Origin of the sequence: Ruminococcus sp. FMBCY1, assembly GCF_023921805.1 — a bacterium.
Taxonomy (GTDB): Bacteria; Bacillota; Clostridia; order Oscillospirales; family Acutalibacteraceae; genus Ruminococcoides; species Ruminococcoides intestinale_A.
In genome coordinates, this window is sequence record NZ_CP074197.1 from 576711 (window position 1) to 634381 (window position 57671).

Below are 57671 nucleotides of genomic sequence, written 5' to 3' on the forward strand. Positions count from 1 at the left end.
AACGAACTGAAATATTCGGTAATTGCGATTGACGACGAGCATTACCCGCAAAAATTAATTAATATTGATACTCCGCCTGCCGTTCTTTATGTGAACGGACAACTTCCGGAGCTTGACAACCGCCTAAGCGTTTCAATTGTTGGCACAAGGCGGGCAACAAGATACGGTACGGATAATTCATACAAATTTGCATATGCTCTTGCTAAGTACAGCGTTGTTATTATAAGCGGAGGTGCGCTCGGTGTTGACTGTGCGTCGCACCGCGGAGCACTTTCTGCAAACGGAATTACCGTATGCGTGCTTGGCTGCGGTATCAACTATAAATATCTTACCGAAAACGAGGGTATGAGAAATGCAATTGCGCAAAACGGTGCGGTTATATCCGAATATCCGCCCGATGAACCGCCGCTAAGATATAATTTTCCCGCTCGCAACAGAATCATATCCGCTCTTTCGGACGGTCTTGTTGTAATGGAGGCGGGAATAAAAAGCGGTTCGCTGATTACCGCAAGAATGGCAATCGACCAGGGCAAAGAAGTTTTTGCTCTGCTCGGAAACAACAGTCCGCAGAACGAGGGCTCGAATACTCTTATAAAAAACGGGCTTGCCTGCCCTGTAACTGATTTTATGGATGTTTTGAGCGAGTTTAACTCAAACAGAGGGCTATATGTTGAGGACGAAAAACTTGATTTTGATAATATAAGTTTTACCGACCTTGAGGCAGTGCCTGTAAAAGGCAAAAAGACTGCAAAATCAAAAAACAGCACAAATAAAAAAGATAAGGCAAAGTCTGAAAGGATTAATGCAAGCGTATCTTCCGATAAAACCTTAAAGCCCGAAAAGGCTGTAAAAGAAACTAAAAATGTCGCACGCAAAAGCAGCAGCGTTTCCGCTGATGTTAATAATAAAGAAAACGCAGATGTGCGGAAAAGTATTTCAGATTTGAAAGCATTGGGTTTGTCCGATGCAGCCGTAACAGTTTACGGTACTATCGGCGACAAGCCTGTTCATATAGATAAAATAGTAAGCGAACTCGGTATCCCTGTATTTAAAGTGCTTACGGCCCTTACTCAACTTGAAATGAAAGGTTTGGTAACGGCGATGCAGGGCAGAATGTATGTATTAAAATAAACGGAGGCAGTAAATGTCAGATTTAGTAATTGTTGAGTCACCTGCTAAGGCTAAAACAATCAAAAAATACCTCGGCGGAAATTACGAAGTAATTGCGTCTATGGGACATGTAAGAGATTTGCCTAAAGCCAGACTCAGCGTTGATATAAAGAAAAAATTTGCACCAAAATACGAAATCATCAAAGGTAAAGAAAAACTTGTAGAAGAACTTAAAGAGCTCGCAGAAAAAAGCGACAAGATTTACCTCGCAACCGACCCTGATAGAGAGGGAGAGGCAATTTCTTGGCACCTTGCGTATATTCTCGGCTTGCCTCTTGATGACAACAACAGAATTGAATTTAACGAGATTACCAAAAACGGCGTAACAAACGGTATGGCTCATCCCCGTTCTATAAATATCGACCTTGTAAACGCTCAACAGGCAAGGCGTATTCTCGACAGACTTGTAGGTTATAAGTTAAGTCCTTTCATTTCTCAAAAAATCAGAAGAGGACTTTCAGCCGGCAGAGTACAGTCTGTTGCGGTAAGAATTATTGTTGACAGGGAAGAAGAAATCAGAAAATTCAAGCCCGAAGAATATTGGACTATTGACGCTAAGTTTATTCCTAAGGGAAGCAGAAAGTCGTTTTCGGCTTCTCTTTATTCCGACGCCAACGGCAAGATAAAAATCGAAAATCAGGAACAGGCAGAAAAGATTGAACAGGATCTTGCCGATGCCGAATATATGATTACAAAAGTAAAGCACGGCACAAGAAGAAAAACCCCCGCACCGCCTTTCATCACATCAACATTGCAGCAGGAGGCGTCAAGAAAACTCGGCTTCCAGTCAAGAAGAACAATGAAAGTTGCCCAGGAGCTTTACGAAGGTGTTGACATTGAGGGAATGGGTGCAACGGGTCTTATCACATATATGAGAACCGACTCTTTAAGAATTTCCGATGTGGCAAAGGAAGAGGCGGCACAGTATATTTTAAACAGATTCGGTGAAAAATTCCTGCCGGCAAAACCGAGAGTATTTAAAACCAAGAGCAATGCACAGGACGGTCACGAGGCTATAAGACCTTCAATGCCGAGCCTTTCTCCGGAAGATGTAAAGGCAAGTCTTACTTCTGACCAGTTTAAGCTATATAACCTTATTTGGAACAGATTTATGGCGTCACAGATGTCTGATTGTATTCAGAAAACCACACAGGCTGAAATTTCGGCTAAAGAATACATTTTCAAGGCATCGGGATACTATGTTGACTTTGAGGGCTTTACAACCTTGTATGTAGAAAGCAAAGATACGGAAGAAGAAAAATCCACACAGCTCCCTCCGCTTGAAAAGGATATGCCTGTAAAATGCAAGGAGCTTAAAAAGAATCAGCACTTCACACAGCCGCCCGCAAGATACACCGAGGCATCGTTAATTAAGGCGCTTGAGGAATACGGTATCGGCAGACCGTCAACTTATGCGGCAACAATTACAACAATTACAAGCCGTGAGTATGTAAAGCGTGAGGCAAAAACTTTGTATCCGACAGAGCTTGGCGAGGTTATGACAAACCTTTTAAAAGAGCGTTTTCCGAAGATTGTAAACTATAAATTCACCGCACAAATGGAAGAAAACCTTGACGAGGTTGAGCACGGTCAGGAAGAATGGGTGGAATTGCTTGACGAATTCTACTCCGATTTTGACAAAACTCTCAAGAAAGCCAAAGAAGAGATGGAGGGTGTGAAACTCCAGCTTAAAGAAGATCAGACAGACATTATCTGCGACAAATGCGGCAGACAGATGGTTGTTAAGGTTGGCAGATACGGCAAATTTATTGCCTGCCCGGGTTACCCCGAATGTAAGAATGTTCTTAAGTTTGTTGAAAAGACAGGCGTTAAATGCCCTAAATGCAACGGTGATGTTATTGTTAAGCATACAAAGAAAAAGCGTGTGTTCTACGGCTGTTCAAATTATCCGGAATGTGATTTTGTAAGCTGGAACGAACCCGTAAACGAAAGATGTCCGCAGTGCGGCGGCATACTCTTTAAGAAAAAGGGTAAAAAGCCGAAACTTTATTGTGCAACAGAGGGCTGCGGGTTTGAAAAGGAATTCGTTGAGAAAGACGGAGAATAATTAATACGACTGAAAAGGAAAGGTGAACTTTTTGGAAAAAGGTTATATCAATGTAATAGGTGCGGGTCTTGCAGGCTGTGAAGCCGCTAAACAGATCTCATCTCACGGAATAAAGGTTCACCTTTATGAAATGAAACCGAAGAAAAAAACGCCTGCTCATCATTCCGATTTGTTTGGCGAGCTTGTGTGCTCAAATTCCTTAAAGGCAATGCGAACAGAAAGCGCCGCAGGACTTTTAAAGGAAGAAATGCGCAGACTCGATTCTTTTCTTATGAAATGCGCAGACAAATGCCAAGTGCCTGCCGGCGGTGCTCTTGCGGTTGACAGAGATATTTTTTCAAGACTTGTAACCGACGGAATAAGAGCCGATGAAAACATAGCCGTTTTTGAAGAAGAAATCACAGAAATTCCCGATGATGCAATTACAATTATTGCTACGGGTCCGCTTACTTCGGACGCTCTTGCCGAAAAAATAATAGAGCGCTTCGGTACTTCGCTTTCTTTCTTTGATGCCGCCGCTCCGATTGTGAGTGCCGAAAGCATTGATATGGATTATGCTTTCTATGCATCAAGATACGATAAAGGCAGTGGCGACGATTATATAAATTGCCCGATGAATAAAGAAGAGTACGAAACTTTTTATCAGGCACTTGTAACCGCCGAAAGAGCACCTTTGCACAGCTTTGATGTAAACAATCCTAAGGTGTACGAGGGCTGTATGCCTGTTGAAGTTATGGCACAGCGTGGTGAAAACACCTTGCGATTCGGACCGATGAAACCTGTCGGTCTTGTAAATCCAAAAACGGGACACAGACCGTGGGCTGTACTGCAGTTAAGGAAAGAAAATTGCGGGGGCACAATGTATAATCTCGTCGGATTTCAGACAAATCTAAAATTCGGTGAACAGAAAAGGGTATTTTCACTGATTCCTGCATTGCACAAAGCGGAATTTTACCGCTACGGTGTAATGCACAGGAACACATTTATTAATTCACCTAAACTGCTCAATGCCGATTTTTCTTTGAGAGAAAATGAAAACTTGTTCTTTGCAGGTCAGCTTACAGGTGTTGAGGGCTATATGGAATCGGCGGCTTCGGGAATACTTGCGGGCATAAACGCAGTGCGAAGATTAAACAGTCAAGAACCTGTGATTTTACCGACTGACACAATGCTCGGCGCTCTTGCGGGCTATATATCCGACAAATATGTGGAGAAATTCCAGCCTATGGGCGCAAATTTCGGTGTACTTCCTGCTCTCGAAAATCGTCCCCGTGACAAGCAGGAGCGAGGAAAAGCATATTCGGACAGAGCGCTTAAAAGCCTTGAGGCTTATCTTACACATATGAATTTAGAGGTGTAAAAATGAAAATTATAGTAGATGCCTTCGGCGGAGATAACGCACCGCTTGAAATAATCAAGGGTTGTGCGGAGGCTGTTGCGGAATTTGACGATTTATCAATTATTCTCACAGGTGACGAGGGTAAAATTCTTAAGGTTGCACAAGACAATAATATATCTCTTGACAGAATAGAAATTCATCATTGCACAGAAGTTATTACTATGGACGACCATGCCGATGCGGTTCTTAAATCAAAGAAAGACAGCTCAATGGCTGTAGGATTTAATTTGCTTAAAAACGGCGAGGGTGACGCTTTTGTTTCCGCAGGCAACAGCGGTGCTCTTTGTATGGGTGCAACTCTTGCGGTTAAGAGAATTAAAGGAATTAAACGACCTGCATTCTCTCCCGTTATGCCGTCCGCAAACGGTTTCTTTATGCTTGTTGACGGCGGTGCAAATGTAGATTGCCGTCCCGAAATGCTCGTTCAATTTGCGGTAATGGGCTCAATTTATATGAACAGAGTTATGAAGATTGATAACCCAAGGGTAGGCCTTGCAAATGTCGGCACCGAAGATCACAAAGGAACAGAGCTTTATCAAACTACATATCAGCTTTTGAAAGAAAGCAACTTAAACTTTGTCGGCAATGTTGAGGGCAGAGATATTCCGCAGGGAATTTGCGATGTTGTGGTATGCGACGGCTTTACAGGCAATCTTATTTTAAAAACCTATGAGGGTGTTGCAATGGTTATTATGAACGAGATCAAGAGCTTGTTTACAGGCAGTCTTAAAGGCAAACTTTCGGCTTCGCTCGTGCTCGGCGATATAAAAAAACTTAAGAAAAAACTTGACCACAACACATATGGCGGTGCGCCTGTTTTGGGTGCATCAAAACCTGTGTTCAAGGCGCACGGCAGTGCAAAAGCCGTCACCGTTAAAAACGCAATCAGACTTTCAAGAGATTATGTGCTTGCTGATGCGATCGGTGAAATTTCAAAGGTTATTAATTCGGAGGACTGATTTAAGTGCAGGAACTTGAAAATAAAATCGGCTATAAATTTAAAGATATAAGTTTGCTCGAAGAGGCACTCACACATTCTTCTTATGCAAACGAACACAAATCAAAACATATCAAATATAACGAAAGACTTGAATTCTTAGGTGATGCAGTTCTTTCAATTGTAGTTTCTGACTACATTTTCAAAAACTGCCCCGAACTTCCGGAGGGCGAGCTTACCAAACTAAGAGCCTCGCTTGTATGTGAAAAGAGCCTTTTCGTATTTGCAAAACAACTCGGACTGGGTAAGTATCTTATTTTGAGCAAAGGCGAGCGCCACAACGGCGGCGCAGAACGCCCGTCAATACTTTCGGATGCATTTGAGGCGCTGATTGCGGCTATTTATATTGACGGCGGAATCGAGCCTGCCTCTAAGCATATTCTTAACTTTGTAATCCCTGCGATTAAGGCATCAAAGAAAAGACCCGTAAACGATTACAAAACAACTTTGCAGGAGATTATTCAGAAAAATCCCGGGGAATTGCTCGAATATGTACTCGTTGCCGAATCGGGCCCCGACCACAACAAGCACTTTGTCGTAGAGGTTCACCTTAACAGCAATGTTATAGGCAAAGGCGGCGGAAAAAGTAAAAAAGAGGCTGAACAGCAGGCGGCAAGAGAAGCACTGGAGTTGATGGGTTATTAAACATTCTAATGTGGCGCTTTTTATACCGCACAACGGATGCCCTCACAAATGCACTTTCTGTAATCAAAGAAACATTGTGGGGCAAGCGTATCAGCCAAATGCCGATGATGTGACAAATGCCGTAAAAATCGCCGTAGATTCTTTAAAAGAAAATACCAAAGAGGCAGAGATTGCATTTTTCGGCGGCAGTTTTACAGCAATTGACAGAGAATATATGCTCGAACTTTTAGATGCGACCAAACCGTTTATCAACAGCTTTAAAGGTATTCGGTTATCTACCCGTCCCGACTGCATTGACGATGAAATTGTAAGTCTTTTGAAAAGCTATAAAGTAACTTCAATTGAACTCGGCGCTCAATCTATGAATGATGAAGTGCTTAAACTTAATGAAAGAGGACATACGGCGGATGATGTAAGAAATGCCTGCCGCATTATAAAAAATTACGGCATATCACTCGGACTGCAGATGATGACGGGACTGTACGGTTCTGATTTTTATAAAGACATTTATACTGCCGATGAATTTATAAAGCTCAGACCGGATACTGTAAGGATATATCCGACTGTTATTATGCAGGATACCGAACTTGCAAATCTTTATAACAGTAAAAAGTTTATTCCTTACACACTTGAGCAATCGGTTGAACTTTGCTCAAAGCTCATTTTAAAATTTAAAAGCGAAAACATCCGTATTATAAGGCTCGGACTTCATTATTCCGAAAGTCTTGAAAATAACAGCCTCGGCAATAATTATCACCCTGCATTTAAAGAACTTTGCGAAAACAAAATCTTTTTTGATAAAATAACTAAACTGATTAAAAATTATCCCGACAAAGAGGTTGATTTTTTTGAGGCATATGTAAATCCTCATTCGGTTTCAAAACTTGCGGGACAGAATAAATCAAACATAATCAGACTTAACAATATGGGTTACAAGCTGAAAATCAAGACAGACCAAAGTCTTGACGAATACGAAATCTACATAAAACAGAGGTAATAAATGCGATTAAAATCACTTGAAATTCAAGGCTTTAAAACCTTTCCTGATAAAACTAAATTATCTTTTGAGCAGGGCATTACCGCTGTTGTAGGTCCGAACGGCTCAGGCAAAAGCAACATCAGTGACGCTATCCGTTGGGTGCTCGGCGAGCAATCTCCAAAGAGCTTGCGCTGTTCAAAGATGGAAGATGTTGTTTTTAACGGAACCGACAAAAGAAAAAAACTCGGCTATGCCGAAGTTTCGCTTAACATAGAAAACAAAGACAGAGTGCTGGCATTCGACGGCGACGAAATTTCAATTACTCGCCGTTATTATCGAAGCGGTGAGAGCGAATATCTCATAAACAAAGCACAGGTCAGACTAAAAGACATTAACGAGCTTTTTATGGATACAGGTCTTGGCCGTGACGGTTACTCTATGATAGGACAGGGTAAAATCGACAGCATTGTATCTTCAAAAGGCGAGGACAGACGAGAAATTTTTGAAGAGGCGGCAGGTATTTCACGCTATCGCTACAGAAAAACAGATGCGGAGCGAAAGCTGAAAAGCACGGAGGAAAACCTTTTAAGACTGCGTGACATCGTGACAGAACTCGAAGAGCGTGTCGGTCCTCTTAAAAGGCAATCGGAAAAAGCACAGGAATTTTTAAAATACTCCGAAGAAAAGCGTGGACTTGAAATAGCGCTTTGGCTACTTACCCTTGACAAAAGTCAGGCGGCGCTTAAAACACAGGACGAAAAAATCGCCATTGCTCACGCACAATATGATGATGCCGAAAAAATACTCGAGCAGATTCAAAAAGAGTCGGAAGAAATATATCTGAAAAACGGACAGCTTGCCGTAAAATCCGACGAAGTAAGACATCTTATTTCAGAACTTGATGCACTCATTTCCGATATGCGTTCACAGCTTTCGGTTTCAAAGAACGATATTCTTCATAACGAAGAAAACATAAAGCGTATTGAAAACGAAATCCAAAACGCACAGCAAAATTCACAGCTTATTTCTACTCAAATTGCGGAAAAGAACGAGAAAATCGCTGAACTTGACACAAAAATAATTGAAAAGCAGAAAGAATACACCGCACTTTCCGAAAAGCTGAATGTTATCAACCTTGATACGGGCAAGAGCGGCGACAAACTGCAACAGCTTACTTCCGAGCTTTCTATGCTTACAACGAAGTCTGCCGATGCAAGGGTAATTGATATGACGGCGGAAAGCTCGATTTCCGACCTTGAAGAAAGAATCGAAAGCCTTACAACCGCAAATAAAGACGGAATTGCAAGAGTACACGAGCTTGAAGAAATTTCCGAAGAATACACAACAAATCTTACAAATCTGCGGGAAGAAATTACATCAATTACAAATTCAATTCAGGGACTTGAACTTAAATTGCAGTCAAAAGCACACAAGCGTGACAGCTACAAGGCTGAAAGCGACAGACTTTTGCTTGACAGCAAGGAACATATAAGAAAAATCAACTTCCTTGAAAATCTCGAACGCAACCTTGAAGGCTTTTCAAAGAGCGTTAAAGTTGTGGTAAACGCATCTAAAAGCGGAAGATTAAAAGGTGTGTGCGGCCCTGTTTCCCGAGTAATTTCCGTACCGCAAAAGTACGGCGTTGCAATTGAAACCGCACTCGGAGCGGCAATGCAAAACATTGTTACGGAAACCGAAAACGATGCTAAATCGGCTATTGCTTATCTTAAATCATCGGACGGTGGACGAGCAACTTTTCTGCCGCTTAATACAATCAAGGCAAGAGAACTTAGAGAAAACGGACTTGAAGCAAACTATGGCTTTATCGGTGTTGCAAGCGACCTTTGCAGCTGCGATAACAAATTCAAAAATATTTTATCATCTTTGCTCGGCAAAATTGTAATTGCAGACAATCTTAACTCCGCAGTCGAGATTGCCAAAAAATATTCGTACCGTTTTAAAATCGTTACACTTGACGGACAGGTTGTAAATGCGGGCGGTTCGCTAACAGGCGGTTCGCTCAACAGAAATACAGGTTTGCTAAGCCGTGCAAGTGAAATTAAAGATTTAAAAGAACAGACAAAAGCCATTGAAGAAAAGTCTGCGCAGGCACAGAGATTGTGCAGTGAGGCGGCACAGAATTATGCCGCCGTTGAGGCTGAATTGCTCGGTACAAGAGCAGACCTTTCAAACAAGAAACAAAGCCTTGCAAGAATGGAAGCCGAAAGCAGAGCGTGCGAAAACGAGCTTTCAAACTCAAAACTTGCTTTGCAAAATTTTGATAAACAGATTGAAGAATATACAAATAAAGTAAATATCCTATCACAGGACAGAAAAAATGCAGGCGAACAGCTGGCACAGCTTAACCGCAGAATTTCCGAGGCAGAAGAAAAGGTAAACAGTATTACGGGCAGTCGTGCCAAAATGATTGAGGAGCGAGAAGAAATTGCATCTCAATTACAGAATGTGCGACTTGAAATTGTAACCGCTCAAAAGGATATTGACGCACTCAATTCCGAAATCCTTTTTGCGGAAAATTCATCAAATAACTTCGGCGAAAAGCAGAGAGAACTCAATGCACAAATTGAGGACTATAAAAACAAAAATGCTTTGATTCAGAAAAACATAGATGAACTTGAGGCTCAAATAAAAGACAAGTCAGAGAGAATTGCAGAGCACAACGCAAGGATTTCAAGTATTAATTGTGAAAAAGATACTTACGAAATGAGAAGTGTTGAATTAAGAACGCTTGAGCGTGACAAAACATCGGAACGAGAGGTATCGGGCAGAGAACTTTCAAGACTTGAAGAAAGAAAAATCAACTTGCAAAATCAGTACGATAATATAATTTCCAAGCTTTGGGAAGAATATGAGTTGACCAAGCGTGAAGCGGAAGAACAGGCGATAGAAATTCCCGATTCCAATGCGGCTCAAAAACGACTTAACGAGCTAAAGCAAAAAATTAAAAATCTCGGAAATGTAAATGTATCCGCAATTGAAGAATACAAAGAGGTTTCCGAACGCTTTGAATTTATGAGCACACAGGTAAATGATGTGGAAAAGTCAAAACGAGAAATTGAGCGACTTATCACCGACCTTACCAAACAGATGAAAGAAGTGTTTGTAGAGAGTTTTGAAGAAATCAATAAAAACTTCACTTTCACATTCAAAGAACTGTTCGGCGGCGGTACCGCATCGCTTTCGCTTTCAGAGCCGGAAGATATTCTCAACAGCGGCATCGACATTATTGTACATCCGCCCGGAAAAATCGTTGTTCATCTTGACGCACTGTCGGGCGGTGAAAAAGCACTTGTAGCCATAGCGCTTTACTTTGCGATTATGAAAGTCAGACCCGCACCTTTCTGCGTTATGGACGAAATTGAGGCGGCGCTTGATGATGTAAATGTTGACCGCTTTGCAAACTATATGAGAAATTTAACCCATACAACGCAGTTTATCTGTATTACTCACAGACGAGGCACAATGGAAGAAGCAGATGTACTGTACGGTGTTACTATGCAGGACGAGGGTGTATCCAAACTGCTTGAACTGCGTTCTACCGAGATTGCCGAAAAACTCGGCATTAAGGCTAACTAATGAAGGGATGATTTTATGGGCTTTTTTAATAAAATTAAAGAAGGTTTAAAAAAGACAAGAGATGCGGTTATCGGTCAGATTGACTCAATGCTCAAATCTTTTACAAAGATTGACGATGAACTTTTTGAAGAACTCGAAGAGTTGCTTGTAATGGGCGATGTAGGCGTACCGACTGCCGAAAAAATATGTGAAGAGCTTAAAAAGAGAGTTAAAAAAGAGGGTATTAAAAATCCTAATGAAATTCACAGACTTCTTGAAGAAACGGTTTCCGATATGTTGAGAGGCGGAGAAGAACTCGACCTTTCAACCACACCGTCTATTATCCTTGTCATAGGTGTAAACGGTGTAGGTAAAACAACCACAATCGGAAAACTTGCAAATCACCTTACAAAACAGGGCAAAAAAGTTATCCTTGCCGCAGGCGATACATTCAGAGCCGCAGCTATCGAGCAGCTTGAAATTTGGGCAGACAGAAGTCACTGTGAAATAATAAAGCAGAACGAGGGCAGCGACCCTGCCGCTGTAATTTATGACGCAATTTCAGCCGCTAAGGCAAGACACGCAGATGTTATTATCTGCGATACGGCGGGCAGACTTCACAATAAAAAACCCCTTATGGACGAGCTTGCAAAAATCAACAGAATTATAGACAGAGAACTGCCGGACGCATCGAAAGAAAAGTTACTTGTACTTGATGCAACCACAGGACAGAATGCCGTTAATCAGGCTGAACAGTTCAGCCTTGCAACAGGCATTACGGGTATTGTTCTTACAAAACTTGACGGTACAGCCAAGGGCGGCGTTGTACTTGCAATCAAAGAGGGACTCGGTATTCCTGTTAAATACATCGGCGTAGGTGAGCAGATAGACGATTTACAGCCGTTTGATGCAGAGGACTTTGCAAGGGCTCTCTTTGCGCAGAATTAAGAGGTGCGGTATGAAATTTATCATTGCAACCAATAACGCAAAAAAATTAAAAGAACTTGAAAGAATTTTAAAGCCCCTCGGTATAGATGCGGTTTCCGCAAAAGAGGCAGGTGTAAACCTCGGCGAAGTTGAGGAAACAGGTACAACCTTTGCCGAAAACGCTTTTATAAAAGCAAATGCCGCTTTCAAATCAACGGGTATGCCTGCCATAGCCGATGATTCAGGGTTATCGGTTGACGCACTTGACGGCAGACCGGGTGTGTATTCCGCAAGATACTGCGGAGAAAATGCCACTGACGAAGAAAAGTACACTAAATTGTTAGAAGAAATGCAGGGTGTACCAGACGAAAAGAGAACAGCACATTTTACATCAGCAATCTGCTGTATTTTATCCGACAAAGAAAAAATTGAAGTTGACGGCATATGTAACGGTACAATTTCTCATACTCCGAACGGCAACGGCGGTTTTGGATATGACCCGATTTTTGACTGCAACGGAAAAAGCTTTGCCGAACTTACAGCCGAAGAAAAAGACAAAATCAGCCACAGAGGAATTGCTTTACGCAAGTTACAGGCTGAACTGAAAAACAGATTTGACAAATAATTTATATAAATTTCAGGAAGGAGCAGTTAAATGCTCACAAGTAAACAGCGTGCATACCTTCGTGGTCTTGCAAATCCTATTGAAACTATCCTTATGATCGGTAAGGGTGAAATCACAGATAACATTGTAAAGCAGGCAGACGACGCACTCAAGGCAAGAGAGCTTATAAAGGGCAAAGTGCTTGAGAACAGCGGTTATTCTTCAAGAGAAGCTGCCGAACTTATCGCCGAAAAATGCGGTGCGGAAGTTGTACAGGTTATCGGTTCAAAATTTGTTCTCTATAAAAAGAATGAGGACGAGCCTAAAATTGTTCTCCCTAAGAACAGAAGAAAATGAGCAGAATAGGAATACTCGGCGGTACTTTTAACCCAATACACAACGGTCACATTCAAATGGCGAAGTACAGCCACGATGCCGCAAAACTCGATAAGGTTATTCTTATGCCTACTTTTGTGCCGCCGCATAAAGAAAGCGCAAACCTTGTTTCGTGCGAGCACAGATTTAATATGTGCCGCCTTGCAAGTGCCGAACTTCCGTATGCGGAAGTATCCGATTTTGAAATAAAATTAGAGGGCAAAAGTTACACTTACCGTACATTGCAGCTTTTAAAAAGTCAAAACGAAAACGATGATTTTTATTTTATCGTCGGCGCAGATATGTTTTTATCTATGCAAAATTGGAAAAATCCTGAAATAATTTTCAGGCTTGCTACCGTAATCGCCATTCCGAGAGATGATGACAGCGTATCCGAACTTAAAGAACATTACGATAAGGTTCTCAAAAAAATGGGTGCAAAGGCGATTATACTTAATCACTCGGTTTTAACGGTTTCGTCAACCTATGTGCGTGACAACATCGACAACGGTGCGGCATTGGAAAATCTGATTGACAGCAGGGTTTTTAATTATATTAAGGAAAATAATTTATACAGGGTGTGATTTTATGAATTCAGACGAATATAAGAAACTTATAAAATCAAGAATGAGCGATTACCGCTATACGCACAGCGTAAATGTTTCTAAAGAGGCTGTAAGACTTGCCAAAAAATACGGTGCGGATACCGAAAAAGCAGCCGTTGCAGGCATACTGCACGACATTACCAAAGAAACACCTAAAGAAGAACAGTTGCAAATTATGACAGATGGTGGTATAATTTTAGATAATGTGCAGGAAAAATCGACAAAGCTGTGGCATGGTATAAGCGGAAGTGTGTATATTCGTGATATTCTTAAAATTACAGACGAAGATATTTTAAACGCAGTAAGATACCACACCACAGGCAGAGCAGGTATGTCTTTGCTTGAAAAGATAATTTTTATAGCGGATTTTACTTCTGCCGAAAGAGATTATAACGGCATAAAAACAATGCGCAAAAAGGCAGGCAAATCTCTTGAAAACGCAATGCTGTACGGATTGCAGTTCACTTTAAAAGACTTGTCTAAAAGGGCAATGATAATTCACCCCGACGCCCTTGCCTGTTACAACGAAATTGTAATAAATAATTCAACGAAAGGAACAGCCAAATGAATTCTTACGAGCAATCAATTCTGACAGCTAAGGCTATAAGCAGCAAAAAAGGTCTTAACATCAAGTTAATCGAAATTGGCGATATTTCTTCGCTTGCAGACTATATGGTAATTGCGACAGGTACAAGCTCAACCCATGTAAAAGCTATTGCGGACGAGGTTGAGTATCAGCTTGACGAGGCAGGCATTTCTGTAAGTCATATCGAGGGCTACCGTTCAAATTCATGGATATTGCTTGACTATGTCGATGTTATCGTTCATATTTTTTCAGACGAGGCAAGAGAGTTTTACGACCTTGAAAGACTCTGGCAGGACGGTAAGGAAATTGACATTTCCGATATTGTTGACTAATAAATCTTGAGGAGGACTCAATTTTGAAATATAATCATAAGCCCATTGAGGGCAAATGGCAAAAAATTTGGGAAGATAAGGGCGTTTTCCACGCAGAGGACAACTCTGAAAAAGAAAAATTCTATGCTCTTATTGAGTTTCCTTATCCGTCGGGACAGGGACTTCATGTAGGTCATCCAAGACCTTATACGGCACTTGACACCGTAGCAAGAAAGCGCAGACTTCAGGGCTACAATGTACTTTATCCGATCGGCTGGGACGCATTCGGTCTTCCTACCGAAAACTACGCAATCAAAAACCATATTCATCCCGAAATCGTTACAAAGCAAAATATTGCCCGCTTTAAAAAGCAGATTCAATCACTCGGTATCTCTTTTGACTGGAGCCGTGAGATTAACACAACCGACCCTGACTACTACAAGTGGACACAGTGGATTTTCATTCAGCTTTTCAAAAAAGGTCTTGCTTACAAAAAGGAAATGAATGTAAACTGGTGTACTTCGTGTAAGTGCGTTCTTGCAAACGAAGAGGTTGTAAACGGCGTTTGCGAGCGCTGCGGCAGTGAGGTTGTTCATAAGGTAAAGTCACAGTGGATGCTTAAGATTACAGCTTACGCAGACAGACTTATCAATGACCTTGACCTTGTAAATTATCCTGAAAGAGTTAAAGCACAGCAGAAAAACTGGATTGGCAGAAGTACGGGCGCAGAGGTTGATTTCAAGACAACCACAGGCGACACACTTACAATTTACACCACAAGAGCAGATACTCTTTACGGTGCAACATATATGGTAATTTCTCCGGAACACCCTCTCATTGAAAAGTGGGCAGACAAGCTATCTAATATTGACGCTATCCGTGAATATCAGGCAGCTGCGGCAAGAAAGTCCGACTTTGAAAGAACAGAGGTTGCCAAGGACAAAACAGGTGTTCTTGTTGAGGGCGTTAAAGCTATTAACCCTGTGAACAACAAGGAAATTCCTATCTTTATTTCCGACTATGTACTTGTATCTTACGGTACGGGCGCTATTATGGCTGTTCCTGCTCACGATACCCGTGACTGGGAATTTGCAAAGAAATTCGACCTTCCTATCATTGAGGTTGTTAAGGGCGGCAATGTGCAGGAAGAGGCTTATACAGACTGTGCAACAGGTATTATGGTTAATTCGGGTATGCTTGACGGTCTTACTGTTGACGAAGCTAAGAAAAAGATTATCTCTTGGCTTGAGTCGGAGGGTAAAGGTCACTCAAAGGTAAACTACAAACTCCGTGACTGGGTATTCTCCCGTCAGCGTTATTGGGGCGAGCCTATTCCGATTGTTCACTGCGACAAGTGCGGATATGTTCCGATTGACGAAAGTGAACTCCCGCTCAGACTTCCGATGGTAGAGTCTTATGAGCCTACAGACAACGGCGAATCACCTCTTGCTAAGATGACAGACTGGCTTGAAACAACTTGCCCGTGTTGCGGCGGCAAGGCAATGCGTGAAACCGATACAATGCCACAGTGGGCAGGTTCGTCATGGTATTTCTTAAGATATATGGACCCGCACAATGACAAAGCACTTGCGTCAAAAGAGGCTATCAAGTATTGGTCACCTGTTGACTGGTACAACGGCGGTATGGAGCACACTACACTCCACTTGCTTTACAGCCGTTTCTGGCATAAATTCCTCTACGACATCGGCGTTGTAAATACTCCGGAGCCATACGCAAAGAGAACATCACACGGTATGATTCTCGGCGAAAACGGCGAGAAGATGAGTAAGTCAAGAGGCAATGTAGTAAATCCTGACGAAATCGTAGACGAATACGGTGCAGATACACTCCGTCTTTACGAAATGTTTATCGGCGACTTTGAAAAGGCCGCTCCTTGGAGCCAGTCAAGCATCAGAGGCTGCCGCAGATTTATTGAGCGTTACTACAACCTCCAGACAATTCTTAACAATGCAGACGGCATCCGTCCGGAACTTGAATCATCATTCCACAAGGCTATCAAAAAAGTCGGCGATGACATTGAGAACATTAAGTTCAACACCGCAATCGCAACACTTATGGCACTTATCAATGATATTACTGCTACAGGAGCAATCACTAAGGAGGAACTTAGAATCTTCACAATTCTCCTTAACCCGTTTGCACCGCATGTTACAGAAGAAGTATTTGAAATGTGCAAACTCGGCGACGGTATAGTAGCAGAGCAGAAATGGCCTGAGTACGATGAGGCTAAGTGCAAAGACGAAACAATAGAAATCGTTGTACAGGTAAACGGTAAAATTAAGACAAAGCTTAACATTCCTGTTGAGTCAGAAAAGAACGCAGTTCTTGATATGGCAAAGGCAGACGCAAATGTGGCTAAAGCTATAGAGAATATGAATATCATCAAAGAAATTTATGTTCCTAATAAGCTTGTGAACCTTGTAGTTAAGCCATAATTTTTATTTTATTTATAAATTTACTTAATTTTCCCTAAATTTCTACATTTCTATTGACAATAAGAATTGTTTATTGTATAATATCAAATGCAACATATGCAAATTACCCATGCCAAATGGCAGATGGGAGGGAAGATAGATGGCAGAAATCAGACTTAAGGATAACGAATCTCTTGAGAGTGCTTTAAGAAGATTCAAAAAGCAGTGTGCAAGAGCTGGCGTTATTGCTGAGGTGCGCAAGAGAGAAGCTTATGAAAAGCCTTCTGTAAAGCGTAAAAAAAAGTCCGAAGCAGCTCGTAAGAGAAAATTCAGGTAATCAAAATAAGCGGACAGTTTTTACTGTCCGCTTTTTGTCATTTTATCAGGAAATTTGGTGAATAAAAATGAAAAAAATTCTTGTTATTTTAGGACCTAACCTTAATATGGTAGGAGTAAGAGAAAAAGGCATTTACGGAGAGGAAACCGCTCAAAGCATTTCCGAGCAGATTAAGGCATTTGCAAATGAGCAGGGCTTTTCTGTTGAGATTTATCAGTCAAATCACGAGGGCGACCTTATTGATAAAATCCATGCCGCAAGAGAAAACTTTGACGGTGCGGTAATAAATGCGGGCGCTCTTACACATTATAGCTATGCATTAAGAGATGCTATTGCTTGTGTAAAGATTCCGTTTGTTGAGGTGCATATGTCAAATATCCACGCAAGGGAAGAATTCAGACACACATCTGTAATTGCACCTGTATGCGCAGGTCAGATTGCAGGCTTTGGCAAAAACAGCTACTTCCTTGCAATTACAGCTTTAAAGGACTTGATGAAGTAATGAACAGCTTGAGAACAGAAAAGTTAAGAGCTTTTATAAAATCACCCGACACCGCAGTTTTAATAAAAAATGAAATCAATGTCGGATATTTCAGCGGCTTTCATCACAGCGAGGGTGTATTTTTACTGACAAGCGACAAAGCATATTTGCTTGTGGATTTCAGATACTTTGAGGCGGCACAGAAATTCGCAGTCGGCTGTGAAGTAATCTGCTTTAAAAAGCTGATTGCTGATATAAGCGAAATTCTTAAAAAAGAATGTGTCACAAAAATTGTTGCAGAGGCAGATACATTTACCGTTGCGGAAAATGATTTGTACAAAGAGCATTTTGCCGAAAAGGGAATTGAATTTTACTGTGACAGTGCGCTTGATAAGGCTGTTTCAAACATCAGAATTATTAAAGATAAATCGGAGTTTGACAAAATTTTAAAGGCTCAACAGATTGCCGAAAAGGCATATAATGAAATTTTAAATTACATCAAACCCGGTGTCAGCGAGCGAAAAATCGCAGTTGAATTTGAATATCTGATGAAGCAGTACGGTGCGGAAAGAGTTTCTTTTGATTTAATAACAATCACAGGCAGTAAAACTTCGTTGCCACACGGCGTACCGAGTGACGATGTTGTTAAATCGGGAGATTTGTTTACTATGGATTTCGGGGCTGTTTATGACGGCTATCACTCCGACACGACAAGAACCGTTGCGGTTAATTTTGCTACAGATGAGCAAAGAGAGATTTACAATATTGTATTAAAGGCTCAACTTGCCGTGTTAGATGAAGTAAAGGCAGGCAAAACTTGCTCTGAAATTGATAAAATTGCAAGAGATATTATAACAGAGGCAGGCTACGGAGAGTGTTTCGGTCATTCAACGGGTCACGGCGTAGGACTTGAAATTCACGAACTGCCAAATGTTTCTCCGAGGGGAGAAATAATCCTTGAAGAGGGTATGGTAATTACCGACGAACCCGGAATTTACCTGCCAAAGAAGTTCGGCGTAAGAATTGAAGATATGCTTTATGTCACTGAAAAAGGATATAATAACTTTGTATCTTTGCCAAAAGAACTAATAATTCTTTAAAATGCTTGCAATTTGTTTATTTTTTATGTATAATAGCATATGACACATAATGGCAAGGATTATTTTGCTGTAATTATGTATATTTTAGGAGGTATTACTTATGATATCAGCAGGTGATTTCAGAAACGGCGTTACATTTGAAATGGATGGTCAGGTTGTATCAATCATCGAATTCCAGCATGTAAAGCCAGGTAAGGGTGCCGCTTTCGTAAGAACAAAGATCAGAAATGTTATTACAGGTGCGGTTGTTGAAAAGACTTTTAACCCTAACGATAAATATCCTACTGCATTTATTGACAGAAAGGATATGGAGTACAGCTATTCAGACGGTGATCTTTATTACTTTATGGATACAGAAACATGGGAGCAGATCCCGATTAACAAGAGCGTTCTCGGCGACAACTTCAAGTTTGTTAAAGAGAATATGGTTTGTAAGGTTCTTTCTTACAAGGGCAGCGTATTCGGTGTAGAGCCGCCTAACTTTGTAGAGCTTAAGGTTACAAAAACCGATCCCGGCTTTAAGGGTGATACAGCTACCAACGCTACAAAGCCTGCTACTCTTGAAACAGGTGCTGAGATTAAGGTTCCTCTCTTTATTGACGAGGGCGAAATAATCCAGATCGACACAAGAACCGGTGAGTATATGGGCAGAGCTTAATCGCTTTGCGGAGGAATTATTATGAATTTAACAGAAAAAATTGCTTATATCCGTGGACTTTGCGAGGGTTTGAATCTTGACGAGTCAAAGCCTGAAATCAAGGTTATGAATGCAATTATCGATCTTCTTGACGATATGTCATATTCTGTAACAGATATGGAAGACCTCTATGATGAGCTTTCGGCTCAGGTTGATGAGATTGACCAGGATCTTGCAGAGGCTGAAACTGAGCTTTACGGCGAAGATGATGACTTTGACTATGATGACGATGAAGATGACGAAGAAAACGAAGACGATGTTTTTTATGAAGTGACTTGCGATTCATGCGGTCAAAAGCTTAATGTATCCGAGGATGTTCTCCTTGAGGGCGAAATTGAGTGCCCTAACTGCGGTGAGCTTCTTGAGTTTGACTTCTCTGACATCTTTGACGGCGAAGAGTGTGACCCGGCTGACTGCGAGGGTTGCGGCAGCAATTGTAATTCTTCGGAAGAATAATATTAACATAATTTACACCTCTCGTATAGAATATCGAGGGGTGTTTTTTTGCTTTTTTACAAGAGAAAGAAGATAAAATTTAAAAGGCTTAAATGTGTTCTTTTGTCGATAGTTTTAGTGCTCGTTTTAATTATAGTTTTCTGTGAACAACAGCTTGCGGAATTTAAATGCGAATACATCAGAATACAGGCAGAAATTATCTCCGTAAACTCTGTTTGCGAGGCTGTAAACAGCAGTATAAGAAGTTTTAATTATAACTATGACGATTTAGCAAAAATACAATATTCCAAAGACGGCAAAGTGCAGGCAATAACAACCGATTCGTTTAAAATCAATGAGCTTAAGGCGGATATAATGCTAAGCGTACAGCAGGAAATTGCAAAAATATACGATGTGGAAATCGACATACCGCTCGGTTCTTTCACTGATATTACCGTGCTTTCAAACTACGGACCGATGGTAAATGTATCGTTTAACCTTACTGGCAGTTTTTCCTCTGAAATCGTAAGCACCTTTGAATCGGCGGGAATTAATCAGACAATTCACCATATCCGTCTTATTCTTACATCAAAAATTATGACAACATCTCTTGACTACTCGGGAAATATGACATTTTCCACCGATTTTGAAATAGCACAAAACATAATCGTCGGCACCACTCCCGAATACAACGGCAATTGGTACAAATCTGTATAATACTTGTATAAATATTAAAAACTTAAGAAAAATATTGAAAATTGCCGTAATTTGTGATACAATATTTTAGTTAATAAAATGGATTAGGAGTGCATTGTTTTGCCTGAAAACACAATACTTGGTAATGTTACCTCTGATGTTATTTCAGACCAACAGTTTGAATATATGAGATTGATTTCTCAGATTATGCAGGATAGAAAGCGTGGCGATAAGCCTGTGGCTTATATACGCACCTACGGCTGTCAGCAGAATGTTGCTGACAGTGAGAGAATTAAAGGTATGCTTGAAATAGCGGGCTTTGAATTTTCCGAAACCGTGGACGACGCCGATTTTATTCTTTTTAATACCTGCGCAATCAGAGAACACGCCGAGGACAGAGTTTTTGGAAATGTCGGTGCGTTAAAGTCTTTAAAGAGAAAACATCCGCAGATTGTCATTGCTTTGTGCGGCTGTATGATGGAGCAGGAGCATATCGCAAACAAGATGTATAAGAGCTTTCCGTTTGTAAGTCTTGTTTTCGGTACTCATTCTCTGCACCGTTTTCCACAGCTTTTGTATCATACACTTGCAGACGGCAAGCGTGTATATGAGCGTGACAATGATGACAAAAAGGTTTACGAGGGAATACCTGTCAAGCGTGACGGCACTTTCAAGGGCTGGCTTTCAATTATGTACGGCTGCAACAATTTCTGCACATACTGCATTGTGCCATATGTAAGAGGCAGAGAACGCAGTCGTGAAAAGTCGCTTATCCTTGATGAAGCAAGGCAGATGATTTCAGCAGGCTACAAAGATATTACTTTGCTTGGTCAGAATGTAAACTCTTACGGCAAAACTCTTGCCGATAAGCCTACTTTCGCTCAGCTTTTGCACGAAATTGATTCTATTGACGGCGACTATTGGCTTAGATTTATGACATCGCATCCAAAGGATTGTTCAAAAGAACTTATTGATACAATTGCTAACGGCACACATATCAGTAAACATCTGCATTTGCCTTTCCAGAGCGGTTCGGACAGAATTTTAAAAGCGATGAACAGGCATTATGACAGAAAAAAATACCTTGATATTGTAAATTATGCCAAAGAAAAAATTGACGGAGTATCGCTCACAAGCGATATTATAGTAGGTTTCCCGGGTGAAACCTATGAGGATTTCAAAGAAACACTTTCACTTATTCGTGAAGTGGAATTTACATCTTTGTTCACTTTCATTTATTCACCGAGAGTGGGCACACCTGCCGCTAAGATGGATGACCCGATTTCAGCAGAGGAAAAATCAAAATGGTTCAGAGAACTGCTTGATGTTCAGGAAGAAATCGCAGCAAAAAGATGTGCGTCTATGGTTAATAACACCGAAAAGGTACTTATTGAATCGGAAACAGGCAAAAACGGTGAATTAAACGGCAGAACAAGTGGCAATATAATAGTGGAGCTTAAAGGCGATAAGAGCCTTATAGGCACATTTCAGAATGTTAAGATTACACAGGCGAGAAATTGGATACTCAAGGGTGAACTTGTGTAAGGAAAGGATAAAATTATGGATATTATTGAAAAGGCAAGAGAGCTTGGCAAACTTATTCAGCAGGAAGAGTCGTATATTGCTCTCCAAAAAGCACAGGCAGACGCTGACGCAGATATGGATCTTCAGAACCTTATCGGCGATTTTAATATGAAGAGAATGTCTATCAACAACGAGGCATCTAAAAAAGATAAAGACAGCGACAAGCTCGCACTCCTTAACAGCCAGATGAGAGAGGATTACTCTAAGATTATGTCAAACAAGAATATGATTGCTTACAACGAGGCAAAAGACGCTTTTGATATGGTTGCAAACAGAGTTCTTGCCATTGTTCAGCAGTCGGCAGAGGGCGCAGACCCTGAAACAGCCGATTACTCGACATCATCATGCTCCGGAAGCTGCAGCACTTGCGGCGGTTGCGGCTGATAGATTTTCCTTGAAAGGGTGTGAAAACATTGGCAGAGTTATCTCCTATGATGAAACAGTATTTTAAAATTAAAGAGCAGAATAAAGACAGTATTCTTTTCTTCCGTCTGGGAGATTTCTACGAGATGTTTTACGATGACGCCAAAATTGCGTCAAAGGAGCTTGAGCTTACACTCACAGGCAGAGATTGCGGTCAGGCTGAACGGGCACCGATGTGCGGTGTACCTTTTCATAGCTGTGAGGGATATATTGCAAGACTTGTCGCCAAAGGCTACAAGGTTGCAATCTGCGAACAGACCGAAGACCCTGCCACGGCAAAAGGACTTGTAAAGCGTGATATTATAAGAGTTATCACACCCGGTACGGTAATGGAGTCGAGTATGCTTGACGAGGGCAGAAACAACTACATTTGCTGTATGTTTTCTGACAGCAAAAAAATCGGCCTCTGCTTTTGCGATATTTCAACAGGCGAGCTTTACGCAACCGAAATATCGGGCAGTGATTCGGTAAATTCTCTTACAAGTCAGCTTGCAAGTTATAATCCGAGAGAAATTTTAATAGGCGGAGATATTGTTAAAATCAAGTCTTTGCCTGCATTTATAAAATCGAAACTTTCAGCCGGAGTTGAAATGCTCCGGGATGAGAGTTTTGACAATAAACTTTGCACCGATACGGTAAATATGCAGTTTGGGGAAGAAATGCAGTGTATTGCCGATTCGCAGGTGCTTATAAACGCTATCGGCGCACTTATAAATTATTTGAAAGAAACCCAGAAAAACGGACTTGAACGCATAAATAAAATTGAGCTTTACAGCGACAAGCAGTTTATGAACCTTGATTACAACACACAGCGTAATCTTGAGCTTACCGCAACAATGCTCAATAAAGAAAAACGAGGTTCGCTTTTGTGGGTGCTTGACAAAACCAAAACCGCAATGGGAAAGCGACTTATCCGTTCGTGGCTTGAGCATCCTCTGCTCAATGTATCGGCTATTAACAATCGACAGGCGGCGGTTGAAGAACTTGTAAACAACAATATGCTAAGGCTTGATATTATGGACGCATTGAGCGGTATTTTTGATATTGAGCGACTTATGACAAGAATTGTTTACGGCTCGGCAAACGGCAGGGAGCTCCGTTCACTTGCGGCGGCTCTGCAAAAACTGCCGCAGCTTTCAAATTTAATTGCCGACTGCAATGCAAAATATCTTAAAAAAGTTTATAAGGAAATAGACCTGCTTGAAGATATTTATAATCTGATAGATTCCGCCATAGTCGAAGAACCGCCATTCTCTGTGCGTGAGGGCGGAATGATTAAAAAAGGATACAACCCTGACCTTGATATTTTGCTTACCGATATGAACGATTCTAAAGGCATACTTGCAAGAATTGAAGCGGAGCAAAGGGAAAAGACAGGTATTCCGAAATTAAGGGTCGGCTACAATAAAGTGTTCGGTTACTATATTGAGGTAACCAATTCATACAAAGACCTTGTACCCGAAACCTACATAAGAAAGCAGACTTTAACAAACTGCGAACGCTATATCACACAGGATTTAAAGGATATTGAGGGCAGAATTTTAGGCGCAAAAGACCGTTCGGTAGCAATGGAATACACTCTGTTCGACAATGTAAGAAAAACGGTTGCCAACAACCTTGAGAGAATACAGAAAACCGCAAAGGCAATTGCCGTGCTTGATGTTCTTGTTTCTCTTGCAAATGTTGCGGCAGACAACAGATATGTTCGCCCCGAGGTGAACCTCTCGACTGTTATAAGACTTAAAGACAGCCGACACCCCGTGGTTGAGGCACTGCTTAATGACACTCCGTTTGTTCCGAATGATGTTTACCTTGACAGCGCAGGCGAGAGAGTGGCAATAATTACAGGCCCGAATATGGCAGGTAAATCCACCTATATGCGACAGGTTGCACTCATTGTTCTTATGGCGCAAATGGGCAGTTTTGTGCCTGCGTCAAGCGCAACAATCGGTGTGGTTGACAGTATTTTTACAAGAGTAGGCGCTTCCGATGACCTTGCTTCGGGTCAATCGACTTTTATGGTTGAGATGAGCGAAGTAGCCAACATTGTTAAATCAGCAACTTCAAAGAGTTTGTTAATTCTTGATGAAATTGGCAGAGGCACATCAACCTTTGACGGTATGAGCATTGCAAGAGCAGTGCTCGAATACTGTGCCGACCGCAAAAAACTCGGTGCAAAAACATTGTTCGCCACTCACTATCACGAACTTACGGTAATGCAGGATTTGCTTGACGGTGTAAAAAACTACAGCATTGCCGTTAAAAAGCGTGGTGACGATATTACATTTTTACGCAGAATTATACCGGGCGGCGCAGATGACAGCTTCGGTATTGAAGTTGCAAAACTTGCGGGTCTTCCAAACTCAATTATTAATCGTGCGAAAGAGATTTTAAAAGAGCTTGAGTCAGGCTCAAATGCGCCGACGGTAATTAAAGAGAAAAGTGAAGATATGCAGATGTCGCTTATATCAAATGATAATGCCGTTGTAGAGCGACTTTCGGAAGTTGATTTAAATACCTTAACTCCTATAGAAGCTATTAATCTGCTTTACGAACTCAAAGGTATGATATAATGGTATAAAGACATAAGGGCAGGTGAAAAAATGGGTGTAATTAATGTACTTGACAAACATATAGCGGAACTTATTGCGGCAGGCGAAGTAGTTGAAAGACCGTCGTCCGTTATAAAAGAACTTGTAGAAAATTCCATTGACGCAGGTGCGAAGAACATAACCGTAGAAATCAAAAACGGCGGTACAACCTTTATGCGGGTTGCCGACGACGGATGCGGAATTTACAGAGATGACATTAAAAAAGCGTTTCTGCGCCATGCAACAAGTAAGGTGAAAACAGCAAATGACCTTGATATGATTTCTACCCTCGGTTTCAGAGGAGAGGCGCTTGCATCTATCAGCGCAGTTTCGAGGTTACAGGTTATTACCAAGAACGAGAATGAAGAAATCGGCAGCTGCTATGAGATAGAGGGCGGAGATGAAATCTCGCTTGAGGAAGCGGGTTGCCCGACAGGCACAACCTTTGTAATCAGAGATTTGTTCTACAACATTCCCGCACGCTCAAAGTTCCTTAAAAAAGATGTTGCAGAGGGCAATGCGGTTTCTGCTCTTATGGATAAAATCGTACTCTCGCACCCCGAAGTTGCCTTTACTTTTATCAGGGACGGCAAGCAGGTTTTGCGCACTTTCGGCGACGGCAAACTTTTGTCCGCAATCTATTCCGTATTCGGCAAAGACTTTGCAAAGGGACTTATTCCCGTCGATTACACACTCGATTCCGTTACCGTAAAGGGTTATATTTCAAAGCCGATTAATTCAAGACCGAACCGAAATATGCAGAACTTCTTTATAAACGGAAGATTTGTAAAAACACGAACAGGTATGGCGGCACTTGAAGAGGCTTACAAAGGTTCGATAATGGTCGGTAAATTTCCGTCCGCTGTATTACAGCTTACCGTACCGTATGAAATTATAGATGTCAATGTTCATCCTGCAAAAATCGAAGTCCGTTTTATAAACGAAAGACCTGTTTTTGATGCAATTTACCATGCGGTAAAAACAGCCTTACAGCAAGGCGATGAAAGAAAACAGATTCATTTTAAAGAAAACACCGCTTTTAATGAAATTAAAAAGGTAAATCCGTTTAACAATGCGCAGGCAGTTTTTGCAAAAGCCGAAAATACACCTGCGGAAAAGCCCATAAAACCGATTGAACGGATTGAGCCTGTATTAAAAAATTCCGAACCTAAACCGTACAATCCGTTTGACGAACTTGATTTAAAAGACGAAAAAACAAAGCCTGTATCTATTGACAACTTAAAAATGTCCGATTCGTCAAACCCGTTTGATATTTATTCAAAGCAGGCGATTAAAAAAAATTCAGAACTTGAAAATAAGAAAGCTGAATTTTCCAAGCAAAAACTTGAAAAAGCCGAGCAGTTAATTTTAAAAGCAACACAACAGGAAGAAAGTTTACCGAAACAAGAAATCACTGTTGACGATTTAACTGCCGAAAGCACGGAAACTCCTATAGAAACAGAAGTTTCAAAAGAAGAAGTTAAGCCTTTAAAAGAAATTTCTGAAAATAAAACAGATAATAACGATGCACTTACCGAACTGCCAAAGGAGCAGACAAAACTCAGATTTTTGGGTGAGGCATTTAATACATATATAATCGTTGAAAAGAACGATAACGAAGTTTTAATAATCGACAAACATGCGGCGCACGAAAGAATAATTTACGAAAAGTTGAAAGCGGATTCGGGTTCAGCAAATGTTCAATATCTGCTCACACCGATTACAGTTACGCTTGATAAAATCGACTATGATGCGGCTGTAAGCAATCTTGATATGTTTGCAAAGTGTTCGTTTGATGTAGAGGACTTCGGCAACGGCACACTGCTTGTGCGTTCTGCTCCGCAGTACCTTGCCGCAACCGAAATTGCCGACTGCATAACAGAAATGAGCGGATACATTGCAAGCGGAAAGAAAGATATTTACACCGAAAAAATGGATTGGTTCTATCACAATGTTTCGTGCCGTTCTGCAATCAAGGCAGGCAATAAGAGCACCGTACAGGAGCTGATGGATATTGCTTGGACTTTAGAAAAAAATCCGCAGATAAAGTATTGCCCACACGGCAGACCGATCTGCATAGTTATGACAAAGTACGAAATTGAAAAACAATTTGGCAGGTTGTGATTTTTTGAATTATCCTATCAAACTTATTTCTGTTGTAGGCCCTACGGCATCAGGCAAAACGGCGCTTGCGGTTGAGCTTGCAAAGAAATATAACGGAGAGATTATTTCCGCCGATTCAATGCAGATATACAAAGGAATGAACATAGCTACCGCTAAGCCCGATGAACAGGAAAAGCAGGGCATACCGCATTGGTTAACAGACTTTCTTCCAAGCGACAAGACTTATTCCGTTGCCGATTTTGTAAGTGACGCAGCTTCTTGTATAGAAGATATTGTGTCACGGGGAAAAATGCCTATTATAGCAGGCGGAACGGGACTTTATGTTGACTCGCTTTTAAACGGTATTTCTTTTGAAAAGCAGGAAAGAAACGAAGAGATTTCTAATGAGCTTTTAGCTCTTTACGAGAAAAACGGAGTTGATTATCTGCTTGATATGCTTGCTGAATTTGACAGCGAATCAGCAGAAAATCTCAAAGAACAGCGCAATGTAAAACGAATTATAAGAGCAATTGAGTTCTATAAAACCTCCGGCATAACAATCAGCGAGCACAACAGAAATTCAAAACTGAAAGGCTCACCGTACAATCCGATAAAAATCGGTCTTAAATTTGAGGACAGGCAAAAACTTTACGACAGAATCAATCTAAGAGTTGACATAATGCTTGAAAAAGGTCTTGTCGACGAAGCAAAGCAGGTGCTCTCAAATGATTTAAGCTCCACTTCAAAAATGGCGATAGGATACAAAGAGCTTATTCCGTATTTTTCGGGTGAACGCTCGCTTGACGAATGTACGGAAATTTTAAAAAGAGAAACAAGACGATACGCCAAGCGTCAACTTACTTGGTTTAATCGTGATAAAGATATAAATTGGATATTGGTTGATAAATTCAACGGATTTGAAGATATTTTAAAATATGCCGAAACAATAATTGACAAAGGACTGTGATATATGGACAAGCTGTTGTTCAGAAGAATTTTGGTTGCAGGTCTTACCGCACTTGCAATTATTTATGTTGTTTACCTCTTACTGAGTGCTAATTTCAATGTAGTTCCTACCGAAAACGCAGAGCAGGTAACGGTAACAGACAAAATTTATTCAAACGGTTACATTATTCGTGATGAAACCTACGTCAAAAACACTTCGGGCGGAGTTGTTTCTTACAATGTAGACGACGGCGACGAGGTTAAAAAGGGCGGCAGTGTAGCAAGCGTTTTTTCTTCGGAAGAAGACGCAGTTGCCCGCACAAAAGCCGCATCTCTCGAAGACAGTATGAAGGCGCTTACAAAACTTGAGCAGACAAGGCGCTCAAATACAGAGGGAATTGAAACCGTAAACAATGACATCACAACAAATATTGAAACATTTTTGTATAACATAAATAATGCAAACATCGGCAAACTTGATTCAAATATCAATTCAATAATCAATTCTGTAAATCACTACCAGTCATTTACAGGAAAGACCTCAAGTTTTAAACCCGAAATTGCATCTTTGCAGTCACAAATAAATGAACTCAAAAAATCATCGGGTGACAGCATTGCGGACATTAAAGCTCCGAAAGCGGGTTATTTTGTTGCTAACTGCGACGGCTATGAAAACTGCTTTGATTATTCTAAAATTGGTAATCTCACACTTGACAATCTTAAAAATATGAAAAAATCAAGTGTGCCTGATAATACAATCGGCAAGGTTATCAGCAGTCTTAACTGGTACATTGCCTGCGAAATTACCGCTGACGAGGCAACAGACCTTACATTGTGGGGCGACGATGTTACGGTGGATTTTTCCGACGCATCATCAAATACGGTACCTGCCTCGATTTATAAAATTGTTCAGTACAATAACTCAGATAAAGCACTTGTGATTTTACAGTGTACATATATGGACACTACACTTTCCGAAATACGTCAGGAGCCTGTGGAAATCGGTATGGGAAGTTACTCAGGACTTCGTGTCAGCAAGAAAGCAATTCACGATGACTATGTAGAAAAGACCACATACGACGATAAAGGCAATGAACATAAGGAAAGCAAAAAGGTTCAGGGTGTTTATGTTCTTTACGGCAGTGAAGTGCAATTTAAAGAAATTTCTATCGTTTACGCAGGTAACGATTACGTTTTATGCGATTCGTCACCTACAGACGGTACATTGTTCAGCGGCGAAACAATTTCGCTGTATGATCAGATTATAACGGAAGGGGACGATTTGTATGACGGAAAGGTCATTAAGTGATGTAGAATACAACTACAAACTTATTAACGAAAGAATTGCTGCGGCAGCTGAAAAATCGGGCAGAAAAAGAGAAGACATTACTTTTCTTGCGGCAACAAAAACAGTTGACGCCGATGTAATCAATTACGCAATCTCTTTGGGACTTGACCACATCGGTGAAAACAAGGTTCAGGAATTGCTTTCAAAATACGAAAAGTATGACCTTGCACACGCATCTTTGCAGTTTATAGGTCATTTACAGACAAACAAGGTGCGTCAGATTGTTGACAAAGTAGATTTAATACAGTCGGTTGATTCTTTAAAGCTTGCGTCGGAAATTTCCAAACAGTCTTTAAAAATCGGCAAAAAAACAGACGTTCTTGTTGAAGTAAATATAGGCAGAGAAGAAAATAAATCGGGTGTTGTTCCCGAACAGCTTGATGAATTGTTGTGTCAGATAGCTGATTTGGAGGGAATTTCGGTCAAAGGACTTATGTCTATACCGCCAATTTGTGATAATACACATAAAATTTCAAAATATTTTGATAATATGCGTAATATCTTTATTGACATATCGTCAAAAAAATTAGATAATATAAGTATGACTATACTGTCAATGGGTATGTCTGCTGATTATTATGAGGCAATACTCGAAGGTGCGACTATGGTAAGAGTAGGTTCGTCACTTTTCGGTGCCAGAGATTACAGTAAATAATTCAAGGAGGAAATAATATAATGGCAGGTTTTGTGGATAAATTCAAGCGTATGTGGGATGCTCCGGATGACGAGTATCAGCAGGAGTATGACGAGTACGGTTATGCCGACGAAAACGAGGAAGAAGAGGTTGAGGAACAGCAGCCTGTAAGAGAGAGAGCAGCAGCTCCTACTTCAAAAAATAAAGTTGTTAATATTAACGCTAAGGCTAAGATTCAGGTCGGTATTTATAAGCCTGAAAGATTTGGCGAGGAAACACGCACAATCGCTGACGACCTTATCAAATCACACACAGTTGTGCTTAACCTTGAGGACACCAACAAGGATATGGCAAGAAGAATTCTTGACTTCTTAAGCGGTGTTGCTTATGCAAACGACGGTAAGATTAAGAAGGTTGCTTCAAATACATACATTATCATTCCTAATAATGTAGACCTTACCGGCGACGATTTACTTGACGAATTAGAAAACAGCGGTGTTTACTTCTGATAACGATGAGCTTTTCTGCTCCAAAATCGAGGATATGACTTCGCTTTGCTTTACCCGTCAAAAACCTGTTTTCTCACAGTTTTTAACCGAGAGTCAGCAGGCACTTGCACAAAAGGTATTGCAGAGTATATACTTTGAAAATTATGTTTTCTTCGGCGGCAGTGAGAGCAGTGAAAGAAAGGTGCTCGGGGTGTTTTACGATGAACCCGAGCGGTCAGCCTTTCCTGTTTCTGCCATAGAATTCAAATACCGACCTTGCGATAAACTTACACACAGAGATTTTCTCGGCACGCTTATGTCACTCGGCATTGAGCGTGACACGGTAGGAGATATTCTGGTAGATAACGGAAGAACCGTTGTATTTGTAAAAAGTGAGCTTAAAGATTACATCGAATCGCAGATTTTTAAAGTAGGCGGAGCAGGAGTAAAAATTGTCCAACCAGATCTTAATTCTCTTCCGCAAGGAAGAGGCACAGAGGAAATGAGTCTTACGGTTTCATCTCTCCGATACGACAACATTGTCGCCGCAGTGAGCGGACTTTCGAGGGATAAAACGGCAAAACTGATTTTATCGGGAGAAACAACTCTTAACTTTGCGGTAACACAAAATGTAAGCTGTACGGTTAAAGAGGGAGATACCTTTACAATACGGGGTAAAGGGAAATTTAAGTTAGATAAAATTTTGGGTGTAACCAAAAAAGGGCGCCATAAAATTTCAGTAATACATTTCAGATAGGAGTGCTTTAAATGATTACTATTGATGAAATTAAGAATGTTAGTTTCAGAAAAGCCGGCCGCCAGGGCTATATGGCAGAAGATGTTGATGCATTTATTGATGAAGTCATTGTAGCTTTTGAACAGTTAAAGAAAGAGAAAACTAACCTTGTACATAAAATTGATGTTCTCGCAACAAGAGTAGAACAGTATCGTGCAGATGAAGAAACAGTCAGAAACGCTCTTCTCGCATCACAGAAAGTATCTGACGCTTGCATCAGAGAGGCTAAAGAAAAGGCTTCTAAGATTGTAAGAGAGGCTGAAACAAAGGCACAGCAGCTTTTGGTTGATACAAACAGAATGACTGCAACAGAGAAGGAAAACTACCTTCTTCTTCAGTCAGACGCTGTAAAACTTAAGGGTGAGCTTATTGATCTTTACAAAAAGCACATTCAGATGATTAACGACCTTCCTACAGCTGCCGAATTAGAGGCAGCTAAGCAGGAACTCAACGAAAAGTATCCGACAGCACCTGTTATAGAGGAAAAGCCGCAGGAAACAGTACAGCCTGCCAAGCCGGCTGCAGTTGAAGTAAAAAAGGCTGATGCCGAAACCGCTGCCGTTTCTGACAAAACTGTAGACGAAATTCTTTCTTCGACAAACGCTGCTGCAAACGAAAAAAATACAGAAAAAAAAGCACCAAAGTTCGGTCACTTAAAGTTTGGCGACAACTATGATGTTTCTGCCGAATAATTTTATAATCGGAAATTAATCGGAAATCGAAATTTAAATTATGGAGAGTGTAACCAATGTCTCAGGATTATAATTCTACACTTAATCTTCCAAAAACCGACTTTCCTATGAGAGCTGGTCTTCCTAAGAGCGAGCCTGTAACTCTTAAGGCATGGGAAGATAATAAGGTATATGAAAAGCTTATGGAGGTAAACGAGGGCAAACCGTTATTTGTACTCCACGACGGTCCTCCATATGCAAACGGCGATATTCACCTCGGCCACGCATTAAACAAAATCTTAAAGGACTTTATCGTTCGCTATAAAAATATGGCAGGCTTTAAAGCTCCTTATGTTCCGGGTTGGGATACTCACGGTCTTCCGACAGAGCTTAAAGCAAGAAAAAAAGCAGGTATCGGTAACTCTGCGGAAATTTCTATCGTTGAGCTTCGTAAAATGTGCGAAGAATTTGTTACAGGATACATTAACGATCAGCGTACACAGTTCAAAAGACTCGGTGTAATCGGTGAGTGGGACAACCCTTATATCACACTTAAGCACGAATTTGAAGCAGAGCAGATCAGAGTGTTTGCAAAAATGGCTACAAAGGGTTATATTTACAAGGGATTAAAGCCTGTTTATTGGTGCCCTGAATGTAAAACAGCTCTTGCCGAGGCTGAAATTGAGTATGCGGAAGATCCGTGCCATTCAATTTATGTAAAATTTACAGTAACAGATGACAAGGGTGTGTTCTCAAATCTCGGTCTTGACCCGTCAAAAGTTAAGTTCGTAATTTGGACAACAACAACTTGGACATTGCCTGCAAATGTAGCTATCTGCGTTGGCCCGAGATATGAGTATTCAATCATCAAAACAGGTGACGAATACCTCGTTATGGCTACAGAGCTTTATAAATCAGCTTTTGAGGCTGCCGAAATTACAGATTACGAAGTAGTTGCCACAGTTAAGGGCAGCGACCTTGAGTATATCAAAACAGCACACCCATTCCTTGACAGAGAGTCACTTGTTATTGTCGGTGATCATGTAACACTTGAAAGCGGTACAGGCTGCGTTCACACAGCTCCCGGTCACGGTGTTGACGACTTTAATGTTTGCCAGAATTATCCTGAAATTCCTACTATCTGCCCTGTTGACTCAAACGGCGTACTTACCGAAGAGGCAGGTCAGTTTGCGGGGCTTACAACTGATGAGGCAAACAAAAAGATTGCCGTTTATCTTGATGAAAACGGTTACCTCTTTGCATTAAAGAAGATTATTCACCAGTATCCGCACTGTTGGAGATGTAAAACTCCTATCCTTTTCAGAGCTACCGACCAGTGGTTCTGTTCTGTTGAGGACTTCAAAGATAAGGCTTGCGAGGCAATCGACAGCGTTAAGTGGATTCCTGCTTGGGGCCATGACAGAATTACAAATATGGTTAAGGAAAGAAAAGACTGGTGTATTTCCCGTCAGAGAAAATGGGGCGTACCTATTCCGATCTTCTTCTGTAAAGAATGTGGCGAGGCTCACATTGACAATGACGCAATGATGGCTGTTGCAGATTTGTTTGAAAAAGAGGGTTCAAACGCATGGTACAGCCATACAGCTGCAGAAATTTTACCTGAGGGCACAAAGTGTAAAAAGTGCGGCTGCACAGAGTTTGAAAAAGAAAAGGATATTATGGATGTTTGGTTTGACAGCGGTTCTTCACACGCAGCCGTTGTAAGCAAGCGTGATAACCTCCGGTTCCCTGCTGACCTTTACCTTGAGGGTAACGACCAGTACAGAGGTTGGTTCCAATCATCACTCCTTACATCTGTTGCAACTGAGGGTGTTGCTCCTTATAAAGCTGTTCTTACTCACGGTATGATTCTTGACGAAGAGAAGAGAAAGATGAGTAAGTCACTCGGCAACGGTATCAGTCCACAGGATGTTACCGAAAAATACGGTGCTGATGTATTAAGACTTTGGGTTTCATCAACCGACTATCAGTCAGATGTTCATATTTCTAACGAAATTTTAAAGCAGATTTCAGAGTCATACAGAAAAATCAGAAACACTGCCCGTTATATTCTCGGTAATGTTTATGACTTTAACCCTGATACAGATTCTGTTCCTGTAAATGAGCTTATGCCTATGGATAAGTGGGCAATCGTAAAACTTAACGAGCTTATTGCAAAGGTTAAGCAGGCTTATGATAACTACGAATTCCACCAGGTATATCATTCAATCAGAAACTTCTGCGTAATTGATATGTCTAACTTCTACCTTGATGTACTCAAGGACAGATTATATACAGAAAAAAGCGACAGCAAGTCAAGAAAGGCTGCACAGACTGCAATCTATATCATTCTTAACGCTATGACAAGAATGATCAGCCCGATTCTTGCATATACATCTGATGAAATTTGGAAATATATGCCTCATTCATCAAATGAGAATGCCGAAAATGTTATTTTCAATGAGATGCCAAATCAGGTTGAAATCGAAACCGATGCCGACTTTATGTCATTCTGGGACGAAATTCATCAGCTTCGTGACGATGTAAAGAAGTCACTTGAAGTTCTTATTAAAGATAAAACTATCAAGAGCTCACTTGAGGCTAAGGTTACTCTTAAGGCAAGCGGCGAAAAGCTTGAATTCCTTAAGAAAGCAGAACCCGAACTTGCGGCTGCATTCATCGTATCTGCCGTAGAAATCGCAGAAAATGACGGCGAGCTTGAGATTGCCGTTGATAAAGCAATAGGCGAAAAGTGCGAGCGTTGTTGGATTATCAGCGAAACTGTAGGTACAGACAGCGAACATCCGCATCTTTGCAAGCGTTGCTGCAACATTTTAAAATAATCAATTAAATTTAATACTAAATCGGTGTAACAGTATTGCTGCACCGATTTAGCTTTATGGGGGAATTTTATGCCTTATATAGCCGTTGCGGTCGGAATAGTTTTGGCAATAGCAGACCAAATTATAAAGTTCTTTGTCAGCACAAATCTCAAAGAAATAGGAAGTGTGTCTGTTATTGACAATCTGCTTTCTTTTACCTATGTGGAAAACAACGGTGTGGCTTTCGGCAGTTTTGCAGGCAACAGATGGATTTTTGTAGTGCTTACAACTGCACTTATTGCCGCAATCTTAATTTATATGTTTAAAAAGAAACCAAAGAGCAAACTTTTTTATGCCTCTGTTGCGCTTGTTATCGGCGGCGGAATAGGCAATCTTATAGACAGAATTTTTTACGGCTATGTTATTGACTACATCAGTCTTTCATTCTTTCCGCCCGTATGCAATTTTGCTGATTACTGCATAACGGTCGGTACGGTCTTGCTTATGGTTTATGTACTCTTTTTTTCAGAAGTCGGTAAAAAGGAATTGAAAAATGACAAAACTTGAATTTGTTGCCGAAAACGGCAACATAAGAATAGACAAATACATCGCCGACAATGAACCGTCACTCACAAGAACTGCGGCTGCCAAACTTATTGAGCAGGGCAAAGTTTTTGTAAATGAAAATTCTGTCGGTAAAAACTATAAGCTCAAAGGCGGCGACAGAATTACTCTCGAAATTCCCGATCCCGTACCTTACGAGGCAAAACCCGAGAATATTCCTTTGGAAATTATTTACGAGGATAACGATTTGCTTGTTGTAAACAAGCCGAAAGGAATGGTCGTTCATCCTGCGGCAGGCAATTATGACGGCACACTTGTAAACGCATTACTCTATCATTGCGGAGATTCGTTATCAGGCATAAACGGTGTTATGCGTCCCGGAATTGTCCACAGAATAGATAAAGATACCAGCGGACTTCTGATAGTTGCGAAAAATGATTTTGCACATTTTTCGCTTGCCGAGCAGATTAAGGAACATTCTTTTACAAGGGAATACGAGGCAATTGTTTACGGCAATTTAAAAGACGATGAGGGCACGGTGAATGCTCCGATAGGAAGAAGTCAGTATGACCGTAAAAAAATGTGCGTTACCGAAAAAAACAGCAAACACGCTGTCACACATTACCGTGTGATTGCAAGATACAAGGGCTACACTCATATAAAATGTATTCTTGAAACGGGACGAACACATCAGATAAGAGTGCATATGGCGTACATCGGTCACCCTGTATCGGGAGATTTGGTTTACGGGGTTAAAAACGAAAAAGTTGATTTTACAGGTCAGTGCCTGCACGCAAGAAAAATCGGCTTTGTTCATCCAAGGAGCGGCAAATACCTTGAATTTACATCGCAGCTGCCCGAATATTTCAGAAATTATCTTGAAAAGCTCGATAAAATAACAAAATAATTTGCGATAAACTTAAAAAAGTCTTGCAATTTATTTTCTTTTGTGGTAATATATATAAGCATTTGAAACCGTCATACCTATGACGAGGTTCAGATGGCGGTAAAACCGTTATTTTGAAGCAGACATTCCTCTGCACTAAAAAGGTACGAATGTCAGAAAAAACAGGAGGAATTATAATGGACGCATTAAAAGCTATTGCTGCCGGTTCAGTTAAGGAAACCACACCAAAGTTTAATGTCGGTGACACAGTTAAGGTTTCTGTAAACATCCGTGAGGGCGAAAGAGAAAGAATTCAGATGTTTGAGGGCACAGTTATTGCTAAAAAGGGCAGTGGCGTTGCTGAAACATTTACTGTAAGACGCGTTGCTTACGGCGTAGGTGTTGAGAGAGTGTTCCCGCTCCATTCACCGAACGTTAAGGACGTGCAGGTAATTCGTTATGGTAAAGTTCGCAGAAGCAAGCTCTACTATCTCCGTGACAGAGTTGGTAAGGCTGCTAAGGTTAAAGAGCAGATCCGTAAGTAATTTCAAATGTAAGGAAAGGGACTTTTACAGTCCCTTTTTTACTTTACTTATTGTTAGCAGGTGGATAAATTGAGCGAAAATAAAACAAATACTAACGAAACAGAAAACAATGTTGTAGAAAACACAACAGCCGAAACACAGAATCAGAATATTGAGGTCGAGGACAGCGGAGATTACATTGCTTTCAGCAATCCCGAAAAAGACAAGCAGAAGAGCAACAAATTTGTTGCGGCAAAGGCAGACGGCGGCGCATCAAACTTTTACGATTGGGTAAAATCAATTGTATTTGCACTAGTAATAGTTATTTTCTGTCTTAACTTCTTTTTCAGGTTGGTTGATGTAAAAGGTACATCAATGGTAGAAACCCTGCAAAACGGTGATAAATTGATTGTAACCAACTTTAATTACACTCCAAAGCCGAATGACATCATAGTAATTTCTCACGGTAAGGAGTACGCCGAACCGATTGTAAAGCGTGTTATTGCTACCGCAGGTCAGACTCTCAAACTTGATTATGAAAACGACAGAATCCTTGTTGACGGTGTTGTAATTGACGAACCGTATCTTGATGTGTCAACATTCTGTAATGTTGAGGCAGATTACGAAATCCCCGAGGTTATTCCGGACGGTATGATTTTTGTAATGGGCGACAACAGAGGAGTTTCTATGGACAGCCGTGACTCAAGAATCGGTCTTATCAGCGTAGACAATGTTATAGGAAAAGCTCAATTTGTAGTTTATCCGTTTTCAGACTTTAAATATCTTTACTAAAAATTTTATTTGACCTATTGATAAAAGCTTATTTCTGTTTTATAATTGAAATAAGCTTTTATTTTTTTGGAGGATATATGAAATCTAAAAACAAAACCTCGAAAACAAAAATACAGATAAACAAAGAAAAATTACCTAACTGTATATTTGATATTTTCAAAACGGTTATTTTCCTTTTTGCAATTATAAGCGTTGTATTTACATTTTTTATAAAAGATGTCACAATCGACGGCGAATCTATGAAAGACACGCTTTTTGACGGCGACAGGGCAATACTAACAAACTTTCTTTACTCACCGCAGGTGGGAGATATTGTGGCTGTTGACGCAGACCAGCAAATCGGAAAAATCATTATAAAACGAGTTATCGCAACCGAAGGACAGACAATAAAAATTGACTATGACAATAATAAAGTTATAGTTGACGGAATTGTACTTGACGAAGAATATGTTGCCTCCGATACAATAAGACCGACTGTCGGTTGGAATATTCCCGACACCATACCCGAAGGCTATGTGTTCGTAATGGGTGATAACCGTTCCGTATCACTCGACAGCAGAAGCGGCAGTATTCAGCTTATTCCAAAAACGATGATACTCGGCAAGGCACAATTTGTGATTTATCCGTTTGACCATTTCAAATATCTTTACTGATTTATAAACAACTATAAGGATTGATAAAATAAAATGAGCGAAATGCAAAATATACAGTGGTTCCCGGGTCATATGACCAAAACCAAAAGACAGATTCAGGCAAGTTTAAAACTTGTAGATGCAGTGGCAGAAATTCTTGACGCAAGAATACCCTTAAGCAGTAAAAATCCCGATTTACAAAAACTTATTCAGAACAAACCAAAGGTTGTGCTTTTGAATAAATGCGATATGGCTAATCAGACCGCAACAAGCAGATGGATAGACTACTATGCATCACAGGGAATTACAGCGATTGCGGTTGACTGCAAAAGCGGTAAGGGACTTAATAAATTTGCCCCTGCTGTAAACAATGTGCTTTCCGAGCGCAGAGAAAGACTTAAGGCAAAGGGTATGGTAAACCCGATGCTTAGAATTATGATTGTAGGTATCCCGAATGTCGGTAAATCTTCATTCATTAACAGAGTAGCAAAGCAAAACAGAGCAAAAGTAGAGGACAGACCGGGTGTTACAAGAGGCAATCAGTGGTATTCAATCGCAAAAAATATTGAAATGCTCGATACTCCGGGTGTACTTTGGCCTAAATTTGACGATAAGATTGTCGGCGAAAGACTTGCTTTTACAGGCGCTGTAAAAGACCAAATTCTCGATACGGAGCTTCTCGCCGTACGACTTCTTGACTTTTTGCGCAGCTTGAAACCCGCTGATTTTATTGCAAGATTTAAACTTGAAGATATTGACCTTGACGCAATCGATTCATACGAATTGCTTAATGTAATCGGCAAAAAAAGAGGTATGCTCATTTCCGGAGGAGAAATAGATACAGAGAGAGCCGCAATTATGCTGCTTGATGAATTCAGAAGCGGAAAACTCGGCAGAATCACTCTTGAAATGCCCGAAAGATAAAAGGTGAAACAATGGATTGGCTTGAATTTGAAAAAGAGGCGCTTGCAAAAGGTTATAAATCGGTTTGCGGAGTCGATGAGGCAGGCAGAGGCCCTCTCGCAGGTCCCGTCTGCGCCGCCGCCGTTATATTGCCCGAGGGTGTGATTATTGACGGTGTAAACGACTCAAAAAAATTAAGCGAGAAAAAGCGTGAGTCCTTGTTTGATGTTATAAGAGAACAGGCGCTGTCATACTCAATAGCTTACGCTACGGTTGACGAAATCGAAGAAATCAATATACTGAATGCAACAATGCTTGCGATGCGCAGAGCAATTGACGGTCTTGACATAAAGGCAGACTACGCAATGATTGACGGAAATAAAATTCCGCCGATTGACATTGACGCCGAGTGCATTGTAAAAGGTGATGCAAAATCTATGTCGATTGCTTGTGCATCTATCCTTGCAAAAGTGTCAAGAGACAGACTTTTATATAAGTATGCCGAAGAATATCCCATGTACGGTTTTGATAAACACAAAGGATACGGAACCAAGGCACACAGAGAGGCTATTCTTAAATACGGCCCGTGCCCGTACCACCGCAAAAGTTTTCTTAAAAAGCTGTATAAATAATTATGAAGTTATTTACAACAAAACAAAAGGGCGACATCGGCGAAAAATTTACCGAGCGTTACCTAAAGAAAAACGGTTATAAAATTCTTGAACGCAATTACAGACAAAAATGCGGTGAGATTGATATAATTGCTCAAAAAGGCGAATATATTATATTTACGGAAGTAAAAACAAGGGCGGCTAATTTTATTGCCCGTCCGTATGAGGCCGTTGACCGCAGGAAAATCTCAAGAATAAGAAAAACCGCCGCAATGTATATTGCCGAAAAACAGCTTGACGCTTATTTCCGCTTTGATGTCAGCGAAGTATTTACCGAGCCAGAAAGCGGCAAAGTAATTGACATCAACTATATTGAAAATGCTTTTGAAGGAGCTTCTTATGAAAGTATTTGATTTACATTGTGATACACTTTACAAAGCCGTGACTATGAGCCACGGCTTTTCCTGTTCCGACTATGAAGTTCAGACAGATGTGGATTTTGAAAAATATTTGCAGTGCTTTGCGGTATGGATTCCCGATGATTTAAGCATAAAACAGGGCAGAGCACTGTTTGAAAAAGCCAAAATTACACTTACGAAAGAATGTAAAATCAACAATATAAATCTTGTTGATTCTTTTAAAGAAATTAATAATTCAACAAAAAACAAACTTGCAATGTTTACACTTGAAAACTGCAAAATAATCGACAATGATATTTCATATATAAAATACCTTGCCGACAGCAACATAAAAACAGCAACCCTTACTTGGAACGATACAAACTGTATCGGTGACGGCGCAATGGCAGAGCACCCGACAGGCATAACGGAGTTTGGCAAAAAAGCGGTATGTGAACTTGAAAATCAAGGTATTGTCATTGATGTATCACACGCAAGCGATAAACTTTTTTATGATGTGTGCGAAATCGCAGAAAAACCGTTTATAGCCACCCATTCAAACGCAAGAGCGGTTACTGCGCACAAAAGAAATCTTACAGACGAACAGGCAAAAATCATATTTAAAAACGGCGGAATTATAGGACTTAATTTTCATAATGCGTTTCTCAATAACGAACCCGAAAAAGCCTGCATTGATGATATTCTAAAGCACGCAGAGCATTTTTTGTCGCTCGGCGGAGAAGATTATGTATGCCTTGGAAGTGATTTTGACGGTGGAATCTTGCCGTATGACATCAGAAATAACAGAAATCTAAATGAAATTTATAATCTTTTTCTGCAAAAAAACTATCAAGAAGCCATAATTGATAAAATTTTTTATGAAAATGCAGTTAATTTCTTTGAAAACTTTGACATTTGATAAATTATGTAGTAAAATGTACTTTGTGTAAAGCAACTCTGAAAGGAAGATTTATATGTTGTATAACAGTACTCAAAATGCAGCCGAAGTTGTATCGGCCGCTCAGGCAATTGCCCAGGGTATTTCTAAGGATGGCGGACTTTTTGTGCCACAGGAATTTCCTAAATATTCCGCAGAAACATTTAATGAGCTTTTAAAGCTTGATTACAAGGGCAGAGCAAAAAAAGTTTTCGCTGATTTTCTTTCTGATTTTACAGAAGAAGAAATCAACGATTGTGTTGAAAATGCCTACACAAAAGAGAAGTTCGGCAGTGACAATCCTGCTCCTTTGGCTTACGCAAAGCTCAACGGCAAGGAACTTAATATTCTTGAACTTTGGCACGGTCCGACTTGTGCTTTTAAGGATATGGCACTCCAGATTCTTCCTCATTTTCTTACAAAATCACTTAAAAAGACATACGACGGCAAAGATGCAGTAATTCTTGTTGCCACATCGGGCGACACAGGTAAGGCTGCTCTTGAAGGCTTTAAAGATGTTGACCATACAAAAATTATCGTTTTCTATCCTGTTGACGGTGTAAGTCCAATGCAGAAGCACCAGATGAATACTCAGGAAGGCAACAATGTTACAGTTTGCGCTATTAAGGGTAACTTTGACGACGCACAGACAGGTGTTAAGAAAATCTTTACTACTCCTGAAATTTCCGCAAAGCTTGAGGCTAACAATATGCTTTTCAGCTCTGCAAACTCAATTAACTGGGGCAGACTTCTTCCACAGATTGTTTACTATATTTCAGCATATTGCGATCTCGTTAATGCAGGCAAAATTGCTATGGGAGATAAGATTAATGTTGTAGTTCCGACCGGTAACTTCGGTAATATCCTTGCATCATATTACGCAAGTATTATGGGACTCCCAATCAACAAATTTATCTGTGCGTCAAACTCAAACAATGTTCTTTCTGATTTTATCAAGACAGGTGTTTATGACAAAAACAGACATTTCTACACAACAATTTCACCATCAATGGATATTCTCGTATCAAGCAACCTTGAAAGACTTCTTTACAAGCTTTCGGGCAACAATGCCGATACTACAAAAGAGCTTATGACTGCTCTCAAGACTGTAGGCAAGTACGAGGTTTCCGACGAAATCAAGGCTGAAATCACATCTAAATTCTTCGGCGGTTTCTGCGACGATGAGCAGACAAAAGCTACAATCAAGGCTTTGTTCGACACAGATAAATACCTCTGCGATACTCACACAGCGGTTGCCGTTAATGTATATGAGCAGTATGTTGAGCAGACAGGCGACACAACTCCGTCTGTTATCGCATCGACAGCAAGCCCATACAAGTTCTCTAAGGCTGTTCTTGAGGCTGTTTCAGACGGCACAGACCTTCCTGAAAATGAATTTGATATGGTTGAAAAGCTATTCGAGGTTTCAAATGCTCCTGTGCCTGCACCTCTTGCAGCACTTAAGGACAAAAAGGCTCGTTTTTCAGATGTTACAGAGGTAAATTCAATGCCTCAGTATGTTCTTGATGCACTTAACATCAAATAATGAGTTTATTTGCGATAGCTGACCTTCATTTGTCACTCGGCGAAGATAAGCCGATGGATATTTTTGCGGGCTGGGACAACTATGTCGAAAGGCTTACAAAAAATTGGAATACACTTGTTACCGATGATGATACGGTTATGATTGCAGGTGATATTTCCTGGGCAATGAAGCTTGAACAAACATATACTGATTTTAAATATATTGATGATTTGCCCGGCAAGAAAATTTTTCTCAAGGGCAATCACGATTATTGGTGGGGAACCAAAAGTAAAATCGAAAAGTTCCTCGACAATAACAAACTTAATTCGATAAATATCCTTTTTAACAACACTTATGTTTGCGACAATAAAGCAATTTGCGGTACAAGAGGATGGTTTCTCGAAAATGAGTCTGACGCTGATGTAAAGGTACTTAACCGTGAAGTAGGCAGACTTGAAATGTCGATTTCAGAGGCGGAAAAAACAGGGCTTGAGCCTGTGGTTTTTCTGCACTATCCGCCTGTCTACTGCAACACCGAATGCAGCGAAATTATGAATGTATTATTAAAACACAATATAAAAAGATGCTATTACGGACACATTCACGGCAAATCAAATATGCGGTATGCCGTTGAGGGTGATTATAAAGGTATAAATTTTAAGCTGATCTCTTGCGACCGACTCGCATTTATGCCGATTTTGGTACGATAATAAGCATAAATTTGCTTTTGAGTATTGGCAAAACTGAATTTTTGTGTTATAATGAACTGATACTGATTATATTTGTATAAAAAATCAAATTTGGAGGATTTTAAAAAATGGCATTAAAAGAAAGTAAAAAACTTGAGCAGGCTAATTCATACGAGTTAGTTGTTACAGTTGACGGAGAAACTTTTGAAAAAGCACTTAACACAGTTTACAAGAAGGAAGTTAAGAAAATTAACATTCCCGGTTTTAGAAAGGGCAAAGCTCCACGCCACATTATTGAGAAAATGTACGGCAAAGAAGTATTCTATGATGACGCTATGCAGGATTGCTATCCTGAGGCTCTTTACAACGCAGCAGAAGAGGCAGGCGTAAAGATTGTTGCTGTTGAATCTATCGAAGTTACAGAGGTTGAGAACGGCTTTACTTTCAAGGCAAACATCGTTGTTGAGCCTGATATGGAAATCAACAACTACCTTGGCTTTGAAGTAACAAAGAAGTCAACAGAAGTTACAGACGAGCTTATTGACGAAGAAATTGAGAAGGTTCGTGACCGTAACTCAAGAATGGTAACAGTTGAGGACAGACCTGTTGCTAACGGCGACATCGCAGTTATCGACTTTGAAGGCTTTGTTGACGGCGTTGCATTTGACGGCGGTAAGGCTGAAAACTACAACCTTACAATCGGTTCAGGCAACTTTATCCCGGGCTTTGAGGAGCAGATTATCGGTCACAGCACTGATGAAGAGTTCTCTATCAATGTTAAGTTCCCTGAAGAGTATCAGGCTGAAGAGCTCGCAGGTAAGGACGCAGAGTTCAAGATTAAGCTTCACGAGATTAAGGCTAAGGAACTCCCTGAAGTTGACGATGAGTTTGTAAAGGATGTTTCAGAGAAAGAAACTGTAGCAGAATACAGAGATGAGCTTAAAGAAACAATCGCTGCCCGTCTTGAGGATGAAGCTGAAAAGGATAAGGACAATCAGATTGCCGAAAAACTTATCGAACTTCTTGAGGGCGAAATCCCACAGGCTATGTATGACAACCAGGTAAACGAAATGGTTAGAGATTTCGAGATGAGAATCCGTTCACAGGGTATTGATATGAACACATACCTCCAGTATATGGGTATTGACCTTGACGGCTTAAAGAAGATGTATGCCGACGAGGCTAAGAAGAGAGTTCAGTTAAGACTTGCTCTTGAAACAATCGCTAAGAAAGAGAATATTGAAGTAACAGACGCTGACCTTGACGAGGCTTACAACAAGATGGCAGAAGCTTACAAGGTAGATGTTGAAACAGTTAAGGGTGCAGTTCCTGCCGAAACACTTACACTTGATGTTAAGGCTGAAAAGGCTCTTAATATGGTAAAGGACAGTGTAGTTATTAAATAATTTGAATAATTAACCTGTTTTTGTTAATTACTATTTACTATAATGAAAGGTTTTGATCAAATGGCATTAGTACCATATGTACTTGAACAGACAAGCCGTGGCGAACGCTCATACGACATCTATTCAAGACTTCTTAATGACAGAATCGTTATGCTCACAGAAGAAGTGAACAGTGCAAGTGCAAGTGTAGTAGTAGCACAGCTACTCTACCTTGAGAGCCAGGATCCTACAAAGGATATTTGCCTTTATATCAACAGCCCCGGTGGCAGTGTTACAGATGGATTTGCAATATTTGATACAATGAATTACATCAAATGTGATGTTTCCACTATTTGTATGGGTATGGCAGCAAGTATGGGTGCATTCCTCCTTGCAGCAGGCGCAAAGGGCAAGCGTCTTGCTCTTCCAAACAGTGACATTATGATTCACCAACCGTCAGGCGGTGCACAAGGTCAGGCTACAGATATGGAAATTCATACAAGACACATTCTTGATATGAAACAGCGTCTTAATCAGATTCTTGCTGATAATACAGGACAGCCGATTGATGTAATCTCAAGAGATACTAACAGAGATAACTTTATGACTGCTCAGCAGGCTCTTGAATACGGTCTTATCGATAAGGTTATTGAAAAAAGATAAGGTGAGGAAATCTTAATGGCAAACAAAAACAACGAAAAAGAAATATACTGCTCTTTTTGCGGAAAGCCACAGGAATTGGTTGGCCGTCTGATTGCAGGCAACGGCGTGTATATTTGCGACCAGTGCGTTGATTTATGTATGAATATTCTTGAGCAGACAGAAGAACTCGAGAACACAGCGGTTGACGCAGAGCTTGCTAAAAAAGATGATACCGTTTCTATTCCAAAGCTCCTTAAGCCTAAGGAAATCAAGGAAATTCTTGATGAATATGTAATCGGTCAGGATGCCGCAAAAGTTACGCTCAGTGTTGCTGTTTATAACCACTACAAGAGAGTGTTTTCAAACGAAACCGATGTTGATTTTTCAAAAAGTAATGTTCTTTTGCTCGGCCCGACAGGCGTAGGTAAAACTTTGCTTGCTCAAACTCTTGCAAAAGCACTTGATGTTCCGTTTGCCATTGCAGATGCCACCACACTTACGGAGGCTGGCTATGTCGGCGAAGATGTAGAGAACATCTTATTAAAGCTTATTCAGGCTGCTGATTTCGACATAGAAAAAGCAGAGCGAGGCATTATTTACATTGATGAAATAGACAAAATTGCCCGTAAATCGGAAAATCCGTCTATCACCCGTGATGTAAGCGGTGAGGGTGTTCAGCAGGCATTGCTCAAAATTATTGAGGGTACTGTTTCCAATGTGCCTCCGCAGGGCGGCAGAAAACATCCGCAACAGGAATTTTTACAGATAAACACAAAGAATATTCTGTTTATCTGCGGCGGTGCTTTTGACGGTCTTGAAAAGATTGTTACAAAGCGCAAGGGTTCTTCCGTAATCGGCTTTGAGTCATTTATTCAGGATAAAAAAGAGCTTGACGAAACCTATTGGATGAAAGATGTTACTGCACACGATCTTGTTAAGTACGGCATAATTCCGGAGCTTATCGGCAGACTTCCCGTTATTACAGCTCTAAGCGGTCTTGATACCGACGCTCTTGTGCAAATCCTTACAGTTCCTAAAAATTCAATTGTTCAGCAGTATAAAAAACTCTTTGAGCTTGACAATGTTGAACTTGTATTTGAAGATGAGGCTTTAAAGGCAGTTGCCAAAAAAGCGCAGGAACAGAGAACAGGTGCAAGAGGACTAAGAGGAATTATGGAGGGAATACTCACAAACCTTATGTTTGAAATTCCGTCCGATCCGACTATTGAAAGAGTAACAATCACAGAAAAGGTTGTAACCGAGGGCAGTGAGCCTGAACTTCTCAGAAACGAAGATAAGGCGGCTGTTTCGATAAACTTAAAACAAGATGCAAAGAAGCGTCAAAAACGAAGCACAGCTTCTTAAAGTATTGTAAATAATTAAAGCTGTATTGCCGAAAAAACAATACAGCTTTTTTTGATTAGATTTAATTGTGAAATAAATTGTGATGGGAGGATAGAAAATGGACGATAGAAACGATAATTTAATACTTTTGCCCGTTCTGCCGCTCAGAGGACTTGTTGTTTTTCCGAAAGCGCTCATTCATTTTGATGTGGGAAGAAAGAAGAGCATCAGTGCTATAAATGCCGCTATGAAAAACGATCAGCTTATTTTTCTTGTTACACAGAAAGACGCTGCCGAAAACGACCCGGATATTACAAAATGCTACTCAACAGGCGTAGTTGCAAAAATAGTTCAAGTAATCAAACAGCCCGACAACTCAACAAGAGTTGTTATTGAGGGCAAATTCAGAGCCGGAATTGTAACTCCTGTATTCGATAAAAATTGTCTTATGGCCGAAGTTGAGCCTTATCCTGATAAAAAATTCAAGCACACCTCCGAACAACTCGGTTTGATGCGTGCTGTCAGATTGGAATTTGAAAACTATGTCAAGGTAGCTCCTCGAGTTCCGAATGATATTATATTTAAAGTTGCCTCTTGTAAGTCTTGCGGCGAGCTTGCAGACTACATAGCTGACAACATTGTTCTTGATTATCAGGCAAAGCAGACCATTCTTGAAGAACTTGACCAAACCGAGCGACTGGATATGTTGCTTGACATTCTTATAAATGAAACTTATATTCTTTCAATCGAAAAGGATATTGTTCAGAAAGCAAGAGATAGAATCGAAGATAATCAGCGAGATTATTTTCTTAGAGAACAGAAGAAGATTATTGAGGAAGAACTTGGCGAGGACGATAATCCGTCTGCCGAGGCGGAGGCATATGCTGAAAGAATATATGCTTTAGGTCTTGCCGAGGAATCAGAAAATGCGCTTATCAAGGAGTGCAAAAAACTTATGCGTATGCCTTACGGAAGTCAGGAGGCGTCTGTAATCAGGACTTATCTTGACACAGTGCTTGACCTTCCGTGGAACACAGCTACCAAAGATAAAATTTCCGTTACCAAGTTAAGAAAAGAACTTGATAAATCTCACTTCGGACTTGCTAAAATCAAGGAAAGAATCATTGAGCAGCTTGCCGTTACAAAATTGAGAGGTTCGCAGGACGGTCAGATTATCTGTTTTGCAGGCCCTCCGGGTGTCGGCAAAACCTCGATTGCACAGTCAATTGCAAAGGCTATCGGCAGAAAGAGCCAAAGAATTGCCCTCGGCGGCGTGCGTGACGAGGCAGAAATCAGAGGTCACAGAAGAACTTACATCGGCTCTATTCCGGGCAGAATTATGACTGCCATTCAGAATGCAGGTTCAAACAATCCTGTTCTTATTCTTGACGAAATCGACAAACTTGCCAGCGATTACAAAGGTGACCCTACATCCGCTTTGCTTGAAGTCCTCGATTCGGAACAGAACAACAAGTTTGTTGACCATTATATTGATATTCCTTTTGATTTGTCTAATGTAATGTTCATTACAACAGCCAATGATGTATCACAAATTCCTGCACCGTTGCGTGACAGAATGGAAATCATTGAGCTTGACAGCTATACAAGAGAAGAAAAATTTAACATTGCTAAAAAGCACCTTGTTCCAAAGCAGCTTGAAAAGTGCGGATTTACCGCTAAAGAGGTTAAATTTACTCAATCGGCGCTGTATTTCCTAATTGATTTTTATACAAGAGAGGCGGGCGTTCGTACTCTTGAAAGATTAATCGGAAATGTGCTCCGTAAATGCGCAGTTAAAAAACTTGAAGACGAACAGGAAACTTTTAAAATTACAGACAAAGAAATTCTTGCAATGCTCGGACACAAGAAATTTACAACCGATAAATTGCCGTCAAAGGACGAAATCGGCACTGTAAACGGACTTGCTTGGACAAGCGTCGGCGGTGAACTTTTACCGATTGAAGTTGCTGTTATGGAGGGCACGGGCAAACTTGAGCTTACGGGTTCTCTCGGCGATGTTATGCAGGAGTCGGCAAAGGCTGCCGTTACTTGCATAAGAAGTCACGCAAATTCACTCGGAATTAATCCGCAGTTCTATAAAAATAAAGATATTCACATTCACGCTCCCGAGGGTGCTGTACCAAAGGACGGTCCTTCGGCGGGTATTACAATGGCAACCGCTATTTATTCAGCTTTAACAGGAAAGCCCGTAAAGCGTGATGTTGCAATGACAGGTGAAATTACCCTACGAGGCAATGTAATGCCGATAGGCGGCTTAAAAGAAAAGAGTATGGCTGCATATAAATCTGGCATTAAAACCGTTATCATTCCAAAGGAAAATGAAGCAGACCTTGAGGAAATAGACCCTGTTGTAAAGGAAAAAGTAAGTTTTATTCCTGTTACAAGTTTCTCGCAGGTAGTCCCGATTGCAATAGTCGATGTACCTGTAATTTCAGAAAAGCAATGGAACGCAGTTGCCGATAATACGGTAACTACCAAATCGGAAAACATCAGACAGTAGGGGTGAGGTAAATGAATTTTAACGAAGTACAATTTGAATTTGCCGCCGGCACAAAAGAACAACTGCCAAAATCTGATATGCCCGAAATTGTTTTTTCAGGACATTCAAATGTCGGAAAGTCATCTCTTATAAATAAACTTGTGCAGAGAAAAGCACTCGCAAGAGTCAGCGCCCAACCGGGTAAAACAGCGACCATAAACTTCTATAAATTAAGAGAATTTCGTATGGTTGACCTGCCAGGTTACGGCTACGCAAAGGTTTCCAAAAACGAAAAGAAACGCTGGGCTGAACTTGTAGAGGGATATTTTGCACAGGAAAGAAATATAAAATTGATTATCCAAATTCTCGATATGCGCCATCCTCCTACAGATGACGACCTTGAGATGGTGGACTTTCTTTACAGAAGTAATTACCCATTTGCTGTAGTGCTTACAAAGCGTGACAAGCTGAACAAAACAAACCAGAAACTACAGCTTGAATACTATCAGGATATTTTCAGCACAATCGAAGATTTACCTATGATAGAGTTTTCGGCACAGGACGGATATGGCAAAGAGGAAATAAAGGCTCTTATAGAGTCACATATTTTGCAGACCGAATAAAAGGCTGCGCAAGTAAATATCAGGAGGTATGAGAGAATGTTTGTAAATGATTGCTTAAACATTAACGAAAAAGGACATCTTACAATCGGCGGTTGCGACACAGTTGAGCTTGCAAAGGAGTACGGCACTCCGCTTTATGTGCTTGACGAAAACACAATCAGAACGACCTGCCGTTCATATGTTGAGTCTTTCAAAAAGTTCTACAACGGCAACGGTATGCCGCTTTATGCCAGCAAGGCGCTTAGCTGTAAGGAGCTTTGCAGAATTGCAAACGAAGAGCATCTCGGACTTGATGTAGTATCGGGTGGCGAGATTTATACAGCACAGCAGGCAGGTTTTCCTATGGAGAAAACCCATTTTCACGGCAACAATAAAACTGCCGCTGAAATTGAATTTGCACTTAACGCAGGCGTCGGCACATTTGTAGTCGACAACCTTTACGAGCTTGAGCTTTTAAATGAAATTGCAGGCAAACTCGGTAAAAAGGCAAAGATTTCATTCAGAATCAAGCCTGGTGTTGACGCTCACACACATAACTTTATCAGAACAGGTCAGATTGACTCAAAGTTCGGCTTTGCACTTGAAACAGGCGAGGCTTTTGAGGCTGTTAAAAAGGCACTTGAATATGAAAATGTAAACCTTGCAGAACTTCACTGCCACATCGGTTCACAGATTTTTGATATTGACCCATTCGTTACAGCTGCAGAAATTATGATGGACTTCATCGGTAAAATCAAAGATGAGCTTGGTGTTACAATCAGCAACTTAAACCTCGGCGGAGGCTTTGGCATTATGTATGTAAACAGCGACGAGCCTGTTCCTTATGAGAATTATATGGAAAAAGTATCTGTTGCCGTAAAAGCAAAGGCTGCGGAACACAATGTGCCTGTACCTTATATTTTCATTGAGCCGGGTCGTTCAATCGTCGGTGAGGCAGGTATTACGCTTTACACCGTCGGCGGTATCAAAGAAATCCCTGACATCAGAACCTATGTATCTGTTGACGGCGGTATGACCGACAACATCAGATATGCGCTTTATCAGTCTGATTACACAGTAGTAAACGCAAGCCACGCAGACAAAGAGGCTACACAGACCGTTACCGTTGCAGGTAAGTGCTGCGAAAGCGGCGACCTTGTACAGGAACACACACAGGTAGCTCCTGTTACAGTAGGCGATACACTTGCTGTTCTTTCAACAGGTGCATATAACTACTCAATGGCATCTAACTACAACAGAATCCCTCGTCCTGCTATTGTTATGGTAAACAACGGCAAGTCAAGAGTTATTGTTAAGAGAGAAAGCTACGAAGATATCGTAAGAAACGATATTTGATAAAAAATTAAAGGTCACTTTTGAAAAATCGGAAGTGACCTGTTTTATTGTGCAACGAACCGTCGACAATCAGTCGGCGGTAATTTTTTGCCTTAAAAGGGGATAGGTTATTCCTTGAAATTTTAAAATAAAATTATCATTTTAAAATCCGAACAATGAGTTAATTCTTAATCTATAAAATTTACATAACCGTTATTTATTGAATTTATCAAGACCGAGAATGTAATCACTTGACACTCTGTAAATCATACAAAGTGAAATCAAATGCTTTATAGGCAAATCACGCTTTCCGCTTTCATATTTGCTGTACTGTTCCTGCCTTGTATGCAGCAGAAAAGCAATCTCCGCTTGAGTATATCCGTTTGCGATTCTTAATTCCCTTAATCTTTTAGTGTAGTCCATAAAATCACCGCATTTCAAAATATTACTATTTGTATTATATCATTGTTTATGTGCGTTTGCAACTAAAGCAAACGTTAAAAATCCAACTGACGAACTATACAAAACGGTAAGTTAGTGTTAAAAACTTATTTCAAAGCAACTCGAGCACAAGCAACTTTCATAACTTAGGTAAAATATTTTTATTTTCGACAAAATAATAGCTAAATATTAACAAGTTTATAAACTTTATTTAAAAAACTTGCAAAACAGTTAAAAAAGTAGTATTATAAGTATGTCGAAAGCCACAAACAATATTTAATTGTGGTAATGATAAATTGTTTTGAATTAATAAGGAGGAACATACAATGTCGTATGTAAGTGAACAGCTCGAAAAGCTTAAAGCAAAAAATCCAAATGAACCTGAGTTTATTCAGGCAGCTACAGAAGTTTTAACATCACTTGAGCCTGTATTTGAGGCTAATCCTAAGTATCAGGAGAACGCAATTCTCGAAAGAATCACAGAGCCTGAGCGTGTTATTATGTTTAGAGTTCCTTGGGTTGACGATAACGGCAAGGTACAGGTAAACCGTGGTTTCCGTGTACAGTTCAACAGCGCTATCGGACCTTACAAGGGCGGTTTAAGATTACATCCGTCTGTAAACCTTGGTGTAATTAAGTTCCTCGGTTTTGAGCAGATTTTCAAGAACTCATTAACAGGTCTTCCTATCGGCGGCGGTAAGGGCGGCTCTGACTTTGACCCTAAGGGCAAGAGCGACAACGAAGTTATGGCTTTCTGCCAGAGCTTTATGACAGAGCTTTGCAAGCACATCGGTGCTGACACAGACGTTCCTGCAGGCGACATCGGTACAGGCGCTCGTGAGATTGGTTATATGTTCGGTCAGTATAAGAGAATCAGAAATGTATACGAGGGCGTTCTTACAGGTAAGGGTCTCAACTGGGGCGGTTCTTTAGCAAGAACAGAGGCTACAGGTTACGGTCTTCTTTACTTCACAGAGGAAATGCTCAAGTGCAACGGTAAAGACATCAACGGTGCTACAGTTTGTATTTCAGGTGCAGGTAATGTTGCTATTTACGCTACACAGAAAGCTACAGAGCTTGGTGCTAAGGTAGTTACACTTTCTGATTCAACAGGTTGGGTTTACGATGCAGAGGGTATCGACCTTGACGCTGTTAAGGAAATCAAGGAAGTTAAGAGAGGCAGACTTTCAGAGTACAAGAACTACCGTCCAAATGCAGAGTACCATGAGGGTAAATTCGATTGGTCAGTTAAGTGTGATGTTGCCCTTCCATGTGCTACACAGAACGAGCTTAACGCTGACGATGCTAAGAGACTTATCGCTAATGGTTGCTATGCAGTAGCAGAGGGCGCTAATATGCCTACAACTCTTGAGGCTACAAAGCTCATCCAGGAGGCAGGTTTACTTTTCGCTCCGGGTAAGGCAGCTAACGCAGGCGGCGTTGCTACTTCTGCTCTTGAGATGTCACAGAACTCACAGCGCCTTTCATGGACATTTGAGGAAGTTGACGCTAAGCTCAAGAACATTATGGTTAATATTTTCCACAACATTGACAATGCTGCTAAGAAGTACGGCTATGAGGGCAACTATGTAGTAGGTGCTAACATCGCAGGCTTTGAGAAGGTTGCAGATTCAATGATTGCTCAGGGTGTTTGCTAATTAAATCCTTTAATAAATTCAAAATCCTGTCTGATTTTTCAGGCAGGATTTTTTATATGTTTATTTCGCTTTTATTGCAAGGCTCTTTATTTCATATGCTAATAATTCTGTTTTTACTGTGCAAAATACTTTTGAGGTGATTTTTTTTATGGCTAAAAAAGGAATGCACAGAGCAGATAACATTTACGATAAAAATAAAAACAGAGCAGAGATTGTACCCGAATTGCAGGGCGGGGCTAAACTTAGCAATGAAAAAGCCAATCCGATTATTGCAGGCACACAGCCGCCGTCACAAAAGGTGTATCACAGTAAACCGCACAGCGAAAGACCTATTTCAAATTTTTATTCTTATATAGACAACGACTTAGCAAGAGATAATCTTGAAAGCGATATTCCAAGCGCAGATTTGCAGGATTTATAAATTAAATTTTCAGATTAAGCAAAAACGGCACACCGTAATTGGTATGCCGTTTTTATGATTTTGAGTTCTTATATTCCTTAATAATCGGGATAAATTCTTTTGCGTATTTTTCCTGCTTTTTAATACCGACACCGGATATTCTTAAGAAATCATTTTCGTTTGTCGGAAGTTTTGCGCACATATCACGCAAAGATGCGTCGCTGAATATAACATACGGAGGAACGCTGGCTTTATCCGCAAGATATTTTCTGCGCTCCTTAAGTTTGTCAAACAACACCTTATCGACCTCTGTATGCTGAATTTCTCTGTGCAGCTCATCTTTAACGGCGAGGCGCATTGTAAGGCTTTTTTGCCCTTTCAAAAGCGGATATGATTTTTGCGTTACCTTTAAAACAGGGTATTTGTCCTCGGTTTGAGTTATATACTCTTCGTCAATAAGCCTTGTTATAAGCTCGTTTATAACCGTTCTGCGCTTGTCACTCATTATGCCATATGTAGACTGATTATTTAACCTGTATTTGTAAATATTCTCGCTTTTTGAGCCTGCAAGCACGGCGGATATTGTAGAAGTGCCGAACCGCTGCCCTGTTCGTATAATGCAAGAAATAATCTTCTGCGAATCTACCGTTACATCAGTAAGCTTGTATTCTTTAAGGCAAGCCGAGCAGTTTTTGCACTCGTTTGTGTGATACTCACCGAAGTAGTTTAGAATATAATTTCTAAGGCAGGTGGTAGATGTACAGTAACCTACCATTTTATTAAGTTTATAGTAATCATTTTTCTTGATTTTTTCACGCTGTTCTTCGGTAAGTTCGGTATTTTCGTCATTATTTTCAATAAAAAATTTTTGCGTATGAACATCACCGGGGCTGTACAGCAAAACGCAATCGGAGTTTTCGCCGTCACGACCTGCTCTGCCTGCCTCCTGATAGTAGTTTTCAAGATTTTTCGGCATATTATAATGCACCACAAAGCGCACATCGGGCTTATCAATTCCCATTCCGAAAGCATTGGTTGCAACAATCAGATTGCATCTGTCATTAATGAAATCGTCCTGATTTTTGCTTCGTATTTCATTGCTCAATCCTGCGTGATAAATCAGAGAATCATAGCCGTTTTCATTGAGAAAATCGCTGACTTTTTCTACATTTTTACGGGTAGCACAATAAATTATTCCGCTCTGATTTTTGTGTTCACTCACAATGGCGAGTAATTCTTTTTGCTTGTTTTGCGGACGCTTTACGGCGAAGAACAAATTTTTTCTGTCAAAACCCGTTGTTATTTCAAAAGGATTTTTAAGACCGAGCAGATTTAGAATATCCCTTTTTACAGCGTCGGTAGCCGTAGCCGTAAATGCGGAAACGACCGGTCTGTCATCAAGTTTAGAAATAAAATCGGATATTTTCAAATAGCTTGTGCGAAAGTCGTGACCCCATTGCGACACACAGTGTGCCTCATCAACCGCAATCAGAGAAATTTTTATACTGTTGCAAAGATTAAGAAAAGCGGGCGCTTCAAGCCTTTCGGGCGCAACATAAATCAGTTTGTATTCGCCTCGCATAGCGTTATAAATTGCTTTCGACTGTTGGGCGGGAGTAAGCGTGCTGTTGATGTATGCCGCTCTGATTCCGTTTTGATTAAGCGAAGTAACCTGGTCTTTCATCAGCGAAATAAGCGGAGAAATCACAATTGCAATTCCGTCCGACATAAGTGCCGGAATCTGATAGCAAATCGACTTTCCGCCGCCCGTAGGCATAATACAAAGCGCATCTCTGCCGCTCGAAATATTATCTATTATATTTTCCTGACCGTCACGAAACGAATCGTGGCCGAAGTATTGTTTTAGAAGTTCAAACTTATCCATAATAAATATTATATATAAAATCAAAATTATTTTCAAGCAAAGAGCCGAAAATGTTGATTATTAGCCGAAAATATTTTATACTATAGTTGTATTTTTTATTTGGAGTGATATTATGTTATTTTTAGAATATCCGAAATGTTCGACCTGCAAAAAGGCTAAGAATTTCTTAGACAGCAAAGGTGCCGATTACGAGGACAGACACATTGTTGAAAATAATCCGACAGCCGAAGAATTAAAGCAATGGCACGAAATGAGCGGACTTGACATTAAAAAGTTTTTCAACACAAGCGGTATGCTTTATAAGTCAATGAATTTAAAGGACAAGCTGCCGCAAATGTCGCTTGAAGAAAAATATCAACTGCTTGCAACCGACGGAATGTTAGTAAAACGCCCCATTCTCATTAACGGTGATAAGGTGCTTACAGGATTTAAAGAGGCAGAATGGGAAGACATAATAGGATAAGGAGCAATTATGAAGAAATTTATATCTTGGAATGTAAACGGTTTAAGAGCCTGCGTAACAAAGGGCTTTCTTGACTTTTTTAATGAAGTAAATGCAGATGTATTTTGCTTGCAGGAAACTAAGCTGCAGGCAGGACAGATTGACTTGCAGCTTGACGGCTATTATATGTATTGGAACTACGCCGAAAAAAAGGGATACTCGGGCACTGCGCTTTTCACAAAAGAAGAGCCGATAAGCGTAACCTACGGGCTTGGAATTGAAGAACACGATAAAGAGGGCAGAGTGATAACCGCCGAATTTGAGGACTATTATTTTGTGACCTGCTATACGCCAAATTCCAAAAACGAGTTATTAAGACTTGATTACAGAATGGTTTGGGAGGATGCTTTCAGAGAATATCTGAAAAATCTTGAAAAAGCAAAACCCGTAATCGTATGCGGCGACCTCAATGTTGCGCATAATGAAATTGACCTTAAAAATCCTAAGACAAATCGCAAAAACGCAGGCTTTACAGATGAGGAAAGAGGTAAAATGACTGCGCTTTTAGACAGCGGATTTACCGATACTTTCCGCTATTTTTATCCCGACAGAGAGGGAATATACTCGTGGTGGTCATACAGATTTAAAGCGAGAGAAAAGAATGCAGGCTGGCGTATTGACTATTTTCTCACATCAAAAGCCCTTGATTCAAGACTTGTCAGCGCCGATATTCACACCGAAGTTTTCGGCAGCGACCATTGCCCTGTTGAACTTGTGATTGAATAAATTAATCAGCCTATGAAATGCGAAAAATCTTGCGGAGCTGTTGTATTTACAAAAGAAAACAACGAATATAAATTTTTAATTTGCAGCAGCTTCAAGGCTTTCATGGATTTCCAAAAGGGCATATGGAAGCAGATGAAACAGAAGAACAAACCGCCTTACGAGAAATATTTGAAGAAGTCGGTGTAAAAGCAAATCTTATTGATGGCTTTAGGGTAGTCGACGAGCATATAATTCCGAGCAAAGTCGATACAGTAAAGCAAATAGTTTATTTTCTTGCTGAATATAAAAATCAGAATGTAAAATTTCAAAAGTCTGAATTATCAGCCGTTAAACTTTTAGCGTTTGATGAGGCTTACAATACTTTTGAATATGAAAGCTCAAAAAGAATACTGTCTGCGGCTTATGATCATTTATCTAAAGCAGTTTACTAAGCAAAAAACCTGCACTCTATAATTAAAGTGCAGGTTTTTGTTTTGAAAAAATCAACAGATTTTATACAGAATTAAACTTCGGCGATTACTTCAACTTCAACGAGTACATCCTTAGGGAGCTGTTTTACAGCTACGCAGGAACGGGCAGGCTTTTCTGTGAAATACTTGCCATATACGGCGTTGAATGCAGCAAAATCGTTCATATCCTTTAAGAAACAAACTGTCTTTACAGCCTTTTCAAGTGAACTGCCGGAAGCCTCGAGAACATTCTTAAGGTTTGTGCAAACCTGTTCTGTCTGTGCCTCAATTGTTGCAGCCTCAACATTGCCGCTTGCAGGATTAATAGCAATCTGACCTGATGTAAATACAAGACCGTTTACTACAACTGCCTGTGAATATGGGCCGATAGCATCGGGAGCATTTTTTGTATAGATTTTTTCCATAATAAATTCCTCCATATATTATACAAGCTTAAAGCCTGCGTTAATAAGTGCGTCTGTAATTTCTTTTACATGGTCAAAGTTTCTTGTT

57 protein-coding genes (2 of these 57 cut by a window edge) are annotated in these 57671 nt (G+C 40.5%); 53 read left to right on the plus strand and 4 right to left on the minus strand.

Annotated elements, in window-relative coordinates; translation table 11 throughout:
* The 48 genes from dprA to lysA form a co-directional block, all read left to right on the plus strand.
* Nucleotides 1–1131 carry the 3' portion of a DNA-processing protein DprA gene (gene dprA / locus KGF34_RS02655; RefSeq protein WP_252559715.1) on the plus strand. The gene continues 234 nt to the left of window position 1, outside the view, so only the last 1131 of its 1365 coding nucleotides appear in the window; its start codon lies beyond the left edge, outside the window; its stop codon occupies nucleotides 1129–1131.
* 13 nt (nucleotides 1132–1144) lie between these two features.
* A complete protein-coding gene (topA, locus tag KGF34_RS02660) occupies nucleotides 1145–3238 on the plus strand; it encodes a type I DNA topoisomerase (protein WP_252559716.1) in 2094 nt (697 codons plus the stop codon).
* A 31-nt stretch (nucleotides 3239–3269) separates the two neighbouring features.
* Entirely contained in the window at nucleotides 3270–4598 is a 1329-nt protein-coding gene (trmFO, locus tag KGF34_RS02665; RefSeq protein ID WP_252559717.1) for a methylenetetrahydrofolate--tRNA-(uracil(54)-C(5))-methyltransferase (FADH(2)-oxidizing) TrmFO, read from the plus strand.
* Between the two features lie 2 nt (nucleotides 4599–4600).
* Entirely contained in the window at nucleotides 4601–5596 is a 996-nt protein-coding gene (gene plsX / locus KGF34_RS02670) for a phosphate acyltransferase PlsX (protein ID WP_252559718.1), read from the plus strand.
* 5 nt (nucleotides 5597–5601) lie between these two features.
* Complete coding sequence (rnc, locus tag KGF34_RS02675; RefSeq protein WP_022234897.1) at nucleotides 5602–6279, plus strand: ribonuclease III; 678 nt, start codon at nucleotides 5602–5604, stop codon at nucleotides 6277–6279.
* 10 nt (nucleotides 6280–6289) lie between these two features.
* Nucleotides 6290–7276 carry a radical SAM protein gene (locus KGF34_RS02680; RefSeq protein WP_252559719.1) on the plus strand — a complete coding sequence of 329 codons (987 nt, stop codon included), beginning with the start codon at nucleotides 6290–6292 and terminating at the stop codon, nucleotides 7274–7276.
* A 3-nt stretch (nucleotides 7277–7279) separates the two neighbouring features.
* Complete coding sequence (gene smc / locus KGF34_RS02685) at nucleotides 7280–10855, plus strand: chromosome segregation protein SMC (RefSeq protein ID WP_252559720.1); 3576 nt, start codon at nucleotides 7280–7282, stop codon at nucleotides 10853–10855.
* Nucleotides 10856–10870: 15 nt separating this feature from the next.
* Nucleotides 10871–11782 carry a signal recognition particle-docking protein FtsY gene (ftsY, locus tag KGF34_RS02690; RefSeq protein ID WP_252559721.1) on the plus strand — a complete coding sequence of 304 codons (912 nt, stop codon included), beginning with the start codon at nucleotides 10871–10873 and terminating at the stop codon, nucleotides 11780–11782.
* Nucleotides 11783–11792: 10 nt separating this feature from the next.
* A complete protein-coding gene (gene rdgB / locus KGF34_RS02695) occupies nucleotides 11793–12386 on the plus strand; it encodes an RdgB/HAM1 family non-canonical purine NTP pyrophosphatase (RefSeq protein WP_252559722.1) in 594 nt (197 codons plus the stop codon).
* Between the two features lie 30 nt (nucleotides 12387–12416).
* Nucleotides 12417–12722 carry a ribosome assembly RNA-binding protein YhbY gene (gene yhbY / locus KGF34_RS02700; protein WP_022234902.1) on the plus strand — a complete coding sequence of 102 codons (306 nt, stop codon included), beginning with the start codon at nucleotides 12417–12419 and terminating at the stop codon, nucleotides 12720–12722.
* The gene (gene nadD, locus KGF34_RS02705) at nucleotides 12719–13324 is read left to right on the plus strand and encodes a nicotinate (nicotinamide) nucleotide adenylyltransferase (protein ID WP_249376813.1); all 606 of its coding nucleotides are present in this window, start codon (nucleotides 12719–12721) and stop codon (nucleotides 13322–13324) included. Before yhbY ends, nadD begins: the two co-directional genes overlap by 4 nt.
* 4 nt (nucleotides 13325–13328) lie before the next feature.
* Nucleotides 13329–13913 (plus strand): bis(5'-nucleosyl)-tetraphosphatase (symmetrical) YqeK, encoded by a 585-nt coding sequence (gene yqeK / locus KGF34_RS02710; protein WP_186934803.1) that lies wholly within the window; start codon nucleotides 13329–13331, stop codon nucleotides 13911–13913.
* Complete coding sequence (rsfS, locus tag KGF34_RS02715) at nucleotides 13910–14263, plus strand: ribosome silencing factor (RefSeq protein WP_022234905.1); 354 nt, start codon at nucleotides 13910–13912, stop codon at nucleotides 14261–14263. Before yqeK ends, rsfS begins: the two co-directional genes overlap by 4 nt.
* Before the next feature lie 23 nt (nucleotides 14264–14286).
* Complete coding sequence (gene leuS, locus KGF34_RS02720) at nucleotides 14287–16698, plus strand: leucine--tRNA ligase (protein WP_249376814.1); 2412 nt, start codon at nucleotides 14287–14289, stop codon at nucleotides 16696–16698.
* A gap of 139 nt (nucleotides 16699–16837) precedes the next feature.
* Complete coding sequence (gene rpsU, locus KGF34_RS02725; protein WP_022234907.1) at nucleotides 16838–17014, plus strand: 30S ribosomal protein S21; 177 nt, start codon at nucleotides 16838–16840, stop codon at nucleotides 17012–17014.
* Between the two features lie 67 nt (nucleotides 17015–17081).
* On the plus strand, nucleotides 17082–17516 hold the full coding sequence (aroQ, locus tag KGF34_RS02730) for a type II 3-dehydroquinate dehydratase (RefSeq protein ID WP_252559723.1): 435 nt from the start codon (nucleotides 17082–17084) through the stop codon (nucleotides 17514–17516).
* A complete protein-coding gene (locus tag KGF34_RS02735) occupies nucleotides 17516–18595 on the plus strand; it encodes an aminopeptidase P family protein (protein WP_252559724.1) in 1080 nt (359 codons plus the stop codon). The genes aroQ and KGF34_RS02735 overlap by 1 nt, the downstream gene beginning before the upstream one ends.
* A 100-nt stretch (nucleotides 18596–18695) precedes the next feature.
* A complete protein-coding gene (gene efp / locus KGF34_RS02740; RefSeq protein ID WP_252559725.1) occupies nucleotides 18696–19253 on the plus strand; it encodes an elongation factor P in 558 nt (185 codons plus the stop codon).
* 21 nt (nucleotides 19254–19274) lie between these two features.
* Nucleotides 19275–19748, plus strand: coding sequence for a CD1247 N-terminal domain-containing protein (locus tag KGF34_RS02745; RefSeq protein ID WP_252559726.1), 474 nt, complete (start codon nucleotides 19275–19277; stop codon nucleotides 19746–19748).
* Between the two features lie 48 nt (nucleotides 19749–19796).
* Nucleotides 19797–20444 carry a sporulation protein YunB gene (yunB, locus tag KGF34_RS02750; RefSeq protein ID WP_252559727.1) on the plus strand — a complete coding sequence of 216 codons (648 nt, stop codon included), beginning with the start codon at nucleotides 19797–19799 and terminating at the stop codon, nucleotides 20442–20444.
* A gap of 99 nt (nucleotides 20445–20543) precedes the next feature.
* Nucleotides 20544–21968 carry a tRNA (N6-isopentenyl adenosine(37)-C2)-methylthiotransferase MiaB gene (gene miaB / locus KGF34_RS02755; protein ID WP_022234913.1) on the plus strand — a complete coding sequence of 475 codons (1425 nt, stop codon included), beginning with the start codon at nucleotides 20544–20546 and terminating at the stop codon, nucleotides 21966–21968.
* A 15-nt stretch (nucleotides 21969–21983) separates the two neighbouring features.
* The gene (locus KGF34_RS02760) at nucleotides 21984–22391 is read left to right on the plus strand and encodes a YlbF family regulator (RefSeq protein ID WP_022234914.1); all 408 of its coding nucleotides are present in this window, start codon (nucleotides 21984–21986) and stop codon (nucleotides 22389–22391) included.
* A 47-nt stretch (nucleotides 22392–22438) separates the two neighbouring features.
* The gene (gene mutS / locus KGF34_RS02765; RefSeq protein WP_252559728.1) at nucleotides 22439–25003 is read left to right on the plus strand and encodes a DNA mismatch repair protein MutS; all 2565 of its coding nucleotides are present in this window, start codon (nucleotides 22439–22441) and stop codon (nucleotides 25001–25003) included.
* Between the two features lie 30 nt (nucleotides 25004–25033).
* Entirely contained in the window at nucleotides 25034–27145 is a 2112-nt protein-coding gene (gene mutL, locus KGF34_RS02770) for a DNA mismatch repair endonuclease MutL (RefSeq protein ID WP_252559729.1), read from the plus strand.
* 4 nt (nucleotides 27146–27149) lie between these two features.
* On the plus strand, nucleotides 27150–28091 hold the full coding sequence (gene miaA, locus KGF34_RS02775) for a tRNA (adenosine(37)-N6)-dimethylallyltransferase MiaA (RefSeq protein ID WP_252559730.1): 942 nt from the start codon (nucleotides 27150–27152) through the stop codon (nucleotides 28089–28091).
* 3 nt (nucleotides 28092–28094) lie between these two features.
* Nucleotides 28095–29378 carry an HlyD family efflux transporter periplasmic adaptor subunit gene (locus KGF34_RS02780; RefSeq protein WP_249376824.1) on the plus strand — a complete coding sequence of 428 codons (1284 nt, stop codon included), beginning with the start codon at nucleotides 28095–28097 and terminating at the stop codon, nucleotides 29376–29378.
* Nucleotides 29356–30072 carry a YggS family pyridoxal phosphate-dependent enzyme gene (locus KGF34_RS02785; protein ID WP_252559731.1) on the plus strand — a complete coding sequence of 239 codons (717 nt, stop codon included), beginning with the start codon at nucleotides 29356–29358 and terminating at the stop codon, nucleotides 30070–30072. Before KGF34_RS02780 ends, KGF34_RS02785 begins: the two co-directional genes overlap by 23 nt.
* Nucleotides 30073–30092: 20 nt before the next feature.
* A complete protein-coding gene (locus KGF34_RS02790) occupies nucleotides 30093–30560 on the plus strand; it encodes a cell division protein SepF (protein ID WP_022234920.1) in 468 nt (155 codons plus the stop codon).
* A complete protein-coding gene (locus KGF34_RS02795; RefSeq protein ID WP_252559732.1) occupies nucleotides 30547–31296 on the plus strand; it encodes a YlmH/Sll1252 family protein in 750 nt (249 codons plus the stop codon). Before KGF34_RS02790 ends, KGF34_RS02795 begins: the two co-directional genes overlap by 14 nt.
* A gap of 11 nt (nucleotides 31297–31307) precedes the next feature.
* Entirely contained in the window at nucleotides 31308–32027 is a 720-nt protein-coding gene (locus tag KGF34_RS02800) for a DivIVA domain-containing protein (RefSeq protein WP_252559733.1), read from the plus strand.
* Nucleotides 32028–32083: 56 nt separating this feature from the next.
* Nucleotides 32084–34849 carry an isoleucine--tRNA ligase gene (ileS, locus tag KGF34_RS02805; protein ID WP_252559734.1) on the plus strand — a complete coding sequence of 922 codons (2766 nt, stop codon included), beginning with the start codon at nucleotides 32084–32086 and terminating at the stop codon, nucleotides 34847–34849.
* 69 nt (nucleotides 34850–34918) lie between these two features.
* Nucleotides 34919–35395: a signal peptidase II gene (gene lspA / locus KGF34_RS02810; RefSeq protein WP_249376829.1), complete on the plus strand. Its 477-nt coding sequence runs from the start codon at nucleotides 34919–34921 to the stop codon at nucleotides 35393–35395.
* Nucleotides 35382–36299, plus strand: coding sequence for an RluA family pseudouridine synthase (locus KGF34_RS02815; protein WP_252559735.1), 918 nt, complete (start codon nucleotides 35382–35384; stop codon nucleotides 36297–36299). Before lspA ends, KGF34_RS02815 begins: the two co-directional genes overlap by 14 nt.
* A 176-nt stretch (nucleotides 36300–36475) precedes the next feature.
* The gene (gene rplS / locus KGF34_RS02820) at nucleotides 36476–36823 is read left to right on the plus strand and encodes a 50S ribosomal protein L19 (RefSeq protein WP_022234926.1); all 348 of its coding nucleotides are present in this window, start codon (nucleotides 36476–36478) and stop codon (nucleotides 36821–36823) included.
* 69 nt (nucleotides 36824–36892) lie between these two features.
* Nucleotides 36893–37594, plus strand: a complete 702-nt coding sequence (lepB, locus tag KGF34_RS02825) for a signal peptidase I (RefSeq protein WP_195410238.1) — start codon at nucleotides 36893–36895, stop codon at nucleotides 37592–37594.
* Nucleotides 37595–37671: 77 nt separating this feature from the next.
* Complete coding sequence (gene lepB / locus KGF34_RS02830; protein WP_252559736.1) at nucleotides 37672–38247, plus strand: signal peptidase I; 576 nt, start codon at nucleotides 37672–37674, stop codon at nucleotides 38245–38247.
* A 33-nt stretch (nucleotides 38248–38280) separates the two neighbouring features.
* Nucleotides 38281–39150 carry a ribosome biogenesis GTPase YlqF gene (gene ylqF / locus KGF34_RS02835; RefSeq protein WP_022234929.1) on the plus strand — a complete coding sequence of 290 codons (870 nt, stop codon included), beginning with the start codon at nucleotides 38281–38283 and terminating at the stop codon, nucleotides 39148–39150.
* An 11-nt stretch (nucleotides 39151–39161) separates the two neighbouring features.
* Entirely contained in the window at nucleotides 39162–39761 is a 600-nt protein-coding gene (locus KGF34_RS02840) for a ribonuclease HII (RefSeq protein WP_252559737.1), read from the plus strand.
* A 2-nt stretch (nucleotides 39762–39763) separates the two neighbouring features.
* Nucleotides 39764–40153: a YraN family protein gene (locus KGF34_RS02845; RefSeq protein ID WP_022234931.1), complete on the plus strand. Its 390-nt coding sequence runs from the start codon at nucleotides 39764–39766 to the stop codon at nucleotides 40151–40153.
* A complete protein-coding gene (locus KGF34_RS02850) occupies nucleotides 40140–41057 on the plus strand; it encodes a membrane dipeptidase (RefSeq protein ID WP_252559738.1) in 918 nt (305 codons plus the stop codon). The genes KGF34_RS02845 and KGF34_RS02850 overlap by 14 nt, the downstream gene beginning before the upstream one ends.
* 55 nt (nucleotides 41058–41112) lie before the next feature.
* Nucleotides 41113–42621 (plus strand): threonine synthase, encoded by a 1509-nt coding sequence (gene thrC, locus KGF34_RS02855; protein WP_252559739.1) that lies wholly within the window; start codon nucleotides 41113–41115, stop codon nucleotides 42619–42621.
* Nucleotides 42621–43310, plus strand: a complete 690-nt coding sequence (locus tag KGF34_RS02860; protein WP_252559740.1) for a metallophosphoesterase — start codon at nucleotides 42621–42623, stop codon at nucleotides 43308–43310. Before thrC ends, KGF34_RS02860 begins: the two co-directional genes overlap by 1 nt.
* A gap of 107 nt (nucleotides 43311–43417) precedes the next feature.
* Complete coding sequence (tig, locus tag KGF34_RS02865; protein ID WP_186934779.1) at nucleotides 43418–44695, plus strand: trigger factor; 1278 nt, start codon at nucleotides 43418–43420, stop codon at nucleotides 44693–44695.
* Between the two features lie 60 nt (nucleotides 44696–44755).
* Nucleotides 44756–45337, plus strand: a complete 582-nt coding sequence (clpP, locus tag KGF34_RS02870; RefSeq protein ID WP_252559741.1) for an ATP-dependent Clp endopeptidase proteolytic subunit ClpP — start codon at nucleotides 44756–44758, stop codon at nucleotides 45335–45337.
* 15 nt (nucleotides 45338–45352) lie between these two features.
* On the plus strand, nucleotides 45353–46681 hold the full coding sequence (gene clpX / locus KGF34_RS02875) for an ATP-dependent Clp protease ATP-binding subunit ClpX (protein WP_186934778.1): 1329 nt from the start codon (nucleotides 45353–45355) through the stop codon (nucleotides 46679–46681).
* A 97-nt stretch (nucleotides 46682–46778) separates the two neighbouring features.
* Entirely contained in the window at nucleotides 46779–49181 is a 2403-nt protein-coding gene (gene lon, locus KGF34_RS02880; RefSeq protein ID WP_252559742.1) for an endopeptidase La, read from the plus strand.
* 11 nt (nucleotides 49182–49192) lie between these two features.
* The gene (gene yihA, locus KGF34_RS02885) at nucleotides 49193–49783 is read left to right on the plus strand and encodes a ribosome biogenesis GTP-binding protein YihA/YsxC (RefSeq protein ID WP_249377394.1); all 591 of its coding nucleotides are present in this window, start codon (nucleotides 49193–49195) and stop codon (nucleotides 49781–49783) included.
* Nucleotides 49784–49819: 36 nt separating this feature from the next.
* Nucleotides 49820–51118, plus strand: coding sequence for a diaminopimelate decarboxylase (gene lysA / locus KGF34_RS02890; RefSeq protein ID WP_022234940.1), 1299 nt, complete (start codon nucleotides 49820–49822; stop codon nucleotides 51116–51118).
* 192 nt (nucleotides 51119–51310) lie between these two features.
* On the opposite strand, the gene KGF34_RS02895 is transcribed toward lysA, so the two are convergent.
* Nucleotides 51311–51520, minus strand: a complete 210-nt coding sequence (locus tag KGF34_RS02895; RefSeq protein WP_252559743.1) for a helix-turn-helix transcriptional regulator — start codon at nucleotides 51518–51520, stop codon at nucleotides 51311–51313.
* A 344-nt stretch (nucleotides 51521–51864) separates the two neighbouring features.
* Between KGF34_RS02895 and gdhA the strand changes: the two genes are divergently transcribed.
* Entirely contained in the window at nucleotides 51865–53196 is a 1332-nt protein-coding gene (gdhA, locus tag KGF34_RS02900; RefSeq protein WP_252559744.1) for an NADP-specific glutamate dehydrogenase, read from the plus strand.
* A 148-nt stretch (nucleotides 53197–53344) separates the two neighbouring features.
* Nucleotides 53345–53617: a hypothetical protein gene (locus KGF34_RS02905; protein WP_186934772.1), complete on the plus strand. Its 273-nt coding sequence runs from the start codon at nucleotides 53345–53347 to the stop codon at nucleotides 53615–53617.
* Nucleotides 53618–53669: 52 nt separating this feature from the next.
* Here the strand turns inward: KGF34_RS02905 and recQ are convergent, their stop codons facing one another.
* On the minus strand, nucleotides 53670–55481 hold the full coding sequence (gene recQ / locus KGF34_RS02910) for a DNA helicase RecQ (protein ID WP_252559745.1): 1812 nt from the start codon (nucleotides 55479–55481) through the stop codon (nucleotides 53670–53672).
* 112 nt (nucleotides 55482–55593) lie between these two features.
* Between recQ and KGF34_RS02915 the strand changes: the two genes are divergently transcribed.
* The 3 genes from KGF34_RS02915 (at nucleotide 55594) to KGF34_RS02925 (ending at nucleotide 57140) form a co-directional block, all read left to right on the plus strand.
* The gene (locus KGF34_RS02915; RefSeq protein WP_252559746.1) at nucleotides 55594–55944 is read left to right on the plus strand and encodes an arsenate reductase family protein; all 351 of its coding nucleotides are present in this window, start codon (nucleotides 55594–55596) and stop codon (nucleotides 55942–55944) included.
* 9 nt (nucleotides 55945–55953) lie between these two features.
* The gene (locus KGF34_RS02920; protein WP_252559747.1) at nucleotides 55954–56709 is read left to right on the plus strand and encodes an exodeoxyribonuclease III; all 756 of its coding nucleotides are present in this window, start codon (nucleotides 55954–55956) and stop codon (nucleotides 56707–56709) included.
* An 80-nt stretch (nucleotides 56710–56789) separates the two neighbouring features.
* Nucleotides 56790–57140: an NUDIX domain-containing protein gene (locus tag KGF34_RS02925; protein ID WP_279310038.1), complete on the plus strand. Its 351-nt coding sequence runs from the start codon at nucleotides 56790–56792 to the stop codon at nucleotides 57138–57140.
* A gap of 71 nt (nucleotides 57141–57211) precedes the next feature.
* Here KGF34_RS02925 and KGF34_RS02930 read toward each other — a convergent pair whose 3' ends face one another.
* Together KGF34_RS02930 and ilvA are read right to left on the minus strand one after the other, a co-directional pair.
* Nucleotides 57212–57583, minus strand: a complete 372-nt coding sequence (locus KGF34_RS02930) for a RidA family protein (protein ID WP_022234259.1) — start codon at nucleotides 57581–57583, stop codon at nucleotides 57212–57214.
* Between the two features lie 18 nt (nucleotides 57584–57601).
* Nucleotides 57602–57671 carry the end of a threonine ammonia-lyase gene (ilvA, locus tag KGF34_RS02935; RefSeq protein ID WP_249377381.1) on the minus strand. Its footprint extends 1124 nt past the window's final position, so the window shows 70 of its 1194 coding nt (coding positions 1125–1194); its start codon lies beyond the right edge, outside the window — the gene reads right to left on this strand; the stop codon is at nucleotides 57602–57604.

Coding starts and splice junctions, on each gene's coding strand:
- KGF34_RS02780 (WP_249376824.1), top strand. CDS start 28,095: ATGGACAAGCTGTTGTTCAGAAGAATTTTGGTTGCAGGTCTTACCGCA.
- KGF34_RS02745 (WP_252559726.1), top strand. CDS start 19,275: ATGAATTTAACAGAAAAAATTGCTTATATCCGTGGACTTTGCGAGGGT.
- KGF34_RS02785 (WP_252559731.1), top strand. CDS start 29,356: ATGACGGAAAGGTCATTAAGTGATGTAGAATACAACTACAAACTTATT.
- thrC (WP_252559739.1), top strand. CDS start 41,113: ATGTTGTATAACAGTACTCAAAATGCAGCCGAAGTTGTATCGGCCGCT.
- rdgB (WP_252559722.1), top strand. CDS start 11,793: ATGAAATTTATCATTGCAACCAATAACGCAAAAAAATTAAAAGAACTT.
- clpP (WP_252559741.1), top strand. CDS start 44,756: ATGGCATTAGTACCATATGTACTTGAACAGACAAGCCGTGGCGAACGC.
- lspA (WP_249376829.1), top strand. CDS start 34,919: ATGCCTTATATAGCCGTTGCGGTCGGAATAGTTTTGGCAATAGCAGAC.
- lysA (WP_022234940.1), top strand. CDS start 49,820: ATGTTTGTAAATGATTGCTTAAACATTAACGAAAAAGGACATCTTACA.
- KGF34_RS02850 (WP_252559738.1), top strand. CDS start 40,140: ATGAAAGTATTTGATTTACATTGTGATACACTTTACAAAGCCGTGACT.
- gdhA (WP_252559744.1), top strand. CDS start 51,865: ATGTCGTATGTAAGTGAACAGCTCGAAAAGCTTAAAGCAAAAAATCCA.
- aroQ (WP_252559723.1), top strand. CDS start 17,082: ATGAAAAAAATTCTTGTTATTTTAGGACCTAACCTTAATATGGTAGGA.
- KGF34_RS02760 (WP_022234914.1), top strand. CDS start 21,984: ATGGATATTATTGAAAAGGCAAGAGAGCTTGGCAAACTTATTCAGCAG.
- KGF34_RS02930 (WP_022234259.1), bottom strand. CDS start 57,583: ATGGAAAAAATCTATACAAAAAATGCTCCCGATGCTATCGGCCCATAT.
- KGF34_RS02790 (WP_022234920.1), top strand. CDS start 30,093: ATGGCAGGTTTTGTGGATAAATTCAAGCGTATGTGGGATGCTCCGGAT.
- KGF34_RS02815 (WP_252559735.1), top strand. CDS start 35,382: ATGACAAAACTTGAATTTGTTGCCGAAAACGGCAACATAAGAATAGAC.
- rpsU (WP_022234907.1), top strand. CDS start 16,838: ATGGCAGAAATCAGACTTAAGGATAACGAATCTCTTGAGAGTGCTTTA.
- KGF34_RS02860 (WP_252559740.1), top strand. CDS start 42,621: ATGAGTTTATTTGCGATAGCTGACCTTCATTTGTCACTCGGCGAAGAT.
- lepB (WP_252559736.1), top strand. CDS start 37,672: ATGAAATCTAAAAACAAAACCTCGAAAACAAAAATACAGATAAACAAA.
- yihA (WP_249377394.1), top strand. CDS start 49,193: ATGAATTTTAACGAAGTACAATTTGAATTTGCCGCCGGCACAAAAGAA.
- nadD (WP_249376813.1), top strand. CDS start 12,719: ATGAGCAGAATAGGAATACTCGGCGGTACTTTTAACCCAATACACAAC.
- ileS (WP_252559734.1), top strand. CDS start 32,084: ATGTCTCAGGATTATAATTCTACACTTAATCTTCCAAAAACCGACTTT.
- smc (WP_252559720.1), top strand. CDS start 7,280: ATGCGATTAAAATCACTTGAAATTCAAGGCTTTAAAACCTTTCCTGAT.
- topA (WP_252559716.1), top strand. CDS start 1,145: ATGTCAGATTTAGTAATTGTTGAGTCACCTGCTAAGGCTAAAACAATC.
- recQ (WP_252559745.1), bottom strand. CDS start 55,481: ATGGATAAGTTTGAACTTCTAAAACAATACTTCGGCCACGATTCGTTT.
- yqeK (WP_186934803.1), top strand. CDS start 13,329: ATGAATTCAGACGAATATAAGAAACTTATAAAATCAAGAATGAGCGAT.
- KGF34_RS02895 (WP_252559743.1), bottom strand. CDS start 51,520: ATGGACTACACTAAAAGATTAAGGGAATTAAGAATCGCAAACGGATAT.
- KGF34_RS02840 (WP_252559737.1), top strand. CDS start 39,162: ATGGATTGGCTTGAATTTGAAAAAGAGGCGCTTGCAAAAGGTTATAAA.
- KGF34_RS02915 (WP_252559746.1), top strand. CDS start 55,594: ATGTTATTTTTAGAATATCCGAAATGTTCGACCTGCAAAAAGGCTAAG.
- mutS (WP_252559728.1), top strand. CDS start 22,439: ATGATGAAACAGTATTTTAAAATTAAAGAGCAGAATAAAGACAGTATT.
- rsfS (WP_022234905.1), top strand. CDS start 13,910: ATGAATTCTTACGAGCAATCAATTCTGACAGCTAAGGCTATAAGCAGC.
- clpX (WP_186934778.1), top strand. CDS start 45,353: ATGGCAAACAAAAACAACGAAAAAGAAATATACTGCTCTTTTTGCGGA.
- mutL (WP_252559729.1), top strand. CDS start 25,034: ATGGGTGTAATTAATGTACTTGACAAACATATAGCGGAACTTATTGCG.
- KGF34_RS02735 (WP_252559724.1), top strand. CDS start 17,516: ATGAACAGCTTGAGAACAGAAAAGTTAAGAGCTTTTATAAAATCACCC.
- tig (WP_186934779.1), top strand. CDS start 43,418: ATGGCATTAAAAGAAAGTAAAAAACTTGAGCAGGCTAATTCATACGAG.
- rplS (WP_022234926.1), top strand. CDS start 36,476: ATGGACGCATTAAAAGCTATTGCTGCCGGTTCAGTTAAGGAAACCACA.
- ylqF (WP_022234929.1), top strand. CDS start 38,281: ATGAGCGAAATGCAAAATATACAGTGGTTCCCGGGTCATATGACCAAA.
- KGF34_RS02905 (WP_186934772.1), top strand. CDS start 53,345: ATGGCTAAAAAAGGAATGCACAGAGCAGATAACATTTACGATAAAAAT.
- yhbY (WP_022234902.1), top strand. CDS start 12,417: ATGCTCACAAGTAAACAGCGTGCATACCTTCGTGGTCTTGCAAATCCT.
- KGF34_RS02845 (WP_022234931.1), top strand. CDS start 39,764: ATGAAGTTATTTACAACAAAACAAAAGGGCGACATCGGCGAAAAATTT.
- lon (WP_252559742.1), top strand. CDS start 46,779: ATGGACGATAGAAACGATAATTTAATACTTTTGCCCGTTCTGCCGCTC.
- KGF34_RS02800 (WP_252559733.1), top strand. CDS start 31,308: ATGATTACTATTGATGAAATTAAGAATGTTAGTTTCAGAAAAGCCGGC.
- plsX (WP_252559718.1), top strand. CDS start 4,601: ATGAAAATTATAGTAGATGCCTTCGGCGGAGATAACGCACCGCTTGAA.
- ftsY (WP_252559721.1), top strand. CDS start 10,871: ATGGGCTTTTTTAATAAAATTAAAGAAGGTTTAAAAAAGACAAGAGAT.
- efp (WP_252559725.1), top strand. CDS start 18,696: ATGATATCAGCAGGTGATTTCAGAAACGGCGTTACATTTGAAATGGAT.
- KGF34_RS02920 (WP_252559747.1), top strand. CDS start 55,954: ATGAAGAAATTTATATCTTGGAATGTAAACGGTTTAAGAGCCTGCGTA.